We start from the raw sequence: 56,467 nt of genomic DNA on the forward strand, positions 1-56,467 counted from the left end.
TCGCGCCCGATGGCATCGCGCAGCACAAACTCCAGCTTGGGGCCATAGAAGGCACCCTCGCCCGGATTGTACGTATATGGCAGGCCGGTAGCCTCGATGGCGGTTTTGAGCGCGGCCTCAGACCGGTCCCAGACCGCGTCCGAGCCAATGCGCTTTTCCGGACGATCGGAGAATTTCACCCGCACGTCCTCGAAGCCGAACTCCTTGTAGATATCGATGACCAGCTTGCACACCTCGACACTCTCATCGGTGATCTGGTCTTCGGTGCAGTAGATGTGCGCATCGTCCTGGGTGAAAGCGCGCACGCGCATCAGCCCGTGCAGCGCGCCCGAGGCTTCAAACCGGTGCACCTTGCCGAACTCGGCAATGCGCAGCGGCAGCTCGCGATAGCTGCGCAGGCCGTGCTTGAACACCTCCACCCCGCCGGGGCAGTTCATCGGCTTCAGCGCAAACACACGGTCCTCCACCTCGTCGGTGGTGAACATGTTCTCGCCGAACTTCTCCCAGTGGCCGGACCGCTCCCACAAGCGCCGGTCCATCAGGTCGGGCGTGTTGATCTCGACATAGTCAGCCTCGACCTGACGGCGGCGCATATAGTCGATCAGGCTCTGAAACAGCGACCAGCCCTTGGGATGCCAGAACACGGCGCCGGGCGCCTCTTCCTGGAAGTGGAACAGATCCATCTCGCGGCCCAGGCGGCGATGGTCGCGCTTTTCCGCTTCCTCGATCTGGATCAGGCGCTGCTCCAGCTCCTCCTTGGTGTCATAACCAAGGGCGTGGATGCGCTGGAGCTGGGCGTTCTTCTGATCGCCGCGCCAATAGGCGCCCGCAATGGAGCGCAGCTTGAAATGGCCCACCTGGCCGGTGTGATCCACATGGGGGCCGCGGCACAGATCGACAAAATCGCCGGTGCGGAAGAAGGTCACGGTGTCAGCGCCCTCGCCCACCACGGACTCGTCGCCGGTCTCTTTGGCGATGGCGGTGGACCCCTTGTCGCGCAGGAGCTTCAAGAGCTCCACTTTCAGCGGCTGGTTCTGGCGCTCCATGTAGGCAATGGCGTCGGCGATGGGCAGCTCCTCGCAGGCGAAGCGGTGCTTCTCGGCGCGCATCTCCTTCATCCGCTTTTCGATCTTCGGCAGATCTTCCAGCGTCAGCGGCTCGTCCAGCTTGATGTCATAGTAGAACCCGGTCGCTGTCGCAGGCCCGACGCCAAACTGCGCGGTCGGGAACAAGTCCTGGATCGCGGCGGCCATCAGGTGCGCGGCCGAGTGGCGGCGCGTCTCGACAGGAAAGGCGTCTTGCGACATGGGTTCGGGCTTTCAGATCGGGTCCGGACCAACACATGAAACCCGCCGCGCGCACCGGACATACGCACAGCGTTCCCTGATGTAAGCATTCGCCCTGAATCTGTCCACGCAGGGGGCGCGCGCAGGTGCAGCATACCCCTTAACCCGGCCCGCCATCATCCACCCAGATGCGCCCGAACTCATAGCCCAGCCGCGAAGTGCAGCCCGGTGCCGAGCGGTCATCAGGTCCGCACATGCCGACCTCGGCCGACTCGGTCGTTCCGGCGTGGCGGGTGAACCGGAATTCGCGCCTTATGGTCAGGCCGCGGATCTCGATATCCCGGTCGAAACGCCAGCTGGCCACGGCGATGTCGACCACCGCGAACAGACCCAGCACCGGCACGAATTCCAGTGCGAACTCATAGGCCGGATTGCGCAGGACCAGGCCTGGCGCGTGCTCGTCCGTGGATACAAGCCGCAGCACCATCTCGCGGTTCTCCATCGGGCTGCGCGTCACCGCCACCCGGCACAGCCGGTCATTGACCAGCTGATTGTCCGACGCAGGATCGCTGCGATTGACCGGGCGGCAGGCATAGGGCTGGGCCGGATCGGTGACGAAGCGCGCCCCGCGCGCTTCAGCGTCCAGAAGGAATCGGGCGTCGGCGGCGTAGACATTCACCCCGGGCTCCACACCGGCGCGCGCGATCCACGCATTGATCTGAAGCCCCGTCACGTCAGCGGGCAGGCGTGGACTGGCCAGGCGCGTGCGCCGCCCGATGGGCGGGTCAAAATCGGCGCAGGCCCAGTTCGGGCAGGTCCCCGCCCGGGGGATCGAAACCGACGGGCAATTGATGCGCACTGTCCCCACGACAGGCGCGCGCACTTGCAGCTGGCAGCCGGCCCACACGCCAATGGTGAATTCGCGATCGTCAAACCACAGCTCGCGCGCCATGCCCGAGGCCTGATAGATCGAGCCGCCATTGACCGTGGTCTGGCGCCCGGCCGCGCTGATACGCACGGTGGCGTCCGTTGTGCGCCAGCGCCGGGTGGCCGGGTCTTCGGAAAAGAACGTGTCCGAGCGCGTGCGCACATGGAACGGGAAGCGCAGGCCCGCCCGATAGCCCACCGAATACTGGAACGCAACGAAGTAGTTCCGCCGATGGTTGAAGGTGTGCTTGTAGCGCTCCTCGATCCGGTCGCTGAGCGTGAAGCCGGTGATGAAATAATGGTCTGCGGTCTGCGTGACGCTGGTTCGCCGCACCGGTTCGCGCGGTTCGGGACGGGTTCCGGGCAGGCGCGCCAGGCCCGGGGCCATTTGCAGCGTCTCAAGGCGCGGGACCGCTTGCAGGGCCGCCCCGCCCCCGCGACCCGCCGTGTCCGGCTGCAAGGTCAGCGCGCCGGGCGGCACCGTGCGGATGCGCGGGTTGGGCATCAGATCGGCGCGCCGCAACACGAAGGGCGCCAGCGTCGACGGGATCGCCTGCAGGCGCGGGCCGATGGCGCGGTCCAGCGTGAAGCCCCGGCCGAAATCGGCGGGCGGCGCAGGCGGGGCCGTCAGATCGGGCACCGCGCCGATGGAGACGCCCGCGCGCGGCGCCAGGGGGATGATGCTGACATGGCTGATGATGCGCTCTTCGCCATCCATATCCAGCGCGATCAGCTCGGCGTCCGGCAGCGCCAGCGCCCGGGCGACGGAGACGCCATGGCGGAACTCGGCCTGCCGGTTCAGGGCGCGCAGCTCGCTGCGCACCGCTTCGGCGGCCTCGGCGATATCGGCTTCAGTTGGCGGCAGGAGCAGGCGCGCACCGCCCTCCACGGTCTGCACCCGCATGCGCATGGCCGGTGTCAGCGAGGTGCCGGGATCGAGCACAACCGGCGACAGCGCGCCATGCTGCGGGCGCGCCTGCGGCGGGGAGAGGCACAGCTCGGCGCGGGCGCGTTCGACCCGCTCGCGCGCCATGCGCTGGAGCTGCGCCATGGGACCGCGCGTGCGGCTTGCCTGACCGGCACTGTCCGCACCCTCGCGGCAGGTGCGCGCGCTGACACGCACCTCGGCCTCACGCGACACCACAATCCGGTCTTCCAGAAGAAACACCTCTTCGCGCACCTGGACCGGGCCGATCAGGCCCAGCGCTTCGGGCTCGCTTTGCAGCGCCGCCAGGCCAGGCCGCGTCAGCAGGCGCGATCCGGTCAGATAGGCATTCAGATCAAGCTCCACACCGGCTTGAAGCGCGATGGCCACCGGCCCGCCTGCTGTCAGGCGTGCCGGGTCCAGCTCGGCCACGAAGAGCGGTGAATTGCGCACCTCCAGCCGTACCGCCGCAGCGCTCAACCCCTCCATGGACGGGCCGATGCGCAACTGGTCGGCGCGCAGCTGATCGGCGCGCAAGGCCGGCTGTGCGGTCAATTGCGGCTGGCTGACCTGCGCGCCAGATGCGGCGCCCGCCAGACCCAACGCCGCGCCCAGCGCGGCAGCGATACGGATGAGCATGTGATGTCCCCCTGCCCGTCATCCCCTGATCAGGAGACTAGGACCTGTTGACGAAGTGGATTCCCAACCCGCCCGAAGCGTGATTCAAGACTGGCTTTTGGGAGGTGGTCTTGGTTCGCGGTTTGATGACGGACGAGGAGTGGGCGTTCTTTGCGCCTTTCGTGGTGGCGACCGGAGGCAAGCGGGGCCGCCCGCCTTCTGATCATCGCCGCGTGCTGGACGGCGTGTTCTGGATCGCGCGCACCGGCGCGCCCTGGCGTGATCTTCACGACTATTTCGGTCCGTGGACGCGGGTCTACCGCCAGTTCCGCCGCTGGACGCTGTCAGGCGTGTGGGAGGTGATGTTGGAAGCGCTGGGCGAGAGCGGGGCCGTACCCGACAGTCTTCAAATGGTCGATTCCACTATCGTTCGCGCGCACCATCAGGCTGCGGGCGCTAAAGGGGGACTCAAAAACAGGGTTTTGGGCGCTCAAAAGGTGGCTTCACGACCAAAATACACCTTCGCACCAACGCTGAAGGGCTGCCCATAGCCGCTGAGATCACCGGCGGTGAAGTCTCCGACTACAAAGGTTATGAGGCGGTAATGGCCGCGCATGGCTCAGTCCCGCGCGTCCTGCTGGCCGACAAAGGCTATGACAGCGACAATATCCGAACATCGCTGGAAGCCGCCGGCGCAGTGCCGATGATCCCGGCGCGCCGAAACCGCAAGAACCCCGTCCAGATCGACGACTTCGTCTATGGGCTGAGAAACCGCATCGAGCGGTGCTTCAACAAGCTGCGCTGCTCACGCCGCCTCGCCACACGCTACGACAAGACCGCCGACAGCTATCTCGGCTTCATCCATCTCGCTTCAATCCGCCTGTGGTTCCGGTACTTTGTCAACAGCACCTAGACCGGCCAAAGGCTGACGCCACCATGAACAAATATAGTCCGCCCGGCGCCCGCAATCAGGCCTTCAGCGCCCGCCCCAGTGCTTGCACGACGCGCTCGGGATCGCCGTGCGACATGCCCGGCCAGAGCGGCAGGGACAGGGTGCGCGCATAATGCGCCTCGGCACCGGGCAGCGGTCCGGCGGTATGGCGGGCGGCGTAGAAGGGCTGGTGATAGAGCGGGATGTAGTGGACCTGGCTGCCAATCCCGTCCGCCTTGAGCCGCGCCATCACCTCCGCCCGCGTCACGCCCGCCGCTTCGAAATCGATGCGGACATTGTAAAGATGGCGGCACGGATCGCCCGGCGCTTCGGCGGGGGTCTGCACCCGCGGTGCCAGCGCCGCCAGCGCCGTTTCATACTGCGCGGCCAGCGCGCGCCGGCGCGCGGCGAAGGCCGGCAGGCGCTGAAGCTGCGACCGGCCCAGCGCCGCGTTGATATCCGGCATACGGTAATTCCAGCCCAGCTGGACCATCTCATACCACCAGGCTTCGTGCGCGCCCTCGCGCCGCCGGAACCGGGCCGGGTCACGCTCGACGCCATGGGAGCGGGCGCGGCGCATGTGGCTGGCGAGCGCTTCGCTGCGCGTGGTCACCATGCCGCCCTCGCCGCAGGCCAGCGTCTTGACCGGGTGGAAGGAGAAGGTCGCGGCGTCACTTAGATCGCTGGCCCCGGCGGGGCGGCCGCGGCCATCCAGCGAGCCCAGCGCGTGGCAGCTATCTTCCACCACCGCCAGCCCGGCCTGATGCGCGGCCTCGCTCAAAGCCGGCATGTCACACATGGCTCCGGCCAGGTGCACCGGCAGCACGGCGCGCGCCGCCGGCCCGGCCCGGCCCAGCGCCTCGGCCAGCGTGGCGGGGGTCATCAGGCCGGTGGCCGCATCCACATCGGCGAAAACAACCGCTGCTCCGCAATACAGCGCCGCATTGCCCGTCGCCAGAAACGTAATGGCAGGCACGATGCAGATATCACCCTCACCGACGCCCAGCCCATCCAGGGCCAGATGCAAGGCGGCTGTGGCGCTGTTGCAGGCGACCGCGAACGGCGCGTCCACCGCGCGCGCGAACTCGGCCTCGAAGGCGTCTATCTCCGGACCCGACGTCAGAAAATCACTGCGCAGCACGCGCGTGACGGCCTCGATATCGCTGTCGTCGATGCACTGTCGCCCGTAGGGCAGATCAATCATGGCGCGGCGCTCCAGCTGTCGCGATGAGGATCGCCTGAGTCTGGCCCAAACGAAAACCGCCCGGCGCGCGGGAGCGCCAGGCGGTGTTGCATCGGCAGGGCGTGACAGCCTACCGGCCAAACAGGGACAGAATGATCTGCGGCTCGGAGTTGGCGATGGACAGCGCCTGAACGCCCAGCTGCTGCTTGACCTGCAAGGCCTGCAACCGCGCGCTTTCCTTGGCCAGATCGGCGTCCACAAGATTGCCCACGCCCGTGGTCAGCGCGTCGGTCAGCTTGTCCACAAAGGTCCGGTGAGCTTCCAGCTTCTTGCCGTCAGAACCCAGATTGGCCAGCGCCTGATTGACATTGTCCAGACTTTCCGAGATCGCGCTCACCACCGCACCGGCCAGCGTCACCGTGCCGAGGCTGGCGGTGCTTTCGATGGTCATGATGGCACCGGAGAAGGTCATGTCATGGGCCGACAGATTGATGGTGCGCGAGGCGTCGGCGTCGGCCAGGAAGTCGATGCCGTTGGTCATGCTGCCATTAAGGATATTGGCACCGTCAAACTCGGCGTTGGAGATGATCACATTGACCTGCTCCATCAGCGCCTTGAAGTCGCCGTCATAGGCCTGGCGCGAGAACGCGTCGATGGACGGGTCCATGGCGGCGGTGGCTTTTTCGCGCATCTCGATCAGGAGGTCGGAGATCGCCTCGCCCGCCGCGATGGCCACGTCGGTGATCGACACCGCCCGGTCCAGCGAGCCGCGCACCGACGCCAGTGCGCCAATGTCCGCGCGCATGCTCTGGGCAACGGCGAAGACGGCTGAATTGTCCTTGGCACCCGACACGCGCAGGCCGGTATTGATCCGCTGCTGGACGCCGGTCATGTCCTGATTGGTCTTGTTCAGGTTCTGCAGGGCGATCATCGCCGAGGTGTTGGTGTGGACGCTCAACGTCATAGGTCTTCTCCTGTATCCCGCCGCCGCATTCCGCAGCGCTGTCGCACGAACAGGAGCAAGGCCCGGACCACATGGCGGGCCAGAGCCAAAGCATATTTAAATCATGGTGTTATGTTGGGTGATCCCGGGCCTGCTCGGGCGGGGCGGGTGCAGTCATGGTTAATTTCTGCCGGGCTGGGCGGTCAGTCTTGCCGGGCGCTCAGGTCTGCCGGTCGAGCAATCCACCCTGTCCGTCGCGCAAATAGGCGATCAGATCAAGATACCCTTCCGGCGGCCACTGGCGCAGGGTTTCACCGGTATCGGGATTGAGAATCCGGTAGATGAAGCGGCCGGCGCGTTCCTCGCGGTCGATGAGCAGGCGCGATCGCCCGCTGGCATCGATCTGGGCGCGCATCGCCTCGATCTTGTCCACAGTTTTCGACAAATCCTTTCCGGCTGCAGGCTTTACAGCCGCGGCTGCCGGTTCGTCCCCTTCAGGGCCGCGCTCGAGAGGCCCCACGGCCGCCTGAGCGTTTGCGGCCCATTCAGGTGACGACATGGCCGTGGCTGACATGAGCGTCGCAATACTTGTCATCTGTTCCTCACAAGACGCATTCAGAGCGTCCAGCGCCTCCCTTGTTGCAGGCCGCCTCCCCAGTCGGGAGGCCGGTGAGGACGGCCGGAGGGAACCCCTTCGCTCCGGCCGTCATCCCCGTGCGGGCTTGTCCTAGCGGAAGAAGCCCAGGATCGTGCTCGGTGCCGAGTTGGCGATGGAGAGCGCCTGGATGCCCAGCTGCTGCTTGACCTGCAGCGACTGGAGACGGGCGGACTCTTTGGCCAGGTCTGCGTCGACTAGGTTGCCTATGCCCTTCTCCAGCGTATCGGACAGCTTGCCCACGAAGGTCTTGTGAATCTCAAGAGACTTCGAGGCGGTGCCCAGACGCGCCAGAGCAGAGTTGATATTGTTGAGCGAAGCTTCGATATCGTCGGCAATATCAGAGGCCTGCGTAGAGGTCGCAAAGGACGCCGCCGCGGCCAGGGTCACGATGGACTCGCCCAGGCTCATGTCCTCGTCCACGACCGAGATCGTGTTGGAGCCGTCAGCATTGGCCAGGGCCGAAATGCCACCGGTGACCGAGCCGTCGATCAGGTTGATGCCGTTGAACTCGGCGTTCTCCACGATCGTGCCGATCTGATCGCGAAGCGCGGTGAAGTCCTCGTTCAGGGCCGTACGCGACGCCGTGTCCAGCGAGGTGTCGGAAGCGGCCAGCGCCTTTTCCTTCATCTCGATCAGGAGATCGGAGATCGCTTCACCGGCGGCCAGCGCCACATCGGTGACCGACACGGCCAGATCCAGCGACTGGTTGACGGCGCGCAGGCCACCCACTTCAGAGCGCATGTTCTGGGCGATGGCGAAAATGCCGCCATTGTCCTTGGCGGAGGAGACCGCAAGACCGGTATTGATCCGGTTCTGGACCTGCATCAGGTCCTTGTTGGTCTGGTTCAGGTTCTGCAGGGCGATCATCGCGCCCGGATTGGTATTGATCGTCGCCATTTCTTGGCTCCTTTCGAGGGTCCGTTTCTACGGTTGGACGCGCACATTTTGTGCGCCGTGTCCGGCACCGGTCCGGCGTTCTGCCGTCCCGGCGCCGAATTCAGTCAGGCCTTTTCCTAGCGGAAGAAGCCCAGGATCGTGCTTGGCGCCGAGTTGGCGATGGAGAGCGCCTGGATGCCCAGCTGCTGCTTGACCTGCAGCGACTGGAGCCGGGCAGATTCTTTGGCCAGATCGGCGTCGACCAGATTGCCGATGCCCTTCTCCAGGGTGTCGGAGAGCTTGCCCACGAACGTCTTGTGGATCTCCAGCGACTTGGACGAAGTGCCCAGACGCGCCAGAGCCGAGTTGATGTTGGTGAGTGAGGTCTCGAGAGCCGTGGCCGCCGCCGCAGCATTGGTCGTGGTGTCGATTTCAGTGCCGGCGGTGATGGTGAGGGTCGTGCCGGTGAGGCTCATGTCCTCGGCCGCGACGGTGATGGTGTTCGAGCCGTCAGCATTGGCCAGAGCCGAAATCGCATCGGCACCGTTATTGATCAGGTTGATGCCGTTGAACTCGGCGTTCTCCACGATCGTACCGATCTGATCGCGCAGGGCGGAGAAGTCTTCGTTCAGTGCATCACGCGACGCCGTGTCCAGCGAGGTGTCGGAAGCGGCCAGCGCCTTTTCCTTCATCTCGATCAGGAGGTCGGAGATCGCTTCACCGGCGGCCAGCGCCACATCGGTGACCGACACGGCCAGGTCCAGCGACTGGTTGACGGCGCGCAGGCCGCCCACTTCAGAGCGCATGTTCTGGGCGATGGCGAAAATGCCGCCATTGTCCTTGGCCGAGGAGACCGCGAGACCGGTGTTGATCCGGTTCTGGACCTGCATCAGGTCCTGGTTGGTCTTGTTCAGGTTCTGCAGGGCGATCATCGCGCCCGGATTGGTATTGATCGTCGCCATTTCTTGGCTCCTACGTTTCTACGTGTGAACGCCCGCATTTTGCGAGCGGGGCCTTCTGGCCCGCAGGAGCAACAGCAAGCCCGGGGCCAATTGGCGGCCCATGGATGATGATTTTTCAGGTCTTTGTTTTTTATGAGGATTTTTCGGAAGGGCAGCGCGGGGCCGGACGGCATGCGGCAGTTTTTGCCCGGTAAAGCCGCGAGACGCCCGGCAATTTCTACCCGCCGGGCATAATCTGCCGGGTGATTCGGGCGGGGCTGGCGGCGCGACCCGCCGCAGGGTTAATCAAGGGTTAACGCGTTTCGAAGCCAAAGAAAAACCGGGACCGCCATGCGGCGGCCCCGGCACCTTCCCTAGCGGAAGAAGGACAGGACAGACTGCGGCGACGCATTGGCGATGGAGAGCGCCTGGATTCCCAGCTGCTGCTTGACCTGCAGCGACTGGAGCCGGGCGGACTCCTTGGCCAAATCTGCGTCGACGAGATTGCCGATGCCTTTCTCCAGCGTGTCCGACAGCTTGGTCACGAACGTGGAGTGGATCTCCAGCGCCTTCGACTTGGTCCCGAGCCGGGCCAGCGACTCGTTGACCGCATCCAGCGAGGAGGCGATCTGAGAGGCGATGTCCGAGGCCTGGGTGGCGGTCGCAAACGAGGCGGCGGCGCCCACCGTCACAACGGCACCCGACAGGGACATGTCCTCTGAGGGCACTGTGATGGTGTTTGAGCCGTCCTGGTTCGCCAGCGCAACGAAAGCGTCTGTCGAGCCGTCGATCAGGTTCACGCCGTTGAATTCCGCGTTCTCCACAATCGTCGAGATCTGGTTGCGCAGCGCCATGAAATCTTCGTTCAAAGCGCTCCGGCTGGCCGTATCCAGCGATGTGTCAGCGGCAGCGAGAGCCTTTTCCTTCATCTCGATCAGGAGATCCGAGATCGCTTCACCCGCGGCCAGCGACACATCAAGCGTCGCGTTGCCACGGTCCAGAGACTGCTGAACAACCCCATAGCCCGACACCTCGGCGCGCATACGCTGGGCGATGGCGAAAATGCCGCCATTATCCTTCGCACCCGCGATATTGAGGCCGGTATTGATACGGTTCTGCACCTGTTGCAGCTCCATATTGGACTTGTTCAGATTCTGGAGCGCGATCATCGCTCCGGGGTTCGTATTCACCGAGTTTGTCATGGGGGGTTCCTCCGTTCTGGAAGCGAACGGCCGTTTTGGCCGGCGGACATTTTGTCCCGCCGGGGCCAGCGCAAGCCTTGTGCCGCTCGCAGGCTTTGCGGGCCAGGCAGATCACCGTGACTTTTCAAATAATTAATTGGCCATTACCCAATCGCGCACGGCCGCGCGCACAGACCGGCCCGGCAAGATGCGTCCCCCCGGCAGGAAGTGCCCGGTGCCTTGCCGGGCGCTGCGCGCCGGACCCCGCCCGCCGTCTGCGCGCGGGCAGACACGATGGAAAATCACGCCCCCAGTTGCACGCGGGGACTTCCCGTCGGGCGTTCGTCTGCCTAGGGTCTCGTTAAATCAGGAAATTGCGGGGAGCTGGAATGGACAATTTCTTCGACAACGTCACGATCTTCAGTGACTTTCTATGGGGCGGCACCTGGGGCGATCAGCGCATCCTGCCGGTCGGGATCGTCACCATTGCCCTTCTGGGCACCGGCGTGATCATGATGGTGCTGCTGGGCGGGCGTCCGCTCAAGCGCCTCTTCCCCGCCTTCGCCGAGCTGTGGGCCGGCCGCAAGAGCGGCGGCGAGGGCGAGATCACGCCCTGGCAGGCCCTGTCCACCGCCCTGTCGGGTCAGGTTGGCACCGGCAATCTGGCGGGCGTCGCCACCGCCATCACGCTGGGCGGGCCGGGCGCGATTTTCTGGATGTGGGTCACGGCGATTTTCGGCATGGCACTGGCCTATTCAGAATCCTCCCTCGCCGTGCGTTACCGCGAGAAGCATGCGGATGGCAGATACCATGGCGGGCCGATGTACTACATCCAGAACGGGCTGGGTAAGAACTGGAAATGGCTCGCCATCCTGTTCTGCATCGGCACGATCTGCTCGGCTCTGGTGACCGGCGGTGCGCTGCAGGCCAACTCCGTCACCCAGTCAGCCATTGAAGCCAGCACCTCGCTGGGCGTGGATCTGCCGCGCTGGGCCGTTGGGGCGGTTCTGGCCTTCCTGGTCTTTGTCGTGATCGTCGGCGGCATCAAATCCATCGGGGTTGTCGCCGGACGCGTCGTGCCTTTCATGGCCGTCGCCTATATTCTGGTGGGGGTGGTCATTCTGGCCACTCACGCCAGCGAGATTCCCGGCGCCTTCGCCCTGATCTTCACCGAGGCCTTCGGCTTCCGCGAGGCGGCGGGCGGGTTTGCGGGCTATGTGATCATGGCCGCCATCCGGGCCGGTGTGGCGCGCGGCCTGTTCTCCAACGAGGCCGGTCAGGGCTCCGCCCCGATCGCCCACGCGGCAGCCCAGACCAGCAATCCGGTCAAGCAGGGCGAGATCGCCATGCTGGGTGTGTTCATCGACACCATGATCATCTGCACCATGACGGCGCTGGTGATCCTGACCGTGTCGGGCAGCTATGCCAATCTGGACGGGACCTTTGCCGAGTTCGCCTGGCAGTCCGACGCCCTGCAGGCCTCGGCCATCACCACGGCGGCGTTTGCAGAAGGCATTTATGCCGGCGGCTGGATCATTCTGGCTGCGCAGGCCCTGTTTGCCTTCACCACCATCATTGGCTGGTCCTACTACGCCGAGACCTCGGCCACCTATATCGTTGGTGACTGGGCCGCGCGTCCATTCCGCTTCATGTGGGTGGGTGTGGCCTTCCTGGGCACGCTGGTGGTCAATGTGGACGGGCTGTGGCGGTTTGGCGACGTGGCCAACTCGATGATGCTCTTCCCGAACGTCATCGCGATCCTGCTGCTGGCCGGCGTCGTGCTGCGCTACACGCATGATTACGACCGCAAGGGCATTGTCCCGCCGGCCTGGTACGGTGCTGACGCCGTGCCGTTGAACCCTGCGGCGGTTTCGTCGGGTTCCGACGACCGGCCCGCCCCGAAAACCAAGGCCGGGCCCGACGCGCCGGACGGCGGTTCCGGCGATGGCGGCGGCGGGAATGGCGGCGACTGACGCCAGCGCCTTCAGCCTGAACTTATGCACCGGCCCGCCAGCACACGCTGGCGGGCCGGTGTCGTTTCAAGGGTCTAGATATCCGCGAACACCGCCTGCGCATGGCGTTCCAGCGCGGCCCAGCCCTTGTAGGCGCGTCCTTCAGCCCCCAGCCCCCGCCACGCGGCGGCCAGCGCGGCGATCTCATCAGCCGCCAGCGCCTGCACCGGGTCCAGACACACCCGGATGGTGAACAGCACCGCGCCGGTCTGAGGCAGCTTGATGATCGTCTGGCGCTCCACGCGCACATGCAGCTGATCGCACGCCTCGCTCACCGCCGCAGCCTGCGCCGCGGACCGCAAGGGCGCCGCGTCCGGGGTGAAGCGCGCATCGCCCCATTGAAGCGTCCAGTTGAAGCGCTCCAGCACCTGGCCGGGCCTCAGGGCGTCAAACACGTGGGCGATGCGCGCCGCCAGCTGATCGCCGTCGGGCACCGGCCCGTGCAGCGCCGTCAGATCGCGCCCGAAGGCGTGATCAAGGCTGAAAAATGTCGGCGCCGTCAGCACGATGGCGCCGGTCAGCCAGCGCCCGTCATCGCCGCGCGTCATCACCACCAGATCATCACTGACGAGATGCGCCGCCGCGATGAGATCGCCCGGTGGCGCGCCGGCTTCAGTGCAGACCAGAGCGGCGGCTTCATCCGCCGCGGCACCGGCATCCGGTGCCTGGCGCCACACATCCACCGGCCGTGCCAGCAGGCCCGCCTTCCAGGCCAGGACATGGGCCTCTGTATCAGGAAACAGCCATAGGGCCGGATCGATGGGCCTCAGCCCCACACTGAAGCGCGGCGGCCCGCCGCGCCAGGGCGCGTGGGGCGGCCGGTTCACGGATGGATGTCCAGCGCCCGTGCCATGCGCGCCGCCAGATGCGCCGCCGCCAGACCGGCCATGATGCCCACCGTGTTGGCGGCCATATCAGAGAGGGAGGCGATCCGGTTGATCATCGGGGTCATCTGCAACAACTCGATGGCCGCCCCCAGGGTGGTCAGCGCCAGCACCAGCCAGACCCGGTTCAGGCCCGGAAAAGCGAACCGGCCAATCAGGCTCAGCGCCGCAAAGGCGCTCATATGTTCCAGCTTGTCCCAGCCAAACAGACGCGGCGCACCGCCATGGCCCGGCCAAAGCGCAAACACCAGGACCACCAACAGCGTCACGCAAAACAGCGCCGGTCCCACAAGGCGCGCGCGCACGGCGAGGTGCCGCGCGGCTTGCCGCCAAGGGGCCTGATTCCTAGGGTGTGGGTCGATGACAGACTCGTGAGGCACCATGATCCCCCTTCTAGACGATATCGCCGCCCTGACGACCCCGCGTTCGGACTGGACGCGCAGCGAGGTCCAGGCAATCCACGATGCCCCGTTCAATGATCTGGTGTTCGCGGCGCAGAGCCTGCACCGGCGCGTGCACCAGCCCAACGCCGTGCAAAAATCGCGCCTCCTGTCGATCAAGACCGGCGGCTGCGCGGAGGACTGCGGGTACTGCAATCAGTCAGCCCATTTCGACACCGGGCTCAAGGCCTCAAAGCTGATGGACCCCGGCACCGTCGAGGCCCGCGCCCGCGAGGCAAAAGAGGGCGGTGCCACACGCTTCTGCATGGGCGCGGCCTGGCGCGAGCTGAAACCGCGCGACGAGCCGGCCATTGCCGAAATGATTACCCGCGTGAAGGCACTGGGGATGGAAACCTGCATGACGTTGGGCATGCTCTCCGACGGCCAGGCCGAGCGCCTGAAGGACGCCGGGCTGGACTTCTACAATCACAATCTGGACACCTCGCCGGAATACTATCAGCGCATCATCACCACCCGCACCTGGCAGGACCGCATCGACACGCTGGCGCGCGTGCGCGCCGCCGGCATCCAGGTCTGCTGCGGCGGGATTATCGGCATGGGCGAGGATCGCGAGGACCGTATCGGCCTGCTCACCGAGCTCGCCCGCCTGACCCCGCATCCTGAAAGCGTGCCGATCAATCATCTGGTGGACGTGGCCGGTACCCCGCTCTCGGGCTCGGCCCCCCTGGACGGGCTCGATTTCGTGCGCGCCATCGCCACCGCCCGCCTGATCATGCCCGCCAGCGTGGTGCGCCTCAGCGCGGGGCGCGAAACCATGAGCCGCGAGCTGCAGGCGCTCTGCTTCCTGGCCGGCGCCGCCTCCATCTTCATCGGCGACGAGCTCCTCACCACCCCCAACCCGGACCTCCATGCGGACTCAGCCCTGCTGGCCGATCTGGGTATGGACGCGGCGGAAGCGGGAGCGGCGCGCAGGGCGCGGGTAGGGGCGGCGGAGTAGGGGCGGCGCAGCCCAGCTTGGTCAGGGGGTCTGCAAGATCACGCCATACCAGCCCAGACCCTTGTAGGTCTCGTATCCGGGGGTGGCGTGAAACGCGACCAATTGCCCGCCGGGAAGGTAGGAATACCCGTTTGAGCGCTCTTGAAACGGGATATCAACCCGCTCCTTAAGCACGCCGGTGCCGTCTGACGCGGCGATCACGCGTAAATGGGAATCAACCAGCAACACCCGGGTGTTGCGCTGCTCTTCCGGCGCGATGCGTACGCCTTCAACGATGGCCCGCGCTTGTGATTCCCAGTCAAAATGGACCGCCAGCACGCCTGTCTTGCGTCCGGTTTCATCCCAGACGCCCGCGCTATAAGTCGCCGTCTGCGCGCCATTCAGCCGCGGCTGCACAGTTATGTCGCCGGCTGAGTAATCATCTGGGGAGGACAGTCTGGCCGCCGATTGGAACCAGGGTTCATCTGCTACCGATTGACCGAGCACGTTATAGGCGTTTGGCCGCCCGTTCGCGATAACCTGACCATTCATGTCACACAGCCAGATGTCCAAGTATACTGTGTAGGCATTCAGAATCACGCCCAAGCGCTGGCTGGTCTGCCGGCTGCTGTCCGCGCACGGATCGAGGGCGCAGGAGACCACCGCCAGATCGGTCGCCCACCAGCGCACGTCACAGGTTCGCTCATACAGATTACGGTCAATCAGCTCGATCGCGTTGAGCGCCAGATCCACATAGCGCTGCCCCTGAGCGCTTTTAGACATGCCTTCGACCTCTGACTGGAGGGTAATGACCCTGTGCGCCAGATCATCTTCAAGTTCCTGCGCAACGCGGGCTATCGTCTCGCTGACGGTTCGCACCTCCTGTGACACGACAGAAAAGCCCCGCCCGTGCTCGCCTGCCCGCGCCGACTCGATCAGTGCATTCAGCGCGAGAATCTTCATCTGATTGGTGATGCCATGAATCCGTCTGGTCTTGTCAGCCGCGATGTGGCGCACCTCGGCCGTCAGTGCGGCGATTTCATCCAGCGTCACTGGTTGCTCACGGCCAGCCGGGGCCGCGTGTTCCACGATACTCAATGTTTGCAATCCCCATTATGACATTTTGGCAATGCTTTAGCCACGCCATATAGAGAAATCAAATAAAAATTCCGGTATATTTTTAGGGCAAACCGGATTTAGTTAAGCAATGAATAATTTTCATATCTGTATTTATATTATTAAATCATACAATAAAGCATCGAAAGCAGGCAAAGGAAATGGCTCATCGCTCGAGCAATTAAATTGAGTCATGCCCCCCTCACCGCGCCCCCGGCCGGTACGCCTCCACCGCTGCGGCGCGCACTGCCGCTTCACCCATCGGCACGCGCCGCCAGTCCTGGGCGGCGAACAGGGTCATCTGATCGGTGTAGTGGGGGCTGCCGGGCCGCGTGGAGGCACCGAACTGGTGGACGGACCACAGGGCAAACTCGCCATCGGGCAACCACTCGGCCAGGAAGGTGAGGCCGTCGCCGGCCACCATGCGGTAGGTGCCGTCATCCTGCGGCGCGGGATAGACCGCGCGCAGCACATCCGGCCCGCCATCCAGCGGGATGCTTTCATCGCCGCGCATCAGCCGGTTCACTTCGCCCCATTCCGGCTCCAGCGTGCCGAAATGCGTATTGAGGCGGGCGACGGCTTCGGTGAACGTATCGGTCAATGGCGGCGGAGCGATGCCCAGCAGCGGCGCGGTGGTGATGGGCGCGAAGGTTTTCACCGCCAGCGCCGCCTGACGATTGGCAGTATTCGTGCGCCCGTCCCACGCCGCGATCACGCCCGCCGCTTCGGCCAGCGCCGGATCATGGCTCCAGTCCATGGCCAGCAGCCGGGCGCGCAGCGTCATCATCTCGCTGTCAGGGTGGTAGGCATCGTCGAACTTCACCGCCAGCAGCGCCTCGCGCGAGACCGTTTCCAGCCCCGCCATCAGGTCCACCGCCTGCAGGCCACGATTGGTCATGCGAGTCTCGATCCCGAAGCTCGCCGGAAAGGCGGCGGGGTCCGGGTCCTCGTCCGTGAGCGTCACCTGAAATGGCGAGTGGTTGGCCTCCAGCACATAGCCCGCCGCCGGATCGATCATGTTCGGCAGGGCGTCCAGCGCCGCGAAGTCATGCCAGATCAGGTCAGACCGGTCGCCGGGCAGGATGCCGGACCAGTCCAGGCCCGGCTCTTCCACCCGCAGCGGCAGGCGCGCGCCGTAATACCGCGCGATGCGGCCGCCGGCGTCCGCCACGATGCGATTGGTGCTGCCCATGGCGAGCATGCCCATGACACCCTGATATTCATCCAGATCGCGCGCATGCATGGAGCGCCAGGCCTGCTCCACCGAGCGGATATCGTCATGGGTGGCGTGGCGCAGGGCGAACGCGCCCTGGTCATTGCGGATCACGGGCCCATGGGCCGTGCGCTCCACCGGCAGGGTGACCTGCCAGGCGAACGGCCCCCAGAGATGCACCAGCATGCGCGCCGGGGTGATGTCCAGATCCACCCACTCGCCGTCGAGCCGGTATTGCGAACCGTCATCCGAGAGCGTGATCTCGTACAGATCGATCAGGTCGGGCGCGTTCACCGTGGCCGCGAAGCCCAGATCGGGGCTCGACCCCACATGCAGGACCGGCGAGCCCGGAAACGTGCCGCCGGCGAAGTTGAGCCGCCCGTCGCGGCTGATCATATGGGCCTCATACCAGGCCACCGGACCTTCAATGGGCTGGTGGGAATTGATGATCAGGCGCGTCGCGCCGTCATCGGACTTGGCCGGCGCGACGGCAAAGGCGTTGGAGCCCAGCTCGCTGTCGGAGGTTTCCTCCAGCCAGAACACCTGCAGCTCCTGGCCCCGCCCCGCCTCGCGCGGACGCTCTGGCGCAATCAGATCGGCCAACACACGGCCCAGGCCATAGAACATCGGGCTGTAAAAGGCCGACAGCCCGGCCACGTCCTGACCCGCCAGCGGATACAAATCGGGCGCGCGCTCGTCCGGGTGCAGGGCGGCGTAGTAGTTGAGGCCCGCGGCATAACCTTCCAGCGCCGTGCGCATCTCGGCGCTCAGCTGGGTGTCATACTGCGCCCGCACCAGATCGGGCACGCCCAGCGCCTGCACCAGCCAGGCCGTGCGCGCCTCGCTCTCGTCTGCGGCCAGCATCTGCGCGCCCAGCGCCTGGCGCAGCGCGTCCTGCACGGTAGGAAAGTCATCCTCGGCATGGGCGAAGGCCAGCGCAAAGGCCGCGTCGGCGCCCGTCGCCCCGATCACCCGGGGCACGCCCCACTCATCGCGGGTGATCTCGGCGTCGTAGGATTCCGCCGCGGCGATCGCAGCATCCGGGTCGAAGGATCGCAGCTCCAGCGGCGTCAGACGCAGCCCGAACACGAACGCGCCGGCGATTGTCACCACAAGCACCGCCGACAACCCCACAGAGGCCAGTTTCGTCACCCGATTCATGGATTTTGTTCCCCGCTATCCCCTCACTATCCTCACCCTGCCCGGCGCGTCCGGCGCGCGCAAGCGGCTGGACCGGGACCGCCACGAACTATATCGCCATGACATGATCCGGCCCGCCGATCTCCTGCGCGAAACGCCCCAAGGCCTGTGGTGCGAACCGGGCGGGTTTTTCATTGATCCGGTGCGCCCTTCAGACCGCGCCCTGATCACCCACGGCCATGCCGACCATGCCCGCGCCGGTCATGGTGCCGTGGCCGCGACGCCGGAAACGCTGGCCATCATGGCGGCCCGCTACGGCGAAGAATTCACTCTTTCGCGTCAAGCGCTTGGCTATGGCGAGACCGTGCGCATGGGCGAGGTGTCGGTCAGCCTCCACTCGGCGGGCCACGTGCTGGGCAGCGCCCAGGCCCGGCTGGAGTGGAAGGGGCTCGTGATCACGGTGTCGGGCGATTACAAGCGCCGCCGGGACCCCACCTGCGCCCGCTTCGAGCCGGTAGCGTCACACATCTATGTGTCTGAAGCGACATTCGGTTTGCCGGTGTTCCGCCACCCGGACGATGCTGGCGAGATCGCGCGCCTGCTGGCCAGCGTGCGCGCCAATCCGGGCCGGGCGCATCTGGTGGGCGCCTACGCCCTGGGCAAGGCCCAGCGGGTAATCGCCCTGATCCGGGAAGCGGGCTATGACGCCCCGCTCTACATCCATGGCGCTCTGGCGGCCTTGTGCGATCTGTATCGCGATCATGGCGTCGAGCTCGGCGATCTCAGGCCCGCGACCGTAAAAGACGAGGACGGCCAGAAGACTGATTTTGCTGGCCAGATCATCCTCGCCCCGCCCTCGGCCTTCCAGACGCCCTGGGCGCGGCGCTTCCCCGATCCGGTGATCGCCTTTGCGTCAGGCTGGATGGGCGTGCGCGCCCGCGCCCGCCAGCGCGGGGCCGAGCTGCCGCTGGTCATTTCCGACCATGCTGACTGGGACGAGCTGACCGCCACCATCCGTGAGTGCGCGCGCGACGCGGTGTGGATCACCCACGGCCGCGAGGATGCGCTGATGCGATGGGCGCAGCTGCAAGGCCTTGAAGCCAGACCGCTTTCACTCGCCGGATACGACGAGGACGGCGAATGAGCGCGCTCCCCGGACAGACGCTGTCACCGGTGATCAAGGTCAATGGCGCGCGCCTGCAGCCCGACCTGTCGGGCGCTGCGCTGGAGCTTGAAACCGGCACGCTCCTGTGCGCCGACCTGCACCTTGAAAAGGGCAGCGCCTACGCCGCACGCGGCCAGATGCTGCCGCCCTATGACACACGCGCCACGCTGGCCCGCCTGGCAGACGCAATCACCCGGCTGAACCCCGCCTGCGTCATCGCGCTGGGCGACAGCTTTCATGATCTTGGCGCCGACGGGCGCATGCATGAACAGGACGCCAAAGCCCTGACCACACTTGTGAATTCGGTGGGCCGCTGGGTCTGGATCGAAGGCAATCACGACCCCGTTCCGCCGGCGCGCTTTGGCGGCGAGCGCAGGGCCGGGCTGCAGCTCGGCCCGCTCACCCTGCGCCATGAGCCCCGCCCGGGGCCGGCCCCGGGCGAGGTGGCGGGCCATCTCCACCCCTGCGCCCGCATTAACGGAACCGGCCGCTCGGTGCGCCGGCGCTGCTTCGCCACAGACGGATCGCGGCTGGTGCTGCCCGCCTTCGGGGCCTATGCGGGCGGGCTGAACGTGCGCGACCAGGCCTTCACGGCCCTGTTTGCCCGCACCCCCGACGCCGTGATGATCGGAACGGGACGGGTCTATCCGGTGCCCGCTGCCCGGCTGAGACCGGACTGACGGGGCCACCGCGCCCTTGCGCGAGGCCTCTGGCTGGCCCATACACCGCGCGCCATGAGCTTCACCGCCACAGTCCTGACCCTGTATCCGGAGGCCTTTCCGGGCCCTCTGGGCGTGTCACTGCTCGACACCGCCCGGCGCAACGGACTCTGGGCGCTAGAGACGGTGGACATCCGGTCTTTTTCCCGTCATAAGCACGCCTCCGTTGACGACACGCCAGCTGGCGGCGGCCCAGGCATGGTGCTGCGCCCCGACGTGGCGGCAGCGGCTATCGACAGTGTGTCCCCTGGGGACAGGCCGTTGATACACATGACACCGCGCGGCGCACCGCTCTCCCAGACCATGGTCCGGGACTGGGCGGCCGGGCCGGGCATTGTCGTGTTTTGTGGCCGCTTCGAAGGCCTCGACCAAAGGGTCGTCGAAGCGCGCGGCATGACGGAGGTAAGTGTCGGCGATGCCGTGCTTGCCGGGGGCGAAGCGCCCGCCATGGTCCTCATCGAGGCCTGCGTGCGGTTGATCCCTGGCGTGCTTGGCAAGATTGAGTCGACGGTAGACGAGAGTTTTGAAGGGGACCTGCTCGAATACCCCCATTACACCCGTCCGCGGGTCTGGGAAGAGCGGGATATCCCGGATGTATTGCTGTCAGGCGATCATGGCCGGATCGCCCGGTGGCGCAAGGAAATGGCCGAAGAGATAACGCGCGTGCGCCGACCCGATCTCTGGCAGAGATATCAGCGGCGCAAGGGAGAATGACCATGAACCTGATCCAGCAGCTTGAGCAGGAAGAAGCCGTCCGCGTCCTTGGCGAGAAAGTCATTCCCGACTTCTCCGCCGGCGACACGCTGTCGGTCAATGTCTGGATCCGCGAAGGCGAGCGCCAGCGCGTGCAGCGTTTTGAAGGCGTATGCATCGGGCGCGCCGGCGGCGGCCTGAACGAGAACTTCACTGTGCGCAAGATTTCCTTCGGCGAAGGCGTCGAGCGCGTGTGGCCGGTCCACTCTCCGCTGATCGAGTCCATCGAGGTCAAGCGCAAGGGTAAAGTGCGCCGCGCCAAGCTGTACTATCTGCGCGACCGCCGCGGCAAATCGGCCCGCATCGTCGAGCGCACCACGGGCCGCGGCATTGAAGCGCGTCCGGCCAAGGGCACCGCCAAAAAAGCCAAAGTCCAGGTCCCTGGCGAGGAATAGCGCCTCCGCGCGTTGACTCGATGCGGGGCTTGCCGTAGCAACCGCGCTCACATTTTTTCACCGGCGCCTGGCGCTGGCAAAGCGAGACGAGACGATGAAAATCCGCAGCTCCCTCCGCTCCCTGAAGGGCCGCCACCGCGACTGTCAGATCGTGCGCCGCCGCGGCAAGGTCTATGTGATCAACAAGACCGATCCGCGCTTCAAAGCGCGCGCAGGCTAAGCCACGCGCCGTGCCCGGCGCGCGCGCGGTCCTGTGGGATATCGGCAATGTCCTTGCCGACTGGAGCCCGCGCCGGCTCTATAGCAAACTTCTGACATCAGACGCCGCCGTGGATGAATTTCTCGGCGGCGTTTGTACGATGGCTTGGCACCAGGCCCATGACCGTGGCGTGCCGATGGCCGACAATCGCCGTGCGCTCATTGACGCCCATCCCGATAAAGCTGAACTGATCGAAGCGTGGGAGACGCGCTGGCCGGACATGTTCGACGGCTGGATCACCGGCATGGACGTGCTTGTGGCCGAACTGGAACGCGCCGGCATTCCGCAATACGCGCTGACGAATTATCCGGCCGAGAAAATCGCGCACCTTTACGAGACCTTCGCGCCCATCGCGCGCTTTCGCGATGTGATCGTGTCCGCCGATGAAGGCGTGGTGAAGCCCGATCCGGCGATCTACGCCATTACGCGCGGCCGTATCGGGCTGGACCCGGCCGAGGTGATCTTCCTCGACGACCGCCCGGAGAATGTGACCGCTGCGCGCGCCGCCGGCTTCCAGGCCGAGAGGTTCACGGGCGAACCCGCCGCCCGCGCCACCCTGCGCGCCTGCGGCCTGCCGGTCTGAGAATCCCCCTTCAAGCGCGCCCTGCGCCTGATACTGTGCCATCGCTGCGTCCGGTCACGGCCGCCGGGGGAGAATTTTCACATGACACGCTGGTTGATACGCGGGGCGATCGCGTTCGCAGGGCTCGCCATATTCGGTCTGGCGGGCCTCAGTGCCTTTGTGGTCGAGCGCTTTCATGCCTCCAAACCGGTGGAGACCGGGCAGCTCATGCTGGACGGTCTGTCCGGCCCGGCGCGCGTGGTGCGTGACAGCCATGGCGTCGCGCATATCTTCGCCGATGATGACCGCGATGTGTACTTCGCCCTGGGCTTCACCCATGCCTCCGAGCGCTTCTTTCAGATGGACCTGGCCCGCCGCTTCGTGCGCGGACGCCTGTCCGAGCTGTTCGGCCCGGACCTCCTCACCGCCGACGTGCGTACGCGCACGCTGGGCTATGAGCGCCTCACGCAGGACATCGCCCGGCGCGTCTCGCCCGAAACCCGCGCGGCCGTGGAGGCCTATACCGCCGGCGTGAATGCGCGCCTGGCGCAGGGCGCACCGGCACCGGAATACATCCTCCTGCGCGCCCGGCCCGAGCCGTGGGCGGTAGAGGATTCCGCCGCGATGGTCGCCTATCTCGCCCACGACCTGGCCAGTGGCGCGGAGCAGGACCTGGCGCGCGTGCGGCTGGAAAGCGTGCTCGACGCCCAGCGCCTGGGCGAGTTCATGGCACCCTACCCCGACTGGGCGCCGACGACGCTGCAGAACGAGGATATCCGCGCCGCCTTCGGATCTGTTCAGGTCCGCCCCCTCCCGGCCCCCGGCGCGGAGACCCAGCCGGACGCCATGCCCGGCTCCAACGCCTGGGTGGTGTCGGGCGCGCAGACACGGACAGGCCGCCCCCTGCTGGCCAATGACCCGCATCTGGGCCTGTCCGCGCCGTCGATCTGGTATCTGGTCCGCCTTGATCTCTCCGTCGGTCCCGTCATTGGTGCCAGCCTGCCCGGCGCGCCGTTTGTCGTGCTGGGCCGCAACGCCCATGGCGCGTGGGGCTTCACCAATACCGGGTTTGACGTCATCGATCTGGTGGCGCGCGAACGGGAGGTGCTGGACATCACCACCCGCACCGAAGCGATCACCGTCCGCGGACGGCGTGACCCGGTGGAAATCGTGGTGGAGAACACCGGCGAAGGGCCGATCCTGGATCCTGACTGGTTTGACCTGGCGGGCTTTCCCGCTGACGCCGCCATCGTGCGCCGGTCTACTGTCACCCATCCGGACAACCGCGTGGCCGACGGCGTGTTCGCCATCATGCGCTCCCAGGGCTGGGAGGATTTCGTCGAGGCCGGACGCGGCTGGACCGCCCCCATGCAGAACATGCTCTATGCCGGCATCGACGGAACAATCGGCTATACGACGGCGGGCCTGATGCCCTTGCGTGACGAGGCCGGCGACTGGACCGGCTTCATCGCGTTCGAGGATCTGCCCCGCATCGTCAACCCGCGCGGCGGGCGCATCGTGTCAGGCAATAACCGGGTCGTGTCCGACGCCTATCCTCACCCCCTGCCAGGCCTCTACGACCCCTACCGCGCTGCCCGGATCGACACCCGCCTGGACGAGGCCGAGCTGCATGATGTGGCGAGCTTCAAGGACATCCAGATGGACGTCACCTCCCATCAGGCACGCCGGCTCCTGCCCGCTCTGCTCAGCGCAACACCGGAAAGCCAGCTGGGCGTGCAGGCCCTGGCCCGGCTGGAGCGCTGGGACGGATCGCTGACGGCGGACGGGCCTGAAGGCCTGATCTTCTCGGCCTGGATGCGGGTTCTGTCGGCCGCTGTGTGGATGGACGAGTTGGGCCCCGCCGCGCCCTGGTTCAACCAGCCGCGCCGGGTGTTTCTCGACAACGTCCTGACCGGCGAGGCACAGCACTGGTGCAATGACACACGCACCAGCCAGGACGAGGCCTGCGCTGTGACTGCAGGTCTGGCGCTGGACGCCGCCATGGCAGAGACCGCCAACGCCTATGGCCGCAATATCGACGCCTGGCGCTGGGGCGAGGCCCATCAGGCCCGCTTCGCCCACCCGCTGGCCGATATTCCTTTTGTCGGTGCCATGTTCGAGGTGCGCCAGCCCGTGCCCGGCGACGGCTCCACCATCAATGTGAACCATTTCAGCTATGCGTCGGGCGCGTACGACTCGGTTCATGCCGCAAGCCTGCGCGCGGTCTATGACCTGTCTGATCTCAACCGCTCGCGCTTCATGCATGCGCCGGGACAGTCAGGGCATCCACTCTCGCCGCACTATCGCGATCTGTCAGCGCGCTGGGCGGCGGGCGACAGCTTCGAGATTCGCGATGACTGGACGCCGGACGCGCTGCCCGACGGGGCGCGTATCCTGACGCTGGTGCCGCGCTAGTCTGCCAGGCCTGCCACTGCGGCGGCACCGGATACGCCCAGCCCGTTCAGCCGCGGCAGGGTCGAACCGGTGACCCCGCCCAGCGCATAGACCGGCACGCGGGCCCGGCGCGCTGCGGCGGCAATGCGGAACACGCCCAAGGGCGGTCCGGCGCTGGGACTGGCCGAAGCGAACGCCGTGGAGACCAGCACCGCATCCACCAGCCCTGCCGCGCGGCGAATCGTGCCGGGGCTATGGGCGCTGGCGGTCATCACGGGAAAGCGCGCCCGCGCTGCCTGCGCCAGCATGCGCCCGGGCCAGTGCACGCCATCCGCGCCGCAGCGCGCCGCCAGCGCGGGGTCCGCCGCGACCAGAAACACCAGATCGCGCGCCCGGGCGATGCCGGCGAGATCACCGGCCAACGCCTCCAGAGCTGGTCGTCCGAAGGTGCGCAAAATCAGCCCGGTTCCAGGTGGCAGGGCGCGCGCCAGCGCCAACGGATCGGGCGTCCGGTCCGGGTCGGTGAGGGCAAACAGCGCCGGCAAGTGCCCGCGCGGGCCGTCCAGCCTCATCGCAAGCCTTGCCAGCCGGTCCGCTGCATCATACGCCATGGGCCATGTCCGATCTGACCGCTTCCATCGCGCAAACGCGCACTGACATCCTTGAGCGGATCGCCGCCGCCGCCAAGACGGGCGGGCGCCCGCCGGGAGCCGTGACGCTGGTGGCCGTGTCCAAACAACAGCCCGATGACCGCATCGACGCCATGCTCGCCACTGGCCAGCGTGTGTTCGGCGAAAACCGGGTGCAGGAAGCTGAAACGCGCTGGGCCCATCGCCGTGATCGCCTGACGGACCTGGAGCTGCGCCTGATCGGGCCGCTGCAGACCAACAAGGCAGACGCCGCCTGCGCCCTGTTTGACGTGATTGAGACACTGGACCGGGAGCGCCTGGCCGCGGCGCTGGCGAAAGCCTTCACCAGAACCGGACGCCGCCCGCGCCTGTATGTGCAGGTCAATACGGGCCGCGAAGCGCAGAAATCCGGCGTCGATCCGGCGCAGGCCGCAAGCTTCGTGGCGCGCTGCCGCTCGGAGCATGGTCTGGAGATTGAAGGCCTGATGTGCATCCCGCCCGAGGCTGAACCGGCAAGCCTGCATTTCGCCTTGCTGAGCAAGCTGGCCGCTGAATGCGGTGTGGAAAGACTGTCCATGGGCATGAGCGCGGACTATCCGCTGGCGATCCGGCTGGGTGCCACGTCAGTGCGCATCGGTTCAGCGCTGTTCGGCGCGCGCCCTGCGGCCTGAAAGATCTCAGCTCGCAACCGCTTCGCCAGCCGGGGCCAGGCCCTGCATGATCGTGCGGTTGATGTCGATCAGAGTGTCGAGATCGGTGTCGCCGCGCATGGCCGCGCTGGTTTCTTTCGAGACGAAGATCGACAGCGAGATGATGCCGGCGCGCAGGGATTCCGGCAGGGAATTGCCCGGGCTGGCGCAGTCAGCGGCGAAGGCCGACCAGACCCGGCGGTTGCGGTCGAGCGCCTTGGCCTTCTTGCGGATGTCCGACGGACCGGCGTCCCGCACCGACATCAGCTCGCGCGTGACAAACCCCATAAGCCGGTATTCGGTGGTGCGCGCGTCTTCTGTGCGGGCGCTGGCGGTCTGGTAGGCCTGGTATGACATGGAACAGCTCTAGCGCCCGCTCGAACCGAGGCGCTCGGCCTCATAGGTGATCAGTTTGCGGCAGCGCAGCAGCGCCTTGTAATACTCGCCGCTCATCACATCACGGCTGACCTCGACACATTGCTGCAGGATGTCCGGATTGGTCACCGCACCCATGAACTCGGTCATGCGCACAACGAACGCGTCATACAGCCCGTCCGCGCTGGACGAGGACAGGTACATCATCATCACCGGGAAATAGATGCGCTTGGCCGGGGTGTCGGCGTCCTGCTCCTGCATGATGTCTTTTTCACGCAGGACGCTCGCCTTGTTCTGAAGCATCAGCGTGGCGCGCCGGTCGCCATTCTCCACAACCGCGCCGTTGAGGACGAATCGCTCACCGGGTTTCAGCGACAGCTTGAGCGGCATGGACAGGCTCCCCGTGACTGATGGCGCACAGCCCAGATGTGCGCGTCACGCACACAGTGTCGGGCCAAGGTGAAAAAAGCGTTGCCCTTGCGTGCGAAAGCTGTGCCGGCATGTTGCGCCTCGTTAGCGGAACCTTAAGCGAAGCGCGCCTGTCTCGGTACGGTAACGCCCGCAAGGAGCCAGACATGCATCCCGTTCTCGATCTTGACGCCGAACTGGCTGCCGGCCGCGAAGAAGGCCTGCGCGAGGTGGAGGCCGAGGCGGCGGGCCCCGCGTCCGCCCCCGCCCTGGATCTCGCCGCCATCGCCTTGCGCAAGATCAATCCCAAGACGCTGGCGCTGCTGCGCCGGGCGATCCGGGAGATGGATACCGGCCCCGCCGGTGCCGCGAAGGCCGCACGACTGTGTCTGGACGCGCTGACGCTCAACCCCGACCTGCCCATCGCCAATCAGGCCATGGCGCTGGCGCTGGAGCGGCTGGGGCGCCTCTCCAAGGCGCTGGAATTCTATGAGCGCGCCTGGCGGCTGGAGCCGAACAATCCGGACATTTACTCCAACCTCGCCATGGCGGCGTGGAAGCTCAACATGCTCGACGGGGCAGAGAAGTTTCTGCGCCTGCAGCTGCAACTCAAGCCCAATTGCACCAGCGGCGTGATCAATCTGGCCGGGGTGCTGCGCGACAAGGGCCGCTACGAGGATTCAGTCGAGCTTTTGCGGGCCGCAATCTATGCCGCGCCGGAAACCACCGAACTTTGGAATGCGCTGGGCACCACGCTGATGGATGGCGGCCAGCCTGACCAGTCGCTGACCTTCTTCACCGAAGCGCTGCGCCTGAAACCCGGATACGCGCGCGCCCATCACAACATGGCCTATGCGCTGGAGCTTAACGGCGACGCCCACGCCGCCGTGCCCCATTTCGAGGCCGCACTGGACAACCCCGCCACCGAGCAGGACCGTGTGGTCTCAAGCCATGGCTATTCTCATACCCTTCTGGCCGCCGGCCAGATTGCCAAGGGCTGGGAATGGTATGAGTGGCGGCGCAACATGCACTACCGCCACGCCACCAATTTCCTGATCCCCGGACATTCATGGAACGGGACGGACAAGGGCGAGCTGGCGGGCAAGACGCTGGTCGTGCTGGGCGAGCAGGGGCTGGGCGACGAGGTGCTGTTTGCCAATATCCTGCCCGACGTGATCGAGGCGCTTGGCCCCGATGGCGCGCTGCGCATCGCCTGCGAAAAGCGCCTCATCCCGCTGTTCCAGCGCTCTTTCCCCAGCGCCCGGATCGCACGCCACTACACCATCGAGCGCGAAGGCCGCCAGCATCGCAGCGCGCCGGATCTGGTGCGCGAGGGCGATCATGACCATTGGGCTCCCATTGGCAGCCTGATGCGCGCCTTCCGCCCGGATGTTCAGAGCTTCCCGGACCGCGCCGCCTTCCTCACCGCCGACGAGGCGCGGGTGGAAGCGTTCCGCCAGCAGCTTGCCGCCATGGGTCCGGGCCTGAAAATCGGTCTGCTCTGGAAATCGCTGAAGATGGACGCCACGCGGTCCAAGCACTTCGCCGCCTTCGATCTGTGGGCGCCGGTCCTGAAGACCTCCGGGGTCACCTTCGTGAATCTGCAGTACGGCGAAACCGCAGACGAGATTGCGGCGGCGGAGAAGCGCTTCGGCGTGCGCATCCACACCCCTGAGGGCCTCGACCTCAAGAATGATCTCGACGGGGTGGCGGCCATCGGCAAGGCGTGTGATCTGGTGCTCGGGCCGATGAATGCCAGCACCAATCTGGCGGCGGCCGTAGGCGGGAATGTCTGGTTCATCCGCCCGACCCTGGTGGCCTGGGCCATGCTGGGGCAGCGCGAGATACCCTGGTACCCTCGGACCCGCACCTTCGCGGGCCAATTCTACCGCGACTGGACCGGGGCCATGACCGCCGTCACCGAAGCACTACAGGACTACGCTGCGAAACGCGCCGCGGCCTAGGCACTGCGTCCGTCCTCCAGCGCAGGCGGCGCACCGCCCTCCTCCGCCTCATCCTCACCGGCGGCGTCCAGCCAGCTGTCGCCCAGGCGTTTTTTGGTGCTGGCACCCAGCTTCCTGAGCGTCTCGGCCTGCGACACCAGATTGCCGCGCCCGTCCACCAGCTTCTTGCGCGCCTCCTCCCAGCTGCCACGCGCGCGGCTGATCTGGTCGCCCACCTTGTCAAGATCGGTAAGAAAGCCTTCGAACTTGTCGTAGAGCAGGCCGGCGCGCTGGGCGATGTCGCGGGCATTCTGATTTTGGCGGTCGATGGTCCACAGATTGTGGACCGTGCGCATGGCCATCATCAGCGTGGTAGGCGTGGCGATCATGACATCGCGCTCCCAGGCGAAGGCAGCCAGTTCGGGATCATTCTGCAAGGCCAGCGAGGCGGCACCCTCGAGCGGGATGAACATGAGGGTGAAACTGACGCCTTCGTAGAGCTGGGCATAATCCTTGTCCCCCAGCGAGCGGATATGGGCGCGCACCGATGCCAGATGGGCTTTCAGCGCCGCGCCGCGATCCTCGTCCGTCTCGGCGTTCACACAGCGCTCGAACGCCGTCAGGCTGACCTTGGAATCGATCACCAGGCGTTGATTGTTCGGCATGGCGACCACCACGTCCGGGCGCAGGCGCGCGCCGTCCGGGCCGGTCTCGCTGGTCTGGGTCTGGAACTCCGAACCCTCGCGCAGGCCGGCTTTTTCCAGAATGCTCGACAAGACCATCTCGCCCCAGTCGCCCTGGACTTTCGACTGTGAGCGCAGGGCGTTGGCCAGATTCTTGGCCTCGCTGGACATGGTGCGCGCATCCGCGTGCAGGGTCTGCACCAGCTGATGCAGGGCGGAACTCTGGCTCACGCGCTTTTCGGAATCCTCCACGACCTGTTTACGGAACCCGTCGAGCTGTTCGCGCAAGGGCTTGAGCATTTCGGTGAGGGTTGTCGTGCTGCGCGTGTGCAGCTCCTCCCCGCTGGCTTTGAGCACCTTGGCCGCCGTTGCTTCGAAGGCTTCTGACAAGGACTGGCGCGCTCTTTCCAGCTCGGCGAGCTTTTCGGCGTGATGGGCGCGCGCCGCCGTCATCTCCGCCTCCATCCGGGCAATCCGCTCGCGGGCTTCGGCAAGCTCGCTGCCACGCGCCTCGGCATCTGAGCGCCAGTCATCCCGTTCGGCGCGCACCTCGTCAAAGCGCGCCAGATCGACGCCCGCAGGCACTTGCGGCTTGCGCACCGCCAGCACGATCAGCACCGCCAGGATTGCCGCGACCCCGCCAAGATAGATCCAGGATTCCATAGCCAGTTGCATCATGAACGCTGCCTCCTGTCCCGCTTATCGCGGCGGCACCGGATTCGCACAAGGGTGCAAGGCGCGATCAGCTGGGGGTAAGCGCGATGATCCCGCACTGGCCGCCGAAGGCTCCCGCATGGCCGTCACGCGCGGCGCGGCGGCAGGAAAAAAAGCGCGCCTCATCCGCAAAGGTGCACAGGGGCAGGCGCGCAATCGCGTCCGTGCGCACGCCCGCAGCGGTCAGCTGCCGCGCGCAGGCTTCAGCCACATCCAGTCCCGCGCCGCCCTCTGCATCGCGTGGACCCGCCAGCGCCGCGTCCAGCGCGCCGAACTCGGCCTCAAACTGCGCAAGCACTTCAGGACCTACCCGGTAATGGGGCCGCGACACGGCCGGCCCAATGGCAGCGCGCACCGCGCCGGCTTGAGTACCGTACGCCGCGCGCATCGCCGACAGTGCCGCGGGGATGACGCGCGCAATGACGCCACGCCAGCCGGCATGGATCGCGGCAATCGCCCGGTGTTCGGGGTCATGCAGCAGAACCGGCGTGCAGTCGGCCGTCTGGGCGCACAGGGCCAGACCGGGCCGGTCGGTGATCAGGGCGTCGCCCTCGCCCGCCGACCAGGTGCCCTCCGGCTTGCGGTCCACGCGATGGACCACCGCACCGTGCACCTGATTGAGGAAGACCATCTCCACGCCGCCCAGCGCGCGCGCCACGCGGGCGCGGTTCTCTTCCACGCGTGCCTTGTCGTCGCCCCGCGACCACGACAGGTTCAAGCTTGCATAGGGTCCTTCGCTGACCCCGCCGGTCCGGGTGGTGAAGGCGTGGATGATCCCTGGCCTGGCGAAACCCGGTGCGGCCAGCAATTGCAGTGGGTCCATCACATCAGTCCTGCAGGAATCCGGGCTTCAACAATCCAGACGCTTCTCGTCCCAGATCATAGCCTGCACGAGCCTGCGCGATCGCGTCCAGCATGGCCTCGAACGCGCTCCAGTCATCCTTTCCGGCTATCGGCGCCCACACGTCCTCCACCGCCTCGATCACCAGATGCACCGGCTCGGTCCGCGCGAAATAGGGATGCGCCAGGCGCTCGGGCCGTACTGGTTGCCGGGCGGCCAAGCCGTCGCGGACAGCTGCAAACGCGTCGGTGTTGTAAACCTCGGCCCGCGGGCTCGCCATGGCACGCGCCGGATCACCGCAGAACCAGTCGAAGAAGACCGCCTCGAAGGGCAGACGGGTGATCTTCATGGCATCGAGGAAGGCTGTGACAAACGCGCCGTCGGCCTCTTCGTCGAGCGGCTCCAGGCCCAGCCGGTGCAGGAAGGCCATGCGTACGGCGCGCTTGTAGTGATCCGGGAAACCCGACAGCGCCTCGATCAGCGCCTCGCGCTCCGCGATCAGGCTGAGCGCGCCGCCCAGCTGCTGCAGGGCCCAAAATACAGATTCCGGTTGCCGGCCATAGGCATAGAGCCCTGAATGATCGAAATAGGCGGCGGTGAAGCCCGGTTCAAAATACGGCAGGAAACGCCAGGGGCCATAGTCAAAGCTCTCGCCCGTCACCACGAGATTGTCCGTGTTCAGAACACCATGAACAAAGCCCGCCGCCATCCACTGCGCCGCCAGCTGCGCCGACCGGCGGCAGGCCGCGTCCAGCAGGCCAACGCCCAGGCCGTCCGGATGTGCGGCCGCCTCGGGCACAAGGCTCTCCACCGCATAGGCCGCCAGCTCGCCCACCAGATCGGGGCGGTCGAAATAGGCATGGCGCTGGAAGGCGCCGAACCGCACATGGGAATGGGACAGGCGCGTCAGCACGGCCGAGCGCGTCGGCGAGGGTTCATCCCCGCGATGCAGGGCCTCTCCGGTCTCGAACACGCAGAACGCCTTGCTGGTATACACGCCCAGCGCCTCCAGCATGTCAGCTGCGAGCACCTCGCGCACCGCGCCTTTCAGGGTCAGCCGTCCGTCACCGCTACGTGAATGAGGCGTCTGGCCCGATCCCTTGGTGGCGAAATCGAGAAGCCGGTCCTGACTGTCGCGCGCCTGCGCAAACAGGAAGCCCCGCCCGTCGCCGATCTGGGGGTTATAGGTGCGAAATTGATGGCCGTGATAGCGGAGCGCCAGCGGTGCAGACTGGTTGTCCGGCAGCGGTTCAAAGCGATGGAAATGACGCTGGCGCGTCTTGGCGTCCAGCCCGTCCAGCCCCATCTCGCGGGCCCAGCGTTGGTTCCAGTAGCGCGGTGCCGCCTTGGGAAAATCGGCAGGCGCAACCACGTCGGAAAAATCCGGCCCAAGAGCGGCGAAGCAAGGGTCAGGCCGATAGGCCGCAGGCAGGGTCATGACCGTTCAGCTAACGTCCACTCGCCCGAGATGCAAGCAGGGCAGGCCGGATGCACGCTCACGCATACGCCTTCGCCAGCGCCTTGGCGGCATGCTCGATCGCCGGAATACAGGCCGGTGCCAGGCGCGACATGTTCAGAAATCCGTGCGGCGAGGCGTTCCAGAGCTTGAACGTCACAGGTACGCCACTGGCCGCCAGCCGCTCGGAATAGGCGCGGTCCTCATCCATTAGCGGATCAAACTCGGCGGCCAGAATATAGGTCGGTGCCACGCCCGACAGATCGTTCTCGAACAAAGGCGACGCGCGCAGGTCCGCAGCATCAGCGCCGGCGAGATAGACTTTCACAATATCTTCCAGCAGGCGCACCGACAGGATCGGTCCTTCCTGCCAGCGCGGCCGGGCTTTCTTCACCTCGGCCAGTTGCAGAAGCGGATAGATCAGCAGCTGAAACGCCAGGCGGCCGCGCGCGTATTGCGCCAGCCCTGCTGCCAGATTGCCGCCGGCGGAGTCGCCGCCGACCGACAGCCTGCCGGCATCAAATCCGTAGTCTGACAACGCCCCTTCGAGGGCGGCGTCCAGCACCGCGCGCGCATCGTCCACGGCTGCCGGGAAGGGGTGCTCGGGTGCCAGCCGGTAAGCGACCGAGCAGACCGGCACCCCGGACACCGCCGCCAGCCGCTGACACAGGGCATTATGGCTGTCCAGCCCGCCGACCATGAAGCCGCCGCCGTGAAAGAACACAAGGCCCGCGCCCTCAACAGCCCGGTATGGCCGGTAGATTCGCGCACCCAGATCTCCCTGTGCGCCGGGCAGGGTGATGTCGTCACAATGCTCCACCGGGGGCGGCGGCACGTCGAGCAGATCGCGTGCGCCCGCCAGCGCGTCGCGCATGGCCTGGGTGGTGCGCTGGGTGCTGAACAGTTCCGCGATCCCGGACTGCTCCATCCACTTCTCAACGGTGTTCTGATCTCGGCTCATCTGGGCTGCAGGCTCCGGGCGGGAGACGGGTCTTGTGCAATTGCAATATCACACCGGACCATGACCGGAATACGATCATGGATCACCTCTTCATCCCTCCAAACTCAGTGCAGGCGCACCGGCTGGCTGCGCAGGATCCGGCCCGACAGCGCATCCTCGATTTCCGAGCGCAAGGCACGCCATGCATCAGCGCATTCCGCCTCGCCCTGATTGTCCATTTCCCACACCGCCTGATCGGCGTAGCCCAGCGCCTGGGCGCCGTGGCGCTCCACCAGGGTGAAGGCGATCATCCGGATATCCTGGGGCGTGATGCGGGATGGGCGGGCGGCGGCGGGCATGGATGAGCTCTCCAGTCATGAAACCTGCCGACCGAAGTGCAAGCCGCCTGCCAGAGTGAGCGCATTTGATTTCAATGCTTTAGCTGAGATGTCAGCCAGCTGCGCCGAGTCATCCCTGCCGGGAGGCGTGTTTTGCCGGGCACCGGATTGGCCGCGCGTGCTAGCCCGGCCTGTATCCACCCGATTTGAGCCAGGTGGCTTCTTCAGGCGTGTCGGTACGCCCCAGTACCGCGTTACGATAGGGGAAGCGGCCAAACGTCGCGATGATGTCGCGGTGAGCCACAGCATGGCGCAGCGTATCGTTTCCGGAGGGCAAACGCTCGGCGCACAGGTGCACGCACAGATCCTGATCGTCCAGCGATTCCGAATGCATGAAGGGCATATAGGTGAAGACGCGGCGGTCGGCGGCCAGCACCATGTCATGACCGGCGTCCAGCATGATCCGCGCCGCCTCGAGGCCCAGCGCATCCAGCGAGAAGGCGGCGTTGGAGCCGCGCCAGATATTGCGGGGAAACTGGTCGAGCACGAGGACCAGCGCCAGCGCGCTGTCGGCCTGCGCCATCCAGGGATGGCCGTCCACCGTGCGCACGGTGCGATAATCGTGGGCGAGCCTGCCAAAGCGACGGCGCACATCAGCGTCAAACGCCGGCCCGCCGCCGAACCAGCGCTTCGGCCCGGCCTCGTCGAACCAGAATGTGAGGATCGCCCCGGGCGTCACACCCGCCGCTCCCCGCTTTCGATCTGCCGGCGGATGTCAGGTGTCAGGGGCACGTAGCGCCCGGCCTCGGCATCATCGAAAAAGACCGGATCGGTGATGGCCTGCGGATCCCAGCCTTCTTTCACCAGATCGGTCTTTTTCAGCTTGAACGTACCGGTGGTGTGCATTTCCGGTGTTTCCTTGTGCAGCCGGATGAAAAGCGGGCGGGCATAGGCGGCCAGCTCGCGGTGCACGTGGGCATGCAGGGCGTCCAGATCGAAACCGTCGGCTACGATCAGTGCGGCCATGCCGGCGCGTCCGGGATAGCCCTCCACCTCCACGCCATAGACATTGGCCTGCACCACATTCGGGTGCACACCCAGCACTTCGGCCACCTCGTTGGTGGACACGTTTTCGGCGCGCCAGCGGAACGTGTCACCGATCCGGTCGATGAAATAGTAATAGCCTTGCTTGTCTGCCTTCATCAGATCCCCGGTGCGGAAATACCGGTCGCCCTCGGCGAACACGCCGGTGAGTACTTTCTTCTTCGTCGCCTCATCATCCTCGTAGCCATCAAACCGGTAGCGCGCATCATCATGGCGAATCTCGCCAATGGCCTCGCCCACCTCGCCGGGCTGACAGGGGATGCAGCGCCCGGCAGCACTGCGAACCGGCTCTTCCTTCTCCACGTCAAAGCGCACCAGCTGGATGTTGAATCGCTTCTTCAGAAGCGGCGGCACCCGGCCGATGGCACCGGGCTTTGAATCCAGATTGAGCAGGCCGACATTGCCTTCGGTGGCACCGTAGAACTCAAGAATACGCGGAATACCCGAACGCTCTACAAAGCGCGGCCAGACATCGGGGCGTAGCCCGTTGCCGATGGCCACGCGGATCTTGTGCTTCTTCTCCTCCGGTGACGGATCGGCGGCGACCAGAAACCGGCACAGCTCGCCGACATACATGAACATTGTGGCTTTGGTCTCGGCCGCATCGGCCCAGAACCGGCTGGCGGAAAACTTGCGCCGCACGATCACCGCGCCGCCAAACGACAGGCCCGCGCCGACCCCGCACAGCCCGCCCGTAGCGTGATACATGGGCAGAACCATCATCATCCGGTCGGTCTTCTTCGCCTTCGCCGCCACGCCGAACACCTGCAGATAGTAAAGCGCGCGGGTGTGGGCCACGATCGCCGCCTTGGGCAGGCCGGTGGTGCCCGAGGTGTACATTTTCAGGCACGCGTCCTTGGCGCGCAGATGCGCCCGTCGCGACCGGTCCGGACGGGCAGCGGACACCGCGACCAGCGCCGCATCAAAATCGGCCGAGCCGGCAATCTCGCCCTGCGCGCCGTCACTGACCCAGACCTTTGTCTTGCCGTCCAGCGCGTCGCGCGCCGTCAGATACTGGCCTGCCAGCGCGCCCTCGACGATCAGGTGGTCCGCGCCCGCGATGGTCACGCCATGAGCCAGCGCCTGGCCCTGCACCTGGTTATTGAGCAGGGCGGCGATGACACCCACCTTGGTCAACCCGTACCAGGCCGCCACATATTCCCACCGGTTGCCCATATACAGCGCCACCGTGCCGCCCGGCTCGACGCCCGTCTCCACAGCCCAGTTGGCCACCCGGTTCGCATAGGCGTCAAACTCGGCATAGGTGATCTGGCGATTGTCCTCATCCAGAAAGGCGGTCCGGCTGGCGTGGGCATCCACACTCGCCTCAAGAAGGTCGGGGGTCAGGGTTTCCGAATCCGGCGTGATGGAGCCCAGCGCGCCCAAGAGGCGGCGCAATTCGGTGATGTAGAACAATTCGCGGCGGATCGCCGTGATCAGACCCATGATTTATCCCTCCCGGAGCGCGGCGCGCTCTGCCGGCGCGTGCTTTGACGGGACAGTACGGCGAGGGTGGCGGGGGTCAAGAACGCCGCGGCACCCTGAGCGCAGCGTGCGCGCACAGCATTTTATTGAACATGGTCAGTGAGCCTGTGCATAATTTATACATGGCAAACCCATTCCTGCTAGGGTTATGCCGTAGTCTTTTATGGCTCATCTCTAAAAAGGGCTTTCAGGATCAATGGACTGGGGCAATGAATTGCGGGCCTTCCGCGCGCGCAACAATCTCAAGCAAGCGGCCGCCGCCGACCTTCTCGGGGTGAGCCAGGCCTATATCTCGCGCCTGGAGGGCGGCGTGCAGCGCCCGTCAAACGCGGTCGAAGCGCGCCTGCGCGCCATTCTGACAGCACCCGAACACCGCCCCGTCTTCGATTCCTTCAAAGCCGTCGTCGAGTATTCCCCGCACGTGATGTATCTGCTCAGCCTGCGCGACGGCGCCCTTTGGGTGGAAGCGGCCAGCGATGCGGCGCTCGCACTCAGCGGCGCGCTGGCACCGGGTGCCCCGGCACTGGAAGTTGGCGCTGCCCTGGATCCGGGTGGTACCCCCGAGGTGTGCGCCGGCGTCAACACGCTGATAGAAAGAGGCGGTTTTGAAGGCCGCCTGACGCTGATGGATGTGGTTTGGTCCGCGCATGCCCGCGCCACAGCCGAACCGCTGCATTTCCGTAGCACACTGGTCCCGGTCCGCGACGAGCTCGGGCGCTGGTTCATCCACGGCACGACACAGCCGGTGACCGGCGAGGAGCTGAAGCGTCTGACCAAGCTCTGGAAGGGTCCCGTCGGTGTTCAGCGCTTCGGCGAGGACCAGCGCCCGCGGGCGCCCGTCCTGGTGGACTGACCGGACCGTTTTCCTCCTCCTCGGCCGGTCGGCCGCGTGACATTTTCCCACGCCCTGCCTGCAAGGGCTTGGCACCCGGCGGTGCATTTCGTTTATACCGCCTCTTTCGTGATCGCCGCGCGCTCCCCGCCCGGCGCGCAATCGAGGCGCGAAGGCGCATGGCAGAGACGCTCACCGCTTCCCTCCCGTCCCCGGCTGACGCCGCTGCGAAAGCGCGGCGCGTCTACGCCGCACTGTTGTCCCGTTGGGGCCGCAGTTCGGCGGGCCTGTCCTGGCTGGGATCGGCGCTGGGACTGGCTCAAGCGCTGTTCTATGCGGGCTTTGCCTGGTGCGCCGCCGGCGCGGTCGCAGCCCTGATCGCCGGCGATTCGCCTTGGATCTGGGCGGGCTTGGCAGCAGGCTTTGCGGCCCTGCGCGCCGGCGTTCAGTGGGGCGAGGCGCGCGCCGGGTTCGAGGCGGGTGCCCGGGTACGCGCCCATGTGCGCCGCGCCGCCGCCGATGCGCTGGCTGCACGCGGTCCGGGCTTCACCGAACGTCACGATAGCGGGACCTTGTCCGCCGCCCTGATCGAGGGGGTGGAGAAACTCGACGGCTATTTCTCACGCTTCCTGCCGGTGTCGCGACTGGCCGCGCCGGTGCCGCTGATGCTGGCGGGTCTGGCGCTATGGGCAAGCCCGGCAGCGGGGTTGATCTATCTGGCGAGCGCCCCGGTCCTGGTTCTGGCGCTGGCGCTGACCGGCATGGGCGCCGCCGCTGCGGCACGCGGTCAGATGGATACGCTGCGGCGCATGGCGGGGCGCTTCAATGACCGGCTCCAGGCGCTGGAAACCCTCAATGCGTTTGACGCCGCGGCGCGAGAACGTGCCGGTCTCGCCAGCGCCGCCGAGGCCTTCCGCCTGCGCACCATGGCGATCTTGCGCGCCGCCTTCCTGTCATCAGGCGCGCTGGAGCTGATCGCCGCCACCGCGACCGCCGGCGTGGCGATCCAGACTGCACTGGCGCTCAGCGGTGCCTGGCCGTTCGCAATCGGTGCCGGCGTCAGCGCGCAGGCCGGCCTGTTCGCACTGCTTTTGGCGCCCGAAGTCTACATGCCCTTCCGGCGCGTTGCCGCTGCCTATCATGACCGCGCGGACGCCGAAGCCGCCGCCGAGGCGCTGGCCCCTTTGTTTGAAGATGACGCGGGTGCCGGCACCGCGCGCCCTGCGCCCGTGATGACATCGGCCCCTCAGGTGCGCTTCATCAACGCCGCCTGCCGCTATCCCGGCGGACGCGAGGGCCTCGCCCCACTGAGCTTTACCGCCCCGGCTGGCGAGATCACCGCGCTCTGGGGCCCCTCGGGGGTAGGCAAATCCACGGCACTGAAGCTCCTGATGGGCTACGCCCCGCTCACGGGCGGCGAGATCCGTCTCGATGACCGCCCCCTGGCTGCGCCGCTGGCCGGGGCTGCGGGCTGGGTGGGGCAGCGCGCCCGCCTGTTCCATGGCAGTGTGCGGGAGAATATCGCCCTGTTTGATCCTGGCTTGCCCGAAGCCGCCATCCTCGCCGCCGCCGAAGCTGCCGGAGTGATGGAATTTGCGGCCAGCCTGCCCGACGGGCTCGACACGCGGCTGGGCGAACAGGGCGCGGGCGTATCTGGCGGTCAAGCCCAGCGCATCGCCTTGGCGCGCGCCCTGGCCGCAGACCGCAAGCTGATCCTGCTGGATGAGCCCACCGCCCATCTCGACGGCGAGAACGAGCAGCGCTTTGTGGAAGCACTTGCCAGCGCCGCGCGCGGACGCACGGTGATCATCGCCACCCACTCGCCCGCCGTGCGCGCGGCCTGCCGCCATGTGGTCAGCCTTCAAGTGCGGGCGCAGGCGGCATGAAGGACCTCATCTACTTTCTCGCCCTTGCCCGCGAGGACCGGTTCCGGCTCGCCCTGGGTGCCGTGTTCGCCATGCTGGCGGCGCTGGCCGGGCTCGCCCTGTTTTCGCTGGCCGGATGGGTGTCCTCTGCCGCGGCCGGCGGTGCCGGGCTGGCGTTTGGCGCCCTGATCGGCGGCGGAGGCTTGCGCGCGCTCGCCCTGATGCGCCCGGTGCTGCGCTATCTGGAGCGCTTGGCCAGCCATGACGGTGCCTTCCGCTCCATCGCCCGATTGCGCCTGTGGGTGTTCGACGCCGCCACGCCGCTGGCGCCGGGGCCGCTGACCGGCATGCGCAGCGGCGATCTCCTCGCGCGCGTCACCCGCGATGTGGACGCACTGGACGGCCTGTTCATGCGTCTGCTCACCCCTGTCGCCGCCGCACTGGCGGTCGTGGCCGGGGCATGCGTCCTGTTGGCGCTCACTGCGCCCTCTGCTTTGCCAGCGGTGCTGGGCGTCTATGCGTTTGCGGCAGTCTTGCTGCCCATCATCGCCGCGCGCAGCGGCGAGGCACCAGGGGCTGCAGTCATCAGCGCCAGCGCCGGGGCGCGCGCCGAAGCCGCCGATCTCGCCGCAGGCCTGGCGGACCTCAAGGCTGGCGGCGCAGAAACCCGGATCATCGACCGGCTGGAGGCCGCCAGCCGGGACTGGATCAATGCCCAGCGCGCTTTGGCCGCGCAGGGACGCTTTCATGGTGCGGTGCTGGGATTGGCTGCACCCATCGCCCTTGTCGCCGGCTTCGCCGCCGCCCACGCCGGCGGGGCCGATCCCGCCATCGCCGCGCTGGCCGGTTTTGCCGGATTTGCCCTGTTCGAAACCGCCGCGCCCATGGTGCAGGCGGGCGAACAGCTGGGCCAGACCCGTGCGGCGGCCCGGCGCATGCGCGCCCTTGCCGAAATGGCACCGGCCAGCACCCGCCCCTTGCATCCCGTCCCGGCACCCGCCGGGCATGATCTGTCATTCGAGGACGTGGGCTTTACCTATCCCGGCGCGGATCATCCGGCACTGGACGGGCTGGATCTGGCGCTGCCCGAAGGCGCACGGGTCGCCGTCGTGGGGTCGTCCGGCGCAGGCAAGTCCTCGCTGATCCGGCTGGCCCTGGGCTTCTACGCCCCCCAGGGCGGGACGGTGCGCCTCGGCGGCGCTTCTCTGGCCACGCTTGATCCCGGCGCGGCACGCGCGCGCCTCGCTCTGGCCGGTCAACGCGCCGAGCTGCTGTCCGGCACAGTGGCGGAAAACCTGCGCCTGGCCAGTCCCGATGCCGATGACGCCGCGCTGTGGGCGGCGCTGGCGCTGGCCAGCGCGGACGGTTTCGTGCGTGATCTGCCTGAGGGGCTGGAAACCTGGATCGGCGAACAGGGCGCTCTGGTCTCGGGCGGACAGGCACGCCGCCTGGTATTGGCGCGCGCATACTTGCGCGGCGCGCCGGTCCTGCTGCTGGATGAGCCGACCGAAGGTCTGGACGCCGCCAACGAGGCCGAGATCGCTGCGAGCCTGGGGCGCTGGCTGGATCAGGACGCGCGCCGCTCCGCCCTTATCGTCACGCACCGCCCGCGCCTGCTGGCGCTGGTGAACGAGGTGGCGGTTATGGATCAGGGCCGCGTCATCGAACGCGGCACGCCGGACGCGCTGGCGGCAGCCGGAGGCGCATTCACGCGCCTCTTCCCCGGCTGGGCCGGCACGTCAGGCTGAACTCTAGCTCCAGAAGCGCCACCAGGGTGTGTCTTCCACGGGCTGATGGATGCCCAGCCACGCGCGGCACTGCTCGATGGCAGGCGACACATGACCCCAGGCCGGGACCATATCAGTGATCCAGATATCGGCGGCCGGCCAGAACACCGATACCAGAAACGCCCCCGCCAGCACTGTGACGACAAGGGTCAGGATCGGGCGGAACAGATCAGCCACAAACTTCATCACGCGTCTCCTTCCAGCAGAGCGCTGAGAGGTGAGCATAGCCCGGCGCGGGCTGAACCGTGAGTGAATTTCAAGTATGGGCTTGAGAGATGATGGTACGGGCGGTCGGACTCGAACCGACAAGTGCTCTCGCACGGGGGATTTTGAGTCCCCTGCGTCTACCAGTTCCGCCACGCCCGCGCATGTCGACGCCTGAACCCATTCCATGCCTCAATCTGTGCGCGGTGTGAAGAGGCGCGGGCACCGCGCACACACTTGATTGTACCGGCCATTCAAGCCTATCGGTGAGACCCTGCCTCCGCGCCCGCCCAGGAATTGCCATGTCCGGCCCAGACGCTTCAACTGACGCCTCGCCCGGCAATGCCGCGCCGAGGCGTGGCCTGATCGCAGCGCTGGAGGTCATCGCGGCCGAAGCGCCGCCGGAGGGTTTGAGTCTGTCAGAGCTGGGCGCCCGCCTTTCCGAGCGCGCCTTCGGGGTGATGCTGTTTGTCCTGGCGATTCCGGTCTGCATTCCCTTCCTCTATGGCGTGCCACAGATTGTTGCCCTGCCCATGATGGCGCTGGCCCTGCAGATGGCAGCCGGGCGTGACCAGCCCTGGCTGCCCGCCCGGCTCGGCGCGCGGCGCCTGAGCCAGCCGGCGCTTCAGCGCGCGGCGCAAGGGGCCCGCAAATGGTTTGGCTGGATCGAGATGCTGGCCCGCCCGCGCCTGAGCGCGCTGACCGGACCCATCGGCGAGCGGGTCACCGGGGCCCTGTTTGTCCTGTTCTGCGCGTCCATCCTGGTGCCGCTGCCGGCCACCAACACCACGCCGGGCATCGCCATCGCCATCGCCGCCATTGGCCTGATCACCCGCGACGGGCTGGTTCTGCTGGCCGGGCTGTTGCTGGGACTGGGCTGGATCACCCTTCTGGCCGTCGGTTTTGCGCTGTTCGGGCTGGCATTTCTGGACCTGCTGGGCGACGCCTTGCGGGCTGCTGCGGGTTGGGGCGTGAACAATCCCCATGTCCTGGCTGCCGGAACCGGCGCGATGGTACTGGCCGGAATCGCGCTCTGGCGAATCCTGCGGCACCGCGCCCCCTCCACGGCGGGCGATGAACCCGCTAGGGTCGGAGCGATGGACACTCCGGCCCTTCCTGCCTTGCGCCTTGTTAACCAGGCCTTGCGTCCGGATGTCTGGCCGCTGCTGGGCGCGGCTGGGTCCGGCGCACTGCTGGCGGGCGCGTTTGCGTTCGAGATATTCGGCGGTCTGCCACCCTGTCCGCTGTGCATAGACCAGCGCTGGGCCCATGTCTGGCCGCTGATCGCCGGGATCGCCCTGTTCGCGCTCTACCGCTTCGGCCCGGCCCTGCCCGCCCTGCCGGTGCGCGCCGGATCGGTGCTGATGGCGGGGTTGTTCGCCTTTGCCGCGTGGCGCGCCGTGCGCCATGCCGGTCTGGAATATGGCCTTCTGGATACACGCTGCCCCGCCGCAGACATGACAGGGGTGACGCTGGAGGGTCTGATGGCCCAGATGGACGCGCCTCAGGTTCTGGTCGCCTGCGACGAGGTCTACTGGTCGCTCTTGGGGATTTCCATGGCCGGGTACAATGCGCTTTTCAGCGGCGCGCTGTGCGCTATCTCCCTCATTGTCCTGTTTCGCAAGCCCGCAAGGAGCGCATCATGAGCGCACCGTCTGAACACCGCGCCGGCAGCAACACCGCTCGCCGCACTGTCCGCCGTCCGGGGCCCGCCCGCGATCCGCGCGCCATCGCGGCGATGCTGCGCGTGGACCATGCCGGCGAATACGGCGCGGTGCGCATCTACAAAGGCCAGCGCGCGGTGTTCGGATCGAACCGCGCCACCTCGCGCATCGCCCGTCAGCTGCGCGAGATGGAGGCGGACGAGCAGCATCATCTCGATGCCTTTGACGGCGATATCCGCGCCGGGCGCGCGCGCCCGACCCTGCTGGCACCCGCCTGGAACGCCGCCGGGTTTGCCCTGGGTGCCGTCACCGCCCTGATGGGCGAACGCGCCGCCCACGCCTGTACCGAAGCGGTCGAGACGGTGATCGAAGAGCACTATAACGAGCAGATCGCGCAGCTCCACGCCATGGGCGAGACCGAGCTGGTCGAGCGCATGACGCGCTTCCGCGACGAGGAAGTCGCTCACAAGAATCTTGCCGTGGACGAAGGCGCGCGCGAGGCGCCGGGCTATGCCATCCTCTCCGCCCTCATCCAGGCCGGCTGCCACACCGCGATTGCCGTCAGCAAGCGGGTATAGCGCCTACCCCAGCGCCCGCTTTACCGCCATGTCCCAGCCCGCCAGCAGCCGCGCACGGGCGGCGGCGTCAAGTTCGGGGCGGAATGTGCGGTCGGCGCGCCAGAGCGCGCGCGCATCCTCGATTGAGGTGAACAGTCCCACGCCCAGGCCCGCCAGAAACGCCGCGCCCCAGGCGGTGGACTCGGTATTGACCGGGCGCACAGTCTCCACCGCGCATAAATCCGACAGGCGCTGCAGGAAGCCCGCGTCGCGCGCCATGCCTCCATCGACTTTCAAGGTGCTGACATTGACGCCGTCTGCCTCCATGGCCGCCAGCAGATCGCGGGTCTGGTAGGCGACGCTGTCGAGCGCCGCGCGCGCAATTTCCGCCTTGCCCGATCCGCGCGTCAGACCGGTGATGATGCCGCGCGCGTCCGGGTCCCAGTGCGGCGCGCCGAGGCCGGAGAACGCCGGCACGAGATACACCCCGCTGTCCGGATCGGCCCCGGCAGCCAGGCTGGCCGCTTCCGAGGCCCGCGCGATCAGGCCCAGCCCGTCACGCAGCCACTGGATGGTGGCACCCGCCGACAGCACCGAGCCCTCCAGCGCAAAGGATGACCGCCCGCCGAGGCGCCAGGCTGTGGTGGCCAGCAGGCGCGCGCGGGACCGCACCGGCGCGACGCCGGTATTGACCAGCATGAAAGCCCCCGTCCCGTAGGTGGACTTCATCTCGCCAGGCTTGAGGCAGGCCTGACCGATAGCGGCGGCCTGCTGGTCACCTGCAGCACCGCTGATCGGCACGGGTCTGGCGAAGATCACAGGATCGGTGTCTGCATAGAGGCCGGCGCAATCGGCGACTTCTGGCAGCACGGCGCGCGGAATGGCGAACAGGCGCAGCAGTTCATCATCCCAATCGCCTTGCGCCAGATTGTAGAGGCTGGTCCGGCTGGCATTGGTGGCGTCGCTGACATGGACCCGGCCGCCGGTGAGACGCCAGATCAGGAAGCTCTCCACCGTCCCGAACGCCAGCTCGCCCGCCTCCGCCCGCGCCCGCGCGCCGGGGACGGTGTCGAGAATCCACGCCAGCTTCGTGGCGGAGAAATACGGATCAAGCACCAGTCCGGCGCGTTCGGCCACCATCTCCTCGGCCCCGTCCGCGCGCAGCCGGGCGCAGGATTGCGCCGTGCGCCGGTCCTGCCAGACGATAGCGTTGTGAATGGGCCGTCCGCTGACCCGGTCCCAAACCAAAGTGGTCTCGCGCTGATTGGTCACGCCCAGAGCCGCGATCCGGTATCCCTGATCCTCTGCGGCGCTGAACGCCTTGCGCGCAGTGGACAGCACCGTGGCCCAGATCACTTCGGGATCATGCTCCACCCAGCCCGGCCGCGGATACCCTTGGGCGAACTCCTCCTGGGCTGTGGCGATCACGTGTCCGGTCAGGTCAAACGCCAGCGCCCGGCTGGAAGTCGTGCCCTGATCAATGGCGAGCAATGCGGTTTCAGCCATGACGTCCTCCCCCGGCGCGGTTATGCTGCACAGCGCAACGCTAACCGTTTGACGCGCGCAGGAGAACGCCTTTCCATGAGCTTCCAGGCTGAAACCCTCGAGAGCCCGACCGGCGCACATATCCGCCTGCGGGTGGCCCAGGCGCAGGGTGAGGCCCGCGGGATCATGCAGATCCATCACGGTCTGGCCGAGCATTCCGGGCGCTATCAGCGCTTCGCAGAATTCCTCAGCGCGCGCGGCTATCATGTGGGGGTGCAGGACCAGCGCGGCCACGGCGAGACCATCGCGCCCGACGCCCCGCGCGGCGTGTTCGCGGCGCGCGATGGCTGGAGCCGGGTGGTCGCGGACTCCCGTGCGGTGGAGGACCATCTGCGCGCCCGGTTCGAAGGCCTGCCCCTGATCGTGTTTGGACACTCCATGGGCGGGGTCACCGCCATGACCCACGCCATGGCACGCAAGGGCGCGGTCGACGGGCTGGCGGTCTGGAACAGCAATCTGGCCATGGGCTCGCGCGCAGATCTGATCCGCACGGTGCTGTCCCTTGAAGCCTTGTTCAAGAAAGCCACCGCGCCCTCAACCTGGATGGAGGCGCTGACCTTCAAGGCGTGGGGCCGCAAGATCAAAGGCGCGCGCACCGGGTATGACTGGCTGTCACGCCTGCCCGAAGAGGTGGACGCCTATATCGCCGACCCGCTGGCGGGCTGGCCGGCTTCCATCTCCATGTGGCGCAACCTGGTCGAAGGCACGCTGCGCGGCGAGGACGAGGCCGCGCTGCGCCTGATGCCGGCCGATCTGCCCATCCATCTCGCCGCTGGCGGCCAGGACCCGGTGGTGGACAATGGCGCGGCCATGAAAACGCTGGCGGCCCGTCTGCGCGCGGCGCGCTTCACCGATGTGACCATGCGCTTCGATCCGCAAGGGCGCCATGAGACCCTGCACGATCTGGGCTATGAGCAGGCCATGGCTGATTTTGCAGACTGGTCTGACCGGGTCTGCGGCCGGGCAGGCTGACCCGCCTACCCCTCGCGTACCGGCGCGCTGGCGAAGCTGCGTTGCACCGTCCAGCCGTGATGGACCGGGCCTGAGCCCTTGCCAAAGCCCGGCGCCTGGCGGATCGCCTCGTGCAGGTAATCCCCGGCCTGCTCCACCGCCCGGTCCAGCGCCAGGCCTTGGCCCATCAGTGCAGCAATAGCCGACGCGAGCGTGCAGCCCGTACCATGGGTGTGGCGGGTGCGCAGGCGCGGACGGGTGAACAGGCGCATGCCGTTGCGGGTGAGCAGAAGATCGATCACGTCGCCGCCCTCGAGATGCCCGCCCTTCACCAGCACCGCGCGCGCGCCCGCCTTGAGCAGCGCTTCAGCGGCGGCCCGCTGGCCGTCCAGGTCCTCGATGGTCAGGTCTGTCAGCGCCTCGGCTTCGGGGATGTTGGGTGTGATCAGCGCCGCGCGCGGGACCAGCACGGCCTTGACCGCCGCCAGGGCGCTGTCATCCACCAGACGGTCGCCCGATGCCGCAACCATCACCGGATCGACGATCAGCGGGATCGCCTGCGCCTTTGACGCATCCAGCGCCCTGGCCACCGTCTCGATCACGTCTGCGCTGGCCAGCATGCCGGTCTTGATCGCATCCGCGCCGATATCATCGAGCACCGCGCCGATCTGGCCGGTGATGATGTCGAGGGGGACGGGGTGCACCGCGCTGACACCCATCGTGTTCTGCACCGTCAATGCGGTGATGGCCGTGGCGGCATAGCCGCCCAGCGCCGTCACGGTCTTGATGTCTGCCTGGATGCCCGCCCCGCCCGACGAGTCCGATCCGGCGATCACCAGCACACGGCCCTTGCGCTCTTCAGGGCCGAAATCGTCTGTTGCGTCACTCATGGCTTGGCTTGGCCTCCGGAACCGGGGTTTGCTTGTCCGGGCTGCTCACGCAAACAGAATGGACGACAGCCGCCGGCGGCCGGACTTGGCGAGCTCCGACATGGGTCCGGAGGCGTCGAACACGCGCAGAAGAAGCTGGCGGGCGGCGGCCTCGTTCCATTCGCGGTCCAGCGTGATGGAGGCAAGCAGCGCGTCCACGCAGCCCTCCATATCGCCCGCGGCCAGACGCGCCCGGGCCAGCGCGAACTGCGCTTCGGGATCGTTGGCGGCTTTCGACGCGCGCGCTTGTGCCGCGTCAAGATCATCGGCCCCCTCAACCTCACCGGCCAGTTCCATGGAGGCGCGCACGGCGGCGATGGCCGGGTGGGATTTCCTGGTCTCGGGCGCGCTGTCGATCAGCGCCCTGGCCTGATCCGGGTCCCCGCTCAACAGATAGAGGCGCGCAAGGCCCGCGATCGCCTCGGGGTTTTCCTTGTCCATCTGCAGCGCCTGGGCGAAGTCCTGCGCCGCACCGCCCGCATCGCCCGCCGTCATCGCCTCATGGGCACGCGCGATCAGGTCCTCCACCGCCTCGCCATCCACCTGGCCCGACAGGCGCGCGATGAACTGCTTGATCTGGCTTTCAGGCAAGGCACCCATGAACCCATCCACCGGCTGGCCGTTCTGGAAAGCGATCACGGCGGGGATGGACTGGATGCGCAGCTGGCCGGCAATGCCGGGGTTTTCATCGATATTGATCTTGACCAGCTTCACCGCGCCCTTGGCAGCACGCACGGCGGCCTCGATCACCGGGGTCAGCTGGCGGCACGGGCCACACCAGGGCGCCCAGAAATCCACCAGCACGGGCACAGTCTTGGACGGCTCGATCACATCGGCCATGAAGCTCTTGTCCGTCGCCTCGCGGATCAGGTCATCACCGCCCGCAGCGGGCTGGGCCGGGCTCTGGCCGCTGGCGCCAATAATCTCCATGGGGTGTGCTCCTCAGAACTGATGTGGCGAAACCGTTGCGCCCTAGGTGGCCGCTCGCGCGTGCGCATGCAAGCCTCAAGCAGCGTCGAGCGCGGACAGATCAAGCACTTCCGGCTCGCGTCCCAGCGCCCGTACAAAGCCGAGCAGGTCCGCGCTGGTCAGCGCCGTGGTGGCGTCATTCTTCAAGGGATGGAAATTCACGATGTCATGGTCCATCAGCGCCTTGTCCAGGATGAAGCGCACGCGATGGCCCGGGTCATTGATGATCGCGAACGCCGTGACGGACCCCGGCGTCACGCCCAACGCCTCTTCCAGCAAATCCGCCGATCCAAACGACAGGCGCGCCCCGCCGATCACCTTGTGCAGCTGGTTGAGGGCAATGTCTGTCGATTGCAGCGCGCTGATCAGCACAAGCGCGCCCTTCTTGTCCTTCAAAAACAGGTTCTTGGTATGCCCACCGGGCAGGCCCGCCTTGATATCCTCACCCTCGGCCACCGTGAACACCGGGGCATGGTCCACCGTGCGGTGCGCCACACCCAGCGCGTCCAGAAAGGCGAACAGATCAGCCCGGCTGACCGGCGGGGCGGGCGGTTGCGGCGTGTGTGTCATGATCTCCCGATTAGCCTTGTCCGGCAGGCGCGTGCAAGCCCTGCCAGGCCCCGTCACCGCACTGCCTATGCTGTGAACAGGCGGGCTTGCCAAACCTGGCGCGATGCGCGATATACCCGCCTCCCGGCTCTGGCCGGGCCCTGTCACGCAGGATATGAGCGGGCGTAGCTCAGGGGTAGAGCATCACCTTGCCAAGGTGAGGGTCGTGAGTTCGAATCTCATCGCCCGCTCCATTATTTGCTGTCCATTGATGAAATGAGATGAATGGGCTGGCGCGCGACGGTGTTGCGCGCCATTGCGGCACTGTACGCCCGGGGCGGCTCCAGACGTCCGCAGACAGCCCTGCCCTATCGACCCCCGATCCGCTCCGTCTACTTCCCCGCCCGCCTCTCGGGCTGCGGCGTGTAATCGATGCGCCGCGTCTCGCGAATGCGCGCGCCCGAGGCGTCGCCTTCCACCAGCTCATAGCCCAGCAGTGCAAACACGCGGCCGCGCAGGAAGATCGGGCGGGCGTCGCCATACCAGTCGACGCAGGACGCCTGACAGCCATCATCCACGCCCGCCGGCGCCTCGGATTCCAGCCGTCCATAATCTGACAGCCGGCGCGCATCCCGGCGCAGGAACAGCATGTCCGCACCGGCTGCCCTGGCACCGCGATTGATGACGGGCAGGCCCAGCAGGCCATCCGCGCCATCCCGGCTGGCGGTGTCGGGATTGTAGAAGAAGGCGTGGCTGCGCGATTCCGCCTCGCGGGCACCGCGCTCGACATACCGGTCGATGATGGAGGGCTGTGCGTCAGTCAGATCGACGGTGAGGAAGACCGCTGCATCCCGGCCGCCGACCACGACGGCGTCGCGGCCCACCGGCTCGATCCGGTCGATGCCTTCAGGCACGGCAAACTCCACCGGCTCACCGCCCTCCACCGGCACGATGACCAGGGAATAATCACTTTTCCCATCCCGCCAGCGGCTGAGGGCGTAGAGCAGCCGGTCGCCGACAAACCGGTTGCGGTCGAGATAGGCGTATTCGTCGCCCGGCAGGAACTGATAGTCGGAGGCGGGTGCCGCCCCGCCGCCATCGCCAAACCGCGAGAGGGGCAGCCGCAGAAGGGCGGGGCGTCCGCGCGTCAGGTCCGCGTTCCACATTGCATCGCCATAGCCCTCGTCGGCGACTAGCACATCAATCCGGCTCTGGGCCGTATTGGCGTTGAACGAGAACTGATCGAGCGGCTCGCCTTTCACCTCGACGGCGCTGGGCGGCCCCGCCTCCAACGGGATGCGGACGAGGAAGCTGAGGCTGTCATCCTCCACCCTGCGGTAAGTGTTCAGCCAGACATAGACAGAGTCCCCTGACACAAAGAAGGTGCGCGCCTCCGGCCCCAGCACCACTGTGGCCTTGCAGCGCAGTTCCGGCTCGGCCAGATCGCACTGGGTCACGGTGTGCATGGCTTCAACGTATTCTGCACTCTGGGCACGCAGCGGGGCGGGGATGAAGACGTTGCTGGCGCTGGCGATGCGCTCAAATTGCGGTCCCTCGCGGTCGGGCGTCCAGCGGCTCAGGCCCGGCATGTCGTCGAGCACATCGCGTGAATTCCACTGGAACGACAGCGGCGCGTAGAGGATGAGCCGGTCGCCGATAAGGCGCGAGGCGTAATTGCGATCGGAATAATAATCGTCCGATCTGAGATGATGGGAATCGATGAAGGACAGCGTCCCGTCCGCAGCCAGACGGAAGCGGTTGATCTCGGTTCCGCCGCGCCGGTAGCTGTAGCCGATGACGACAATGAGATCGCCGGACACCAGCATTTCGTCATACCAGTCCCAGCGCGCGCTGGCGCCGGGCGGGTAGGCGTCGATGGCGTCCACGGCGCGCAGATCCCCGTCTGCCGTTGACACGGTGAACAGCCGCCCGCGCCGCAAGATCACCAGATAATCCCCGCTGACCTTGACGATCCCGCCCTCGTCCACCCCGGCGACCTGCACATTGGTGATGGAATCGTTCTCCGTCGAAACTGAGGCGCTCACCGTGACGCTCTCCTGCGGCGCGGCGGAGGGCCCCGGGGCGGACGGGGCAGCCCCCGGCGGTGCCGGAGCTGACGGCGGTGGAGGCGGGGCGGGCGGCGGCGGGACGCGCGCGGCGACCATGAGATCGCCGCCGGGCGCCAGAAACTCCCGCAGCTCCTCGTCTGTGCTGAAGCCAGGCAGGCTCGCCGTATCGGACCGCTGGACGGTCGCGCAGCCGGCAGCGCCAAGGCTGACAAGCGACGCAGCGACGGCCCCGATCAGGCCGCGCCGCGCGAGATGAAATCCAGATCCGGCCATGCTCCGCACTCCGCTGCCACCACGCGCAGACTGGAGCAGCGCAGCAGACGTTCGGCAAGCAGAATTCCGGCAACGCATGACCGCCTCGCAACAAATCAACACCGGCAGCTTCACCGCCTCCGGTATGCCCGCCACACCCCGTCCGCGCCGCGGATCATCAACCCGTCCGGGTCCGTCGCCAGATCCAGCAGCGCCGCCGTCTGAGCGTCGGTCACGCCATCGTGGCGAGCCGGGCGGAAGCGCATCTGGAAAACGCTCAGCACCGTGCGGGTCTGCTCGTCCCACGCGCCGGTTTCCTGAATCGGGTAGCCGTGCCGGCGCAGGCGCGCCTGATGCCAGGCCGCGTCGGGAAGCGCCTCCTGATACTGCGCGGTCAGCGCCTCCAGTCTCGTTTCGTCCGGCCACGGAATGAGCCCGGCCCAGGCCAGGCGCCGCCACGGAAACAACGGCCCGGGATCAGACTTGCGTCCCGGCGAAACCTCCGCATGGCCCAGAATGCGGTGGGGGAGAATCTCGTTGCGCGCCGCGATGTCGGCGATTAGCCAGGCGGCGGCCGCGATCTGCGCCTCGTCATAGGGCTCCCAGTCGTCCGGCGCGCCCCAGTCATAGCCGCGATTGACGATCTCGATCCCGATAGAGGCGGTGTTGAGATAGGTCTCGCCGCGCCAGCTGGAGACGCCGGCATGGCGCGCGCGCCGATGCTCGGGCACCAGCCGGTGAATGCGCGCGGGGTCGCGGTCGATGAGATAGTGGCTGGAGACCCCGGTCCGGGAGAGCAGGCGCAGGGACTCGTCGAAATCCACCGCCGTGTAATGCACGATGATATAGCGCACCCGGCTGTCATGCGCCTCGCTGGCATGGCGCGTGTCGATCAGGGAGCCGCTTGCGCACGCGCCAAGCAGCCCCGTTGCGGCGAGCGCCATGAGCCGGACGGCCGCCCGGCAGGCAATGCAGAATCCGGTCATGGCGGCCTTTGCGGGGCGGACGGGCATCATCACACGCCAAGCCTGCCCGCGCGCGCTACGCCTTACAAGAGCGCGGGCCTCAGCGCCGCTCCACGCCCGGCATGGTCCATTCGCCCGAGAGCGCCGGATCGCGGGGCACGTACAGGCGTGCCGTCAGGGCGAAAGGTGCGTCCGGCGGGGCTGGCAGCCAGTTGGATTCCGGCGAGGCCCCGGGCGGTTCGGTGGAAATCCTTATGGTCAGCCCACCGTCGGAATCGTAAGTCAGATCGTCCCGGTCCCCGAGCGCATGGCGCCCGGCGGCACCCTCGGGCAGAAAACCGTCGGCGTCATAAAGGGTGATCGACCAGAACGCGTCCGCCGGCGGCAGGGCCCCGGGCTCGAAACGCAGAATATAGGTGTGACTGCTGTGGAGTGGCTGGCCGTCGCGATCGACCGATGCGTTGGGATAAATCGCATCCGCCGCCAGATTGGCACCCAGCCCGATATGCGCCACGCCCGCGCGCAGGGCGTAATTGGTCGCGTAATCGCCCAGCCCTTCGGTCAGCGTGCGCCAGCCCTCCGGTCCGGGCGGCTGGCGGTCGGCCTCGGCCAGCCGTGTGCGCGCCACCGCCACCCCGCGCCCTATCACCCGGCGCGCCAACAGGCCGTACCCGCTCCGGTCCAGCGTACCGGTCTCCCGATCAACCCCCAGCGCGGCGAGGCGTGCACGCATCTGCGCATCGTCCGCGCGGGCCGGGTTCTGTGCCATCAGCGCGGACAGACGGGCAAAGAATGCGTCCGGCGCCAGCGCCTCCACGGCATCGGGCGGGCGCAGGCCGGTGTCGCCTATCCGCGCCGGGGCCGAGGGCGTAGGCGCGGCTAGCGATATGCCATCCTGCAGGGCATGGACGGGGGCGAAGTCTTCGCCCGGCGCGATCTCAATGCGCCCGATCACCCAGGCCATGGGCGTCGAGACGCGCACATGCACGGCACCCGGCAGGGCCGGCCCGTCCCAGTCCGGCCCGGTAATGAAGGCCAGCCCCGGCCCGGACCCCGCCGTACGCGAACCCGGCGCGCCGGCCACATCGGTCCAGGCGTCCAGCACCTGGAGCAGCCAGTAGCGCTCCCCCATGTCCGGCCAGCGCAGCACGGCAGGCCCGTCAGACAGATCGAGCCAGGCGATGGAATAGAGCGTGTCGAGATTGGGCCGCACCACCGTATCATCCCCGGCCTGGGGCAGGTCACGACGGTGATGCAGCGTGTTGACGCCGCCCGGTTCGCCGTCAGCCTCGACCCGCGCCAGCATCACCGCGCGCGTCTCCTCCATCAGCACCAGAGGATAGCCAAACACATAAGCCTCGCCCGCGGTCTGACCGAGATCACGCAGGGACAGGCCGTCCGGATTGCGGGTCAGCGCAAACCAGCCCGCCGCGGCGGCGGCGATGAGGGTGATGAGGGTGAAAAGCGCAGGGCCAAGATATCGCATCGCCACACCATCGCCTGTCAGGCGGGCGCGGCGCAAGCATTGAGGCGGGCCCGGTGCGCCCCCGCACCACCCTAGCGCTCCTTGCGGTAGAGCCACATGGTGATCGGACCGAACACCGCCGCGATCAGGCCCGGTGCCAGCAGGGCCAGCAGGACGGCGCGCAGGTCCGGCGTTCCGGCCATGACATCGCGAATCGCCGTGACCAGCAGGGTGACCGGATTCACCGCCACCACCGACTGAAGCCAGCCGGGCATGGTGGCCGGATCGACATAGATGTTGGACGCAAAGGTCAACGGCATCAGCACCAGCCAGGCCAGCGTCATCACCGTCGACGGCGTGCGCACCGACAGGGCGAGCGCGGTGAATATCCAGCCAAAGCCCAGCGCGAACGCATTGAGCAGCAACAGGGCCGGGATCACTGCGATGAAGCCGCCTTCGGGCCGGTAGCCCATCAGCGTGCCGATGATGAAGACGATCACGCCCGAGGCGGTGAAACGGAACACGTCGGCCAGCATCGCCCCGGCGATCGGCCCCGGCGACCATACCGGCAGCGAGCGGAAGCGGTCGAACACGCCTTTGGAAATGTCGGTATTGAGCGTGAACCCGGTATAGACCGAGGTGAACACAATCGTCTGCACCAGAATGCCCGGCAACAGGAATTGCAGATAGGCGTCGGTGGACCCCGCCAGCGCGCCGCCGAACAGATAGGTGAACATCACCGTGAACATGATGGGGGTCACCACCACGTCGAACAGCTGTTCGGGCATGTGCTTGATCTTCAAAAGCGCCCGCCAGGCATAGGTCAGGCTGACCGACACCGCATGGGGCGGGCTGGCGGCCATGGCCGGGGCGGAGAGCACCGCGTCCTGCGCGGTGCGCTCCAGGGGCTTTGTCACATCGCTCATGGCGCGGCCTTCAGGTCTGGACCGGTTTCCGGCCCGTCCTCCGCCTCCGGCGGGCGTCCGGTGAGGGCGAAGAAGACTTCATCCAGGCTCGGCTGGCTGAGGCTGTAGCCTGACAGCGTGATCCCCGCCGCCGACAGGGCACTCAGGGCCGCCAGTCCCGCATCGGGATCAGACACGTCCACGCTCAGCGATGCGCCATTGCCGCCGGCGCGCAACTCGCCGTGCAGAATGCCGGCCAGCAGGCGGGAGGCGTCCTCGCGCCGGTCCGAACGGGTCAGGCTGATCTGCAATACGCCCCCGCCGACAGTCGCTTTCAACTCGGCGCTGGTTCCGCGCGCAATGATGCGGCCATGATCGACCACGGCGATCTCCCCGGCCAGCTGGTCAGCCTCTTCGAGGTATTGCGTGGTCAGGAGGATGGTCGTGCCGCTGGCGGCCAGGCCGCGCACGATGTCCCAGACCTGATTGCGCGAGCGCGGATCGAGCCCGGTGGTCGGCTCGTCAAGGAAGAGCAGCTCGGGCCGGCGGACCAGGCTGGACGCGATATCGAGCTTGCGCCGCATGCCGCCGGAATAATCCTTTGCCTGCTTGCCCGCAGCGTCAGCGAGATCAAACGCGCCCAGCAGGTCCATGGCCCGGCCCCTGGCGTCAGCACCTTTCAGACCGGACAGGCGCGCGAGCAGCAAGAGGTTCTCATACCCGGTCAGGTCTTCATCCACCGAGGCGAACTGGCCCGTCAGGCTGATCTTGCGGCGCACCTCGCGCGGCTCGCGCTCGATATCATGGCCCAGCACCAGCGCGCTGCCGCCGGAGGGCCGCAGCAGCGTCGCCAGCATGCGCACCAGCGTGGTCTTGCCCGCGCCATTGGGGCCGAGCACGGCGAAAATCTCGCCGCGGCGGACCTCGAGATCGATGCCGTCCACAGCACGCTTCTCGCCAAAACGGCGCGACAGGGCACGGGTTTCAATCGCATGGAGTGACATGGCGGGCTCGTCCGCTGGGGCCGGAGCACGCTTGTTTAGCCCAACCTACGCGCCGCACAAGGCAACATGATATGACGGTTTGGAAAGGCGGCGCAGTGCCCCGGCCTCGACTTGAGGCGCACACAGGCGCAGTGTGACCGGCGATGGACAAGACATTCTACAAAAGCGAGCTGACCCGGCTCCAGATCGGACTCGTGGCGCTGCAACGCCATCTGATCGCCACCGAGGCGCGCCTTCTGATCATTCTGGAGGGGCGCGACTCGGCGGGCAAGGACGGGGTGATCAAGCGCATCGTCCAGCATCAATCGCCGCGCGACACCCGTGTGGTGGCGCTGGGCAAGCCCACCGAGCGCGACCGGTCGAGCTGGTATTTCCAGCGCTGGACCGAGCATTTGCCGGCGGGCGGCGAAACCGTGCTGTTCAACCGCTCCTGGTACAACCGTGCCGGCGTTGAGCCGGTGATGGGATTCTGCACTCCCGCCCAGCACAAGGCCTTCCTGCAAAATGTCGGGCCGTTCGAGCAGATTCTGGTCAATGACGGGCTGGTGCTCCTGAAATACTATCTCGACCTGTCGCGCGCCGAGCAGGCGCAGCGGCTGGAGGACCGCTGGGTCAATCCGCTCAAATCGTGGAAAATCTCGCCTGTGGACGCCGTCGCCCTGAAGAAATTTGACGCCTATTCCAAGGCGCGCAACACCATGTTGGCCGTCACCGGCGACCCGGTCGCCTGGCGCGTGGTGAACGCCGATGACAAGCGCGCGGCGCGCCTGGCGATCATCCGCGACGTCCTCAAAAGCGCGCCCTGCCCGGACCTGCCCGAAGACTATGGCACCCCGGACCCGGACGTGCTGCGCCACTGGTCACCCGATGACCGGCCGGACGATCATCTGCATCACTGAATATCCTCACGCTGAAGGAGACGCGGGCCATGGGCTGGGCGCTGAGCATTGATCAAGTCAACATCACGGACGCCGCCATTGTGGAGGCCGGGGCGCGCGCGCTTGAACACGGCGAAGCCCGCCTGGCCGTGCGCCGCTTTGCGCTGACCGCCAACAACATCACCTATGCAGCCTTCGGCCAGGCCATGGGCTATTGGCGCTTCTTCCCCGGCCCGGACGGGCGCGGGCGCCTGCCGGTGTGGGGCTTTGCGCAGGTGACCGAAAGCCGTGCACCAGGGCTGGACGTGGGCGAGCGCGTCTATGGCTATTTCCCCGCTGCCAGCGAGCTGGTGGTCACCCCCGGCAAGATCCGCCCCGACAGCTTCATCGATGCGGCAGACCACCGCTCCGCCCTGCCGGCTGTGTATAACCGCTATGTGCGCTGCGCCGCCGACCCGGCCTATGACCCGCAGCGCGAGGCCGCACAAATGGTGCTGCAGCCCTTGTTTCTCACCTCCTTCCTGATCGACGCGCATTTGCGCGACACCGGCTTTGCCGGCGCGCAGCGCATCACCCTGACCAGCGCATCCAGCAAGACCGCCCTGGCGCTCGCCTTCCTTTTGGGACGCAGCCGGCCAGACGGCCTGCGCATCGAGGCGCTGACCGCGGCACGCAATGCGGCCTTTGTGGAGGCGTCGGGGCTGTATGACGACATCACCGATTACGACGGCATCGCCGCCATGGACCCCGCCCCTGCCCGGTTGATCGTTGATTTCGCCGGGGCGGCGGATGTGAACCGGGCGCTGCACGGGCGTTTCGGCGACAATCTGAAAGCCAATATCCGCGTCGGCGGTGCCCATTGGGATGACAGCGCGCCCGCATCTGATCTGCCCGGACCCAGACCCGCCTTTTTCTTCGCGCCCGACCATGCCCGCGACCGCATCGCCGAGTGGGGACCGGACGGATTCGCCAAACGCCAGGGCGAAGCCTGGTCGCAGTTTGTCGCCGCAGCCG

General features: G+C 66.8%; 52 protein-coding genes and 2 tRNA genes (2 of these 54 running past the window's edge). 21 read left to right on the top strand and 33 right to left on the bottom strand.

Annotated elements, in window-relative coordinates:
* Positions 1–1,307, bottom strand: the 5' portion of a protein-coding gene (thrS, locus tag L2D00_09040; GenBank protein WBQ11989.1) for a threonine--tRNA ligase. 532 nt of this gene lie to the left of the window's left edge; 1,307 of the gene's 1,839 nt are visible here — the first part of the coding sequence; it begins with the start codon at positions 1,305–1,307; its stop codon lies off the left edge, out of view.
* A gap of 139 nt (positions 1,308–1,446) precedes the next feature.
* The gene (locus L2D00_09045) at positions 1,447–3,777 is read right to left on the bottom strand and encodes a hypothetical protein (GenBank protein WBQ11990.1); all 2,331 of its coding nucleotides are present in this window, start codon (positions 3,775–3,777) and stop codon (positions 1,447–1,449) included.
* A gap of 104 nt (positions 3,778–3,881) precedes the next feature.
* Here L2D00_09045 and L2D00_09050 point away from each other — a divergent pair.
* A protein-coding gene (locus L2D00_09050; GenBank protein WBQ11991.1) for an IS5 family transposase occupies positions 3,882–4,669 on the top strand; the annotation gives its coding sequence in 2 pieces (ribosomal slippage) (positions 3,882–4,215 and positions 4,215–4,669; 789 coding nt in all).
* Positions 4,670–4,724: 55 nt separating this feature from the next.
* Here L2D00_09050 and pseC read toward each other — a convergent pair.
* The 6 genes from pseC to L2D00_09080 form a co-directional block, all read right to left on the bottom strand.
* Complete coding sequence (gene pseC, locus L2D00_09055) at positions 4,725–5,891, bottom strand: UDP-4-amino-4,6-dideoxy-N-acetyl-beta-L-altrosamine transaminase (protein ID WBQ11992.1); 1,167 nt, start codon at positions 5,889–5,891, stop codon at positions 4,725–4,727.
* A 109-nt stretch (positions 5,892–6,000) separates the two neighbouring features.
* A complete protein-coding gene (locus L2D00_09060; protein WBQ11993.1) occupies positions 6,001–6,834 on the bottom strand; it encodes a flagellin in 834 nt (277 codons plus the stop codon).
* Between the two features lie 199 nt (positions 6,835–7,033).
* Positions 7,034–7,258: a flagellar protein FlaG gene (locus L2D00_09065; protein WBQ11994.1), complete on the bottom strand. Its 225-nt coding sequence runs from the start codon at positions 7,256–7,258 to the stop codon at positions 7,034–7,036.
* 282 nt (positions 7,259–7,540) lie between these two features.
* Complete coding sequence (locus L2D00_09070; protein WBQ11995.1) at positions 7,541–8,368, bottom strand: flagellin; 828 nt, start codon at positions 8,366–8,368, stop codon at positions 7,541–7,543.
* 116 nt (positions 8,369–8,484) lie between these two features.
* Positions 8,485–9,309 (bottom strand): flagellin, encoded by an 825-nt coding sequence (locus L2D00_09075; protein WBQ11996.1) that lies wholly within the window; start codon positions 9,307–9,309, stop codon positions 8,485–8,487.
* A 353-nt stretch (positions 9,310–9,662) separates the two neighbouring features.
* The gene (locus L2D00_09080; GenBank protein WBQ11997.1) at positions 9,663–10,490 is read right to left on the bottom strand and encodes a flagellin; all 828 of its coding nucleotides are present in this window, start codon (positions 10,488–10,490) and stop codon (positions 9,663–9,665) included.
* A gap of 368 nt (positions 10,491–10,858) precedes the next feature.
* Between L2D00_09080 and L2D00_09085 the strand changes: the two genes are divergently transcribed.
* Entirely contained in the window at positions 10,859–12,442 is a 1,584-nt protein-coding gene (locus L2D00_09085) for an alanine:cation symporter family protein (GenBank protein ID WBQ11998.1), read from the top strand.
* Between the two features lie 74 nt (positions 12,443–12,516).
* On the opposite strand, the gene L2D00_09090 is transcribed toward L2D00_09085, so the two are convergent.
* Both L2D00_09090 and L2D00_09095 read right to left on the bottom strand, forming a co-directional pair.
* Positions 12,517–13,308, bottom strand: a complete 792-nt coding sequence (locus L2D00_09090) for a DUF3445 domain-containing protein (protein WBQ11999.1) — start codon at positions 13,306–13,308, stop codon at positions 12,517–12,519.
* Positions 13,305–13,634 (bottom strand): hypothetical protein, encoded by a 330-nt coding sequence (locus L2D00_09095; GenBank protein WBQ12000.1) that lies wholly within the window; start codon positions 13,632–13,634, stop codon positions 13,305–13,307. The genes L2D00_09090 and L2D00_09095 overlap by 4 nt, the downstream gene beginning before the upstream one ends.
* 112 nt (positions 13,635–13,746) lie before the next feature.
* Here L2D00_09095 and bioB point away from each other — a divergent pair, with 112 nt between their 5' ends.
* Positions 13,747–14,763, top strand: coding sequence for a biotin synthase BioB (bioB, locus tag L2D00_09100; GenBank protein ID WBQ12001.1), 1,017 nt, complete (start codon positions 13,747–13,749; stop codon positions 14,761–14,763).
* Positions 14,764–14,784: 21 nt separating this feature from the next.
* Here the strand turns inward: bioB and L2D00_09105 are convergent, their stop codons facing one another.
* Entirely contained in the window at positions 14,785–15,795 is a 1,011-nt protein-coding gene (locus tag L2D00_09105) for a methyl-accepting chemotaxis protein (GenBank protein WBQ12002.1), read from the bottom strand.
* Between the two features lie 265 nt (positions 15,796–16,060).
* A complete protein-coding gene (locus L2D00_09110) occupies positions 16,061–18,232 on the bottom strand; it encodes a penicillin acylase family protein (protein ID WBQ12003.1) in 2,172 nt (723 codons plus the stop codon).
* Between L2D00_09110 and L2D00_09115 the strand changes: the two genes are divergently transcribed.
* From L2D00_09115 to L2D00_09145, 7 genes are all read left to right on the top strand, one after another.
* Positions 18,231–19,355 (top strand): ligase-associated DNA damage response exonuclease, encoded by a 1,125-nt coding sequence (locus L2D00_09115; GenBank protein WBQ12004.1) that lies wholly within the window; start codon positions 18,231–18,233, stop codon positions 19,353–19,355. The two genes, L2D00_09110 and L2D00_09115, sit on opposite strands and share 2 nt — an antisense overlap.
* Positions 19,352–20,056: a ligase-associated DNA damage response endonuclease PdeM gene (gene pdeM, locus L2D00_09120; protein WBQ12005.1), complete on the top strand. Its 705-nt coding sequence runs from the start codon at positions 19,352–19,354 to the stop codon at positions 20,054–20,056. Before L2D00_09115 ends, pdeM begins: the two co-directional genes overlap by 4 nt.
* A 54-nt stretch (positions 20,057–20,110) precedes the next feature.
* Positions 20,111–20,809, top strand: a complete 699-nt coding sequence (trmD, locus tag L2D00_09125; GenBank protein WBQ12006.1) for a tRNA (guanosine(37)-N1)-methyltransferase TrmD — start codon at positions 20,111–20,113, stop codon at positions 20,807–20,809.
* Positions 20,810–20,811: 2 nt separating this feature from the next.
* Positions 20,812–21,243, top strand: a complete 432-nt coding sequence (rplS, locus tag L2D00_09130; protein ID WBQ12007.1) for a 50S ribosomal protein L19 — start codon at positions 20,812–20,814, stop codon at positions 21,241–21,243.
* A 94-nt stretch (positions 21,244–21,337) separates the two neighbouring features.
* The gene (gene ykgO / locus L2D00_09135) at positions 21,338–21,463 is read left to right on the top strand and encodes a type B 50S ribosomal protein L36 (GenBank protein WBQ12008.1); all 126 of its coding nucleotides are present in this window, start codon (positions 21,338–21,340) and stop codon (positions 21,461–21,463) included.
* Positions 21,464–21,473: 10 nt separating this feature from the next.
* Positions 21,474–22,085, top strand: a complete 612-nt coding sequence (locus L2D00_09140; protein ID WBQ12009.1) for an HAD family phosphatase — start codon at positions 21,474–21,476, stop codon at positions 22,083–22,085.
* An 81-nt stretch (positions 22,086–22,166) separates the two neighbouring features.
* Entirely contained in the window at positions 22,167–24,479 is a 2,313-nt protein-coding gene (locus L2D00_09145) for a penicillin acylase family protein (protein WBQ12010.1), read from the top strand.
* On the opposite strand, the gene L2D00_09150 is transcribed toward L2D00_09145, so the two are convergent.
* Positions 24,476–25,069, bottom strand: a complete 594-nt coding sequence (locus L2D00_09150) for a thiamine phosphate synthase (protein ID WBQ12011.1) — start codon at positions 25,067–25,069, stop codon at positions 24,476–24,478. The genes L2D00_09145 and L2D00_09150 overlap by 4 nt on opposite strands.
* Positions 25,070–25,074: 5 nt before the next feature.
* Here L2D00_09150 and L2D00_09155 point away from each other — a divergent pair, with 5 nt between their 5' ends.
* Positions 25,075–25,758, top strand: a complete 684-nt coding sequence (locus L2D00_09155) for a YggS family pyridoxal phosphate-dependent enzyme (protein WBQ12012.1) — start codon at positions 25,075–25,077, stop codon at positions 25,756–25,758.
* A 6-nt stretch (positions 25,759–25,764) separates the two neighbouring features.
* Here the strand turns inward: L2D00_09155 and flaF are convergent, their stop codons facing one another.
* On the bottom strand, positions 25,765–26,133 hold the full coding sequence (gene flaF, locus L2D00_09160; GenBank protein ID WBQ12013.1) for a flagellar biosynthesis regulator FlaF: 369 nt from the start codon (positions 26,131–26,133) through the stop codon (positions 25,765–25,767).
* Positions 26,134–26,142: 9 nt separating this feature from the next.
* Positions 26,143–26,541, bottom strand: a complete 399-nt coding sequence (gene flbT / locus L2D00_09165; protein WBQ12014.1) for a flagellar biosynthesis repressor FlbT — start codon at positions 26,539–26,541, stop codon at positions 26,143–26,145.
* 185 nt (positions 26,542–26,726) lie between these two features.
* Between flbT and L2D00_09170 the strand changes: the two genes are divergently transcribed.
* Positions 26,727–28,523 carry a tetratricopeptide repeat protein gene (locus L2D00_09170; protein WBQ12015.1) on the top strand — a complete coding sequence of 599 codons (1,797 nt, stop codon included), beginning with the start codon at positions 26,727–26,729 and terminating at the stop codon, positions 28,521–28,523.
* Here the strand turns inward: L2D00_09170 and rmuC are convergent.
* The 7 genes from rmuC to L2D00_09205 all read right to left on the bottom strand — a co-directional run bounded on the left by rmuC (position 28,520) and on the right by L2D00_09205 (position 36,024).
* Positions 28,520–29,863 carry a DNA recombination protein RmuC gene (rmuC, locus tag L2D00_09175; protein ID WBQ12016.1) on the bottom strand — a complete coding sequence of 448 codons (1,344 nt, stop codon included), beginning with the start codon at positions 29,861–29,863 and terminating at the stop codon, positions 28,520–28,522. The two genes, L2D00_09170 and rmuC, sit on opposite strands and share 4 nt — an antisense overlap.
* 64 nt (positions 29,864–29,927) lie before the next feature.
* Entirely contained in the window at positions 29,928–30,722 is a 795-nt protein-coding gene (gene pgeF, locus L2D00_09180; protein ID WBQ12017.1) for a peptidoglycan editing factor PgeF, read from the bottom strand.
* Positions 30,723–30,726: 4 nt separating this feature from the next.
* Complete coding sequence (locus tag L2D00_09185) at positions 30,727–32,178, bottom strand: YdiU family protein (protein ID WBQ12018.1); 1,452 nt, start codon at positions 32,176–32,178, stop codon at positions 30,727–30,729.
* Between the two features lie 58 nt (positions 32,179–32,236).
* The gene (locus L2D00_09190; protein ID WBQ12019.1) at positions 32,237–33,157 is read right to left on the bottom strand and encodes an alpha/beta hydrolase; all 921 of its coding nucleotides are present in this window, start codon (positions 33,155–33,157) and stop codon (positions 32,237–32,239) included.
* 104 nt (positions 33,158–33,261) lie between these two features.
* The gene (locus L2D00_09195) at positions 33,262–33,495 is read right to left on the bottom strand and encodes a hypothetical protein (GenBank protein ID WBQ12020.1); all 234 of its coding nucleotides are present in this window, start codon (positions 33,493–33,495) and stop codon (positions 33,262–33,264) included.
* A gap of 160 nt (positions 33,496–33,655) precedes the next feature.
* On the bottom strand, positions 33,656–34,213 hold the full coding sequence (locus L2D00_09200) for a DUF924 domain-containing protein (protein WBQ12021.1): 558 nt from the start codon (positions 34,211–34,213) through the stop codon (positions 33,656–33,658).
* Positions 34,210–36,024 (bottom strand): long-chain-acyl-CoA synthetase, encoded by a 1,815-nt coding sequence (locus L2D00_09205; protein ID WBQ12022.1) that lies wholly within the window; start codon positions 36,022–36,024, stop codon positions 34,210–34,212. Before L2D00_09205 ends, L2D00_09200 begins: the two co-directional genes overlap by 4 nt.
* Before the next feature lie 235 nt (positions 36,025–36,259).
* Between L2D00_09205 and L2D00_09210 the strand changes: the two genes are divergently transcribed.
* The 3 genes from L2D00_09210 (at position 36,260) to cydC (ending at position 40,508) form a co-directional block, all read left to right on the top strand.
* Positions 36,260–36,916 (top strand): helix-turn-helix domain-containing protein, encoded by a 657-nt coding sequence (locus tag L2D00_09210; GenBank protein WBQ12023.1) that lies wholly within the window; start codon positions 36,260–36,262, stop codon positions 36,914–36,916.
* Between the two features lie 158 nt (positions 36,917–37,074).
* Positions 37,075–38,781: a thiol reductant ABC exporter subunit CydD gene (gene cydD, locus L2D00_09215; protein WBQ12024.1), complete on the top strand. Its 1,707-nt coding sequence runs from the start codon at positions 37,075–37,077 to the stop codon at positions 38,779–38,781.
* A complete protein-coding gene (gene cydC / locus L2D00_09220) occupies positions 38,778–40,508 on the top strand; it encodes a thiol reductant ABC exporter subunit CydC (GenBank protein ID WBQ12025.1) in 1,731 nt (576 codons plus the stop codon). Before cydD ends, cydC begins: the two co-directional genes overlap by 4 nt.
* 3 nt (positions 40,509–40,511) lie before the next feature.
* Here cydC and L2D00_09225 read toward each other — a convergent pair whose 3' ends face one another.
* Together L2D00_09225 and L2D00_09230 are read right to left on the bottom strand one after the other, a co-directional pair.
* Positions 40,512–40,733 (bottom strand): hypothetical protein, encoded by a 222-nt coding sequence (locus L2D00_09225; protein ID WBQ12026.1) that lies wholly within the window; start codon positions 40,731–40,733, stop codon positions 40,512–40,514.
* A gap of 93 nt (positions 40,734–40,826) precedes the next feature.
* Positions 40,827–40,913: transfer RNA gene (locus tag L2D00_09230), tRNA-Leu, on the bottom strand.
* A 140-nt stretch (positions 40,914–41,053) separates the two neighbouring features.
* On the opposite strand from L2D00_09230, the gene L2D00_09235 reads away from it, so the two are divergent.
* Entirely contained in the window at positions 41,054–42,397 is a 1,344-nt protein-coding gene (locus L2D00_09235; protein WBQ12027.1) for an exopolysaccharide biosynthesis protein, read from the top strand.
* Entirely contained in the window at positions 42,394–42,993 is a 600-nt protein-coding gene (locus L2D00_09240) for a demethoxyubiquinone hydroxylase family protein (protein WBQ12028.1), read from the top strand. Before L2D00_09235 ends, L2D00_09240 begins: the two co-directional genes overlap by 4 nt.
* 3 nt (positions 42,994–42,996) lie before the next feature.
* Here the strand turns inward: L2D00_09240 and glpK are convergent, their stop codons facing one another.
* Positions 42,997–44,478 carry a glycerol kinase GlpK gene (glpK, locus tag L2D00_09245; GenBank protein ID WBQ12029.1) on the bottom strand — a complete coding sequence of 494 codons (1,482 nt, stop codon included), beginning with the start codon at positions 44,476–44,478 and terminating at the stop codon, positions 42,997–42,999.
* A 75-nt stretch (positions 44,479–44,553) separates the two neighbouring features.
* Here glpK and L2D00_09250 point away from each other — a divergent pair, with 75 nt between their 5' ends.
* Positions 44,554–45,489 (top strand): alpha/beta hydrolase, encoded by a 936-nt coding sequence (locus L2D00_09250; protein WBQ12030.1) that lies wholly within the window; start codon positions 44,554–44,556, stop codon positions 45,487–45,489.
* A 5-nt stretch (positions 45,490–45,494) separates the two neighbouring features.
* Here the strand turns inward: L2D00_09250 and thiD are convergent, their stop codons facing one another.
* The 3 genes from thiD to L2D00_09265 form a co-directional block, all read right to left on the bottom strand.
* Entirely contained in the window at positions 45,495–46,358 is an 864-nt protein-coding gene (thiD, locus tag L2D00_09255) for a bifunctional hydroxymethylpyrimidine kinase/phosphomethylpyrimidine kinase (protein WBQ12031.1), read from the bottom strand.
* Between the two features lie 45 nt (positions 46,359–46,403).
* Positions 46,404–47,327 carry a thioredoxin gene (trxA, locus tag L2D00_09260; protein WBQ12032.1) on the bottom strand — a complete coding sequence of 308 codons (924 nt, stop codon included), beginning with the start codon at positions 47,325–47,327 and terminating at the stop codon, positions 46,404–46,406.
* Between the two features lie 75 nt (positions 47,328–47,402).
* Positions 47,403–47,936, bottom strand: a complete 534-nt coding sequence (locus L2D00_09265; protein WBQ12033.1) for a prolyl-tRNA synthetase associated domain-containing protein — start codon at positions 47,934–47,936, stop codon at positions 47,403–47,405.
* A 158-nt stretch (positions 47,937–48,094) separates the two neighbouring features.
* Here L2D00_09265 and L2D00_09270 point away from each other — a divergent pair.
* Positions 48,095–48,169 (top strand) — tRNA-Gly (locus tag L2D00_09270).
* A gap of 138 nt (positions 48,170–48,307) precedes the next feature.
* Here the strand turns inward: L2D00_09270 and L2D00_09275 are convergent.
* The 5 genes from L2D00_09275 to L2D00_09295 all read right to left on the bottom strand — a co-directional run bounded on the left by L2D00_09275 (position 48,308) and on the right by L2D00_09295 (position 54,575).
* Positions 48,308–50,257, bottom strand: a complete 1,950-nt coding sequence (locus L2D00_09275) for a beta-propeller domain-containing protein (GenBank protein WBQ12034.1) — start codon at positions 50,255–50,257, stop codon at positions 48,308–48,310.
* A gap of 110 nt (positions 50,258–50,367) precedes the next feature.
* The gene (locus tag L2D00_09280) at positions 50,368–51,222 is read right to left on the bottom strand and encodes an N-acetylmuramoyl-L-alanine amidase (GenBank protein WBQ12035.1); all 855 of its coding nucleotides are present in this window, start codon (positions 51,220–51,222) and stop codon (positions 50,368–50,370) included.
* A gap of 79 nt (positions 51,223–51,301) precedes the next feature.
* Positions 51,302–52,687 carry a DUF1254 domain-containing protein gene (locus tag L2D00_09285; protein WBQ12036.1) on the bottom strand — a complete coding sequence of 462 codons (1,386 nt, stop codon included), beginning with the start codon at positions 52,685–52,687 and terminating at the stop codon, positions 51,302–51,304.
* Positions 52,688–52,758: 71 nt separating this feature from the next.
* Complete coding sequence (locus L2D00_09290; protein WBQ12037.1) at positions 52,759–53,592, bottom strand: ABC transporter permease; 834 nt, start codon at positions 53,590–53,592, stop codon at positions 52,759–52,761.
* Positions 53,589–54,575: an ATP-binding cassette domain-containing protein gene (locus tag L2D00_09295; GenBank protein ID WBQ12038.1), complete on the bottom strand. Its 987-nt coding sequence runs from the start codon at positions 54,573–54,575 to the stop codon at positions 53,589–53,591. Before L2D00_09295 ends, L2D00_09290 begins: the two co-directional genes overlap by 4 nt.
* A 143-nt stretch (positions 54,576–54,718) precedes the next feature.
* On the opposite strand from L2D00_09295, the gene ppk2 reads away from it, so the two are divergent.
* Positions 54,719–55,474 carry a polyphosphate kinase 2 gene (gene ppk2 / locus L2D00_09300; protein ID WBQ12039.1) on the top strand — a complete coding sequence of 252 codons (756 nt, stop codon included), beginning with the start codon at positions 54,719–54,721 and terminating at the stop codon, positions 55,472–55,474.
* Between the two features lie 29 nt (positions 55,475–55,503).
* A protein-coding gene (locus tag L2D00_09305) for a DUF2855 family protein (GenBank protein ID WBQ12040.1) crosses the window boundary here: on the top strand, positions 55,504–56,467 show its 5' portion. The gene runs 122 nt beyond the window's last position; only the first 964 of its 1,086 coding nucleotides appear in the window; the start codon lies at positions 55,504–55,506; its stop codon lies off the right edge, out of view.

This window comes from Hyphomonadaceae bacterium BL14 (assembly GCA_027627705.1).
GTDB lineage: Bacteria > Pseudomonadota > Alphaproteobacteria > Caulobacterales > Maricaulaceae > Oceanicaulis.

What these genes read in the sequence shown, in the direction of transcription:
- L2D00_09045 (WBQ11990.1), bottom strand. Translation starts at nt 3,777, where the DNA reads ATGCTCATCCGTATCGCTGCCGCGCTGGGCGCGGCGTTGGGTCTGGCG.
- pseC (WBQ11992.1), bottom strand. Translation starts at nt 5,891, where the DNA reads ATGATTGATCTGCCCTACGGGCGACAGTGCATCGACGACAGCGATATC.
- L2D00_09060 (WBQ11993.1), bottom strand. Translation starts at nt 6,834, where the DNA reads ATGACGTTGAGCGTCCACACCAACACCTCGGCGATGATCGCCCTGCAG.
- L2D00_09070 (WBQ11995.1), bottom strand. Translation starts at nt 8,368, where the DNA reads ATGGCGACGATCAATACCAATCCGGGCGCGATGATCGCCCTGCAGAAC.
- L2D00_09075 (WBQ11996.1), bottom strand. Translation starts at nt 9,309, where the DNA reads ATGGCGACGATCAATACCAATCCGGGCGCGATGATCGCCCTGCAGAAC.
- L2D00_09080 (WBQ11997.1), bottom strand. Translation starts at nt 10,490, where the DNA reads ATGACAAACTCGGTGAATACGAACCCCGGAGCGATGATCGCGCTCCAG.
- L2D00_09085 (WBQ11998.1), top strand. Translation starts at nt 10,859, where the DNA reads ATGGACAATTTCTTCGACAACGTCACGATCTTCAGTGACTTTCTATGG.
- bioB (WBQ12001.1), top strand. Translation starts at nt 13,747, where the DNA reads ATGATCCCCCTTCTAGACGATATCGCCGCCCTGACGACCCCGCGTTCG.
- L2D00_09115 (WBQ12004.1), top strand. Translation starts at nt 18,231, where the DNA reads ATGGATTTTGTTCCCCGCTATCCCCTCACTATCCTCACCCTGCCCGGC.
- L2D00_09110 (WBQ12003.1), bottom strand. Translation starts at nt 18,232, where the DNA reads ATGAATCGGGTGACGAAACTGGCCTCTGTGGGGTTGTCGGCGGTGCTT.
- pdeM (WBQ12005.1), top strand. Translation starts at nt 19,352, where the DNA reads ATGAGCGCGCTCCCCGGACAGACGCTGTCACCGGTGATCAAGGTCAAT.
- trmD (WBQ12006.1), top strand. Translation starts at nt 20,111, where the DNA reads ATGAGCTTCACCGCCACAGTCCTGACCCTGTATCCGGAGGCCTTTCCG.
- rplS (WBQ12007.1), top strand. Translation starts at nt 20,812, where the DNA reads ATGAACCTGATCCAGCAGCTTGAGCAGGAAGAAGCCGTCCGCGTCCTT.
- ykgO (WBQ12008.1), top strand. Translation starts at nt 21,338, where the DNA reads ATGAAAATCCGCAGCTCCCTCCGCTCCCTGAAGGGCCGCCACCGCGAC.
- L2D00_09145 (WBQ12010.1), top strand. Translation starts at nt 22,167, where the DNA reads ATGACACGCTGGTTGATACGCGGGGCGATCGCGTTCGCAGGGCTCGCC.
- L2D00_09150 (WBQ12011.1), bottom strand. Translation starts at nt 25,069, where the DNA reads ATGGCGTATGATGCAGCGGACCGGCTGGCAAGGCTTGCGATGAGGCTG.
- L2D00_09155 (WBQ12012.1), top strand. Translation starts at nt 25,075, where the DNA reads ATGTCCGATCTGACCGCTTCCATCGCGCAAACGCGCACTGACATCCTT.
- flaF (WBQ12013.1), bottom strand. Translation starts at nt 26,133, where the DNA reads ATGTCATACCAGGCCTACCAGACCGCCAGCGCCCGCACAGAAGACGCG.
- flbT (WBQ12014.1), bottom strand. Translation starts at nt 26,541, where the DNA reads ATGCCGCTCAAGCTGTCGCTGAAACCCGGTGAGCGATTCGTCCTCAAC.
- L2D00_09170 (WBQ12015.1), top strand. Translation starts at nt 26,727, where the DNA reads ATGCATCCCGTTCTCGATCTTGACGCCGAACTGGCTGCCGGCCGCGAA.
- rmuC (WBQ12016.1), bottom strand. Translation starts at nt 29,863, where the DNA reads ATGATGCAACTGGCTATGGAATCCTGGATCTATCTTGGCGGGGTCGCG.
- pgeF (WBQ12017.1), bottom strand. Translation starts at nt 30,722, where the DNA reads ATGGACCCACTGCAATTGCTGGCCGCACCGGGTTTCGCCAGGCCAGGG.
- L2D00_09185 (WBQ12018.1), bottom strand. Translation starts at nt 32,178, where the DNA reads ATGACCCTGCCTGCGGCCTATCGGCCTGACCCTTGCTTCGCCGCTCTT.
- L2D00_09190 (WBQ12019.1), bottom strand. Translation starts at nt 33,157, where the DNA reads ATGAGCCGAGATCAGAACACCGTTGAGAAGTGGATGGAGCAGTCCGGG.
- L2D00_09195 (WBQ12020.1), bottom strand. Translation starts at nt 33,495, where the DNA reads ATGCCCGCCGCCGCCCGCCCATCCCGCATCACGCCCCAGGATATCCGG.
- L2D00_09205 (WBQ12022.1), bottom strand. Translation starts at nt 36,024, where the DNA reads ATGGGTCTGATCACGGCGATCCGCCGCGAATTGTTCTACATCACCGAA.
- L2D00_09210 (WBQ12023.1), top strand. Translation starts at nt 36,260, where the DNA reads ATGGACTGGGGCAATGAATTGCGGGCCTTCCGCGCGCGCAACAATCTC.
- cydD (WBQ12024.1), top strand. Translation starts at nt 37,075, where the DNA reads ATGGCAGAGACGCTCACCGCTTCCCTCCCGTCCCCGGCTGACGCCGCT.
- cydC (WBQ12025.1), top strand. Translation starts at nt 38,778, where the DNA reads ATGAAGGACCTCATCTACTTTCTCGCCCTTGCCCGCGAGGACCGGTTC.
- L2D00_09225 (WBQ12026.1), bottom strand. Translation starts at nt 40,733, where the DNA reads ATGAAGTTTGTGGCTGATCTGTTCCGCCCGATCCTGACCCTTGTCGTC.
- L2D00_09235 (WBQ12027.1), top strand. Translation starts at nt 41,054, where the DNA reads ATGTCCGGCCCAGACGCTTCAACTGACGCCTCGCCCGGCAATGCCGCG.
- L2D00_09240 (WBQ12028.1), top strand. Translation starts at nt 42,394, where the DNA reads ATGAGCGCACCGTCTGAACACCGCGCCGGCAGCAACACCGCTCGCCGC.
- glpK (WBQ12029.1), bottom strand. Translation starts at nt 44,478, where the DNA reads ATGGCTGAAACCGCATTGCTCGCCATTGATCAGGGCACGACTTCCAGC.
- L2D00_09250 (WBQ12030.1), top strand. Translation starts at nt 44,554, where the DNA reads ATGAGCTTCCAGGCTGAAACCCTCGAGAGCCCGACCGGCGCACATATC.
- thiD (WBQ12031.1), bottom strand. Translation starts at nt 46,358, where the DNA reads ATGAGTGACGCAACAGACGATTTCGGCCCTGAAGAGCGCAAGGGCCGT.
- trxA (WBQ12032.1), bottom strand. Translation starts at nt 47,327, where the DNA reads ATGGAGATTATTGGCGCCAGCGGCCAGAGCCCGGCCCAGCCCGCTGCG.
- L2D00_09265 (WBQ12033.1), bottom strand. Translation starts at nt 47,936, where the DNA reads ATGACACACACGCCGCAACCGCCCGCCCCGCCGGTCAGCCGGGCTGAT.
- L2D00_09275 (WBQ12034.1), bottom strand. Translation starts at nt 50,257, where the DNA reads ATGGCCGGATCTGGATTTCATCTCGCGCGGCGCGGCCTGATCGGGGCC.
- L2D00_09280 (WBQ12035.1), bottom strand. Translation starts at nt 51,222, where the DNA reads ATGACCGGATTCTGCATTGCCTGCCGGGCGGCCGTCCGGCTCATGGCG.
- L2D00_09285 (WBQ12036.1), bottom strand. Translation starts at nt 52,687, where the DNA reads ATGCGATATCTTGGCCCTGCGCTTTTCACCCTCATCACCCTCATCGCC.
- L2D00_09290 (WBQ12037.1), bottom strand. Translation starts at nt 53,592, where the DNA reads ATGAGCGATGTGACAAAGCCCCTGGAGCGCACCGCGCAGGACGCGGTG.
- L2D00_09295 (WBQ12038.1), bottom strand. Translation starts at nt 54,575, where the DNA reads ATGTCACTCCATGCGATTGAAACCCGTGCCCTGTCGCGCCGTTTTGGC.
- ppk2 (WBQ12039.1), top strand. Translation starts at nt 54,719, where the DNA reads ATGGACAAGACATTCTACAAAAGCGAGCTGACCCGGCTCCAGATCGGA.